Raw genomic sequence first — 57671 nt, 5'->3', positions numbered from 1 at the left:
TCGGATATGCCGGTAATGCAGGACGCCATAGACATTTTAAAAGGATTTGACATAGCTGTAGAAGTCGATATTGTTTCGGCGCACAGAACACCGGAAAAATTATTTGATTTCAGCAAAAATGCCCATACTCGAGGTATCTCCGTAATTATAGCCGGAGCCGGAGGTGCGGCACATTTGCCGGGAATGGTGGCATCAATGTCTCCGCTTCCAGTAATTGGTGTTCCTGTAAAATCAAGCAACTCAATTGATGGCTGGGATAGCGTTTTATCTATTTTGCAAATGCCAGGAGGTGTTCCTGTAGCCACTGTAGCCTTAAACGGAGCAAAAAATGCCGGAATCCTTGCTGCTCAAATTATTGGCAGTGCCGACAAAATTATTTTAGACAAAATCATTTCTTACAAAGAAGGTCTTAAAGAAGCTGTTTACAAGTCTTCTGAAAATTTGAATAAATAAAAAAAGCTCCTGAAAATGGAGCTTTTTTTGATATTGTAAAATTCTAAACTTGGGGGAGTTTAATTTTATCAATATATAGTGGTATTTATATAAATTTCTTTTGCGATTTGGGGACAAAAAGAGTTTTATTTTTCGACTGAATTAATTTAGCGTTAACTAATTATTCGGCAAAAGTATATAAATAATCGATTAAGTACATCTTCTTTTTTAAATTTTAACATATTTTTCTTGTTTTTTACCCTTAACACAAAACCTTTTACGATCAATCATTTGAGATAAAACAGAACATAGAATTATGAATATATTACTACAAAAATTTGACACCAAGCTAGATACTGCACCATTTTCAAAGATAAATAACGAAGATTATCTTCCTGCATTTCAAGAAGCAATTGTCTTGGCTAAAGCGGAAATTGACGTCATTATAAATAATAAGGAAAATCCTACTTTTGAAAACACAATCGAAGCATTATCTTTCAGCGGAGATACTTTAGACCGTATTTCAAGTATTTTTTTCAATTTAAATTCTGCTGAAACGAGTGACGAAATGCAAAAAATCGCTCAGGACGTTTCACCCTTATTATCTGAATTTGGGAATGACGTTCGCTTGAATGCAGCTTTATTTGCCAAGGTAAAAACGGTTTACGACCAAAGAGATTCTTTGAAACTAAATCCAGAACAAGCTACCCTTCTGGACAAACAATACAAAAGCTTTTCCCGAAATGGAGCCAATTTACCTGAAGACAAGAAAAATCAGTTACGGGAAATCGACAAAGAATTATCGAAACTGAGCTTGCAATTTGGTGAAAATCTTTTAGCAGAAACCAATGCTTTCGAATTGCATCTAACCGATTACAACCATTTAGCTGGTTTACCGGAAGGAACAATCGAAGCAGCCCGTTCATTGGCGAAAGCCCAAGAAAAAGAAGGCTGGATTTTTACTTTGGACTACCCAAGCTACATCCCGTTTGTTACGTATGCAGACAACCGCGAATTACGAAAAAAAATAGCTATTGCTTTTGGCGCCAGAGGTTTTCAAAATAACGAATTTGACAATCAGGAGATCGTTCTGAAAATTGCCAAACTGCGTTTTGAAAGAGCCAATCTTTTGGGATACAAAACCCACGCTCATTTTGTCCTTGAAGAGCGTATGGCCGAAAGCCCTGAAAAAGTATTGTCCTTTTCCAATGATTTATTGGCCAAAGCCAAACCAGCAGCCCAAAAAGAATTTAATCAATTATCGGCTTTCGCCAAAGAACTTGATGGCATCGAACAGCTTGAAAAATGGGATAGCGCATATTATTCGGAGAAGTTAAAACAGCAATTGTTCAATTTGGATGATGAGAAATTAAAACCGTATTTCCAGTTGGAGAAAGTATTGAATGGCGCTTTTACCATTGCTAAAAAACTGTATGGACTGACTTTTACCGAAGTTTTTGATATTGACAAATACCACGACGAAGTTACCACTTATGAAGTGACAGACAAAAACAACGAACTAGTTGCTGTTTTCTACGCTGATTTCTTTCCAAGAAAAGGCAAACGAAACGGTGCCTGGATGACTTCTTTCAAATCGCAATACATCAAAGACGGCATAAACGAAAGACCACATATTTCGAATGTCTGCAACTTTACAAAACCTACAGAAACCAAACCATCGCTTTTGACGTTTAACGAAGTGACGACTTTGTTTCATGAATTTGGTCACGGATTGCATGGAATGTTGGCTAATACAGTTTATCCAAATCTTTCGGGAACATCTGTTTATTGGGATTTTGTAGAATTACCAAGTCAGATTATGGAAAACTGGTGTTACGAACCGGAAGCTTTGGCTTTATTTGCACATCATTATGAAACCGGCGAAGTGATCCCTCAGGAATATGTAGAAAAAATCAAAGAAAGTGCAAGTTTTCAAGAAGGTTTGGCAACAATGCGCCAATTGAGTTTTGGATTATTGGATATGGCTTGGCACGGACAAGATCCAACGAATATTACTGACATCAAAACATTCGAAACAGAGCAATTTGCATCTACCCAATTATATCCTGATGTAAAAGAAAATGCAATGAGTACCGCTTTTTCCCATATTTTTCAAGGAGGTTATTCTTCTGGATATTACAGTTACAAATGGGCAGAAGTTCTAGATGCTGATGCATTTGATTATTTCCTAGAAGAAGGAATATTTAATACCGAAGTAGCACAGAAATTCAAAGAAAATGTACTTTCCAAAGGCGGAACTGAGCATCCTATGATTTTATACAAACGTTTTAGAGGGCAGGAACCAAAACCGGATGCTTTATTGAAGAGAGCGGGGTTGGTTTAGATTTTTAGAAATTTATAACAATAGAAAACCGAAGTAGAGATGCTTCGGTTTTTTTATATATTATTCTGTAATGTTGAATTTTGTGCCAACTTATTTTAGGATGATTCAGAAGTTAAAAATGATTCACAACGCTTAACAATTGATCTTCTAGTGACATGTCTACCTGTTACTAAAAAGACGATAGTAGCTACTCAATCGAATACGTTCTCTTTTTACAAGTTATGAACTTTATTTTTGACTATCTATCATGAAGGTGTATCCTTCTTCTGCATTTCCATTCAAGGAGATATTCACTTCTGTTATCCCTTCCAAATCTTGTTCGAAAAAGGAATCAGTATTCAATACTTCCGAATTGATTAACTGACTTTCTTCAATCTCTGATGCAATGCCCCAATACAATTTTGGCTTAAGTACAAAAGTGGCTTTTTGACCAAAGCCCACAATGTTTTTTGTAAGCATTACTTTATTGTCTTTGTACAAAGAAGCACTCACACCGTCTTCTATGTTGGCGTCATTATTTACATCAATAGATTTTGTATCTGAAGCGTTCCCGTTTGCAACAAGAACAATTCCTGTATCATTTTGGCTTACCGTATAACGTTTACCAATCTCTGATGGTAAAACTTGTGTCTTATTCATTCCGTCTTGCCATGTAGCTCCAACTTCAGTAAAGATTGGGTAAACAAAACTACTTGATGAACCTCGCCCTATATTGGGAATGGTACGCCATACCACGCCTTCCTTCAATGTATCGAAGTTTGGTATTTCATTTTTAGCAAATACAAAAACCGTTGGAAGATCCCTGTTCATCGATTTATTCGTGTAGGTAATTTTAATATCTCTTTCCATTATTTATTTATTTATTTTTATGTTATTAATTATTCTTGATGTTCTATTTTAAAGTTATAACCAATCTCCGCATTCCCATTTAAAGAAACTGTCTTGAAAATAAATATTGTTCTTTTTCTTTTCGATAATAAAACTACAGACGAATCTAAATACAAACAGGCAAAATGACATAAGACAGGAATTCTTATACATGAAGTAGAATAAGGCTTACTATTAAGGATATAATAAAACAAAAATATTACAAAAATTAACTTACAAATACGTTGGATTTTTAGCTAAAGTTCTTTCGGCAAAAGCCAAAGAACAAAAACCACTCCCAATTATAATAAAATCGAAATACTCTTGCTCTAGAGTAATTTTCCAATCAGTTTCTGAAAGGAAAAAAATGTGATCCAAAACTTTTTGAGGCGTTGGATCTTGCGGTCCTGGTGTTGGAAAGCCATTAGCAAAATTCGGGCTTGATGAAAATGTAGTCATAATAGTTATTTTTTTTTTAGTTTGAATTTAGAATTTATCAAGAAATAAAACTTTAAGGAACAGGAACGATCCACATTTCCATTAAAAATAATGTCACTAAAGTATAAATAACTGTTATAAAGGAATTTTTTTGAGACATCAATTATAGCTGATGAAACAAATTCATCTTATTTGGCAATACCAAATACCATTTTAAGGACCCCGAATTATAGAAATAAAAAAACAAATAAACTTTCATTTATTTTTGAAAGTTTAAAAACTTTTACTTACATTTGTCTCAAGAAAAGGAAATAAATCCAAAATGGAATTCAAAGAAGCAAAAAATAAATTCGTACAAACCTGGGGAGCATTAGGTTCTCAATGGGGAATTAATAAAACCATGGCTCAGATTCATGCTTTATTAATGATATCAAACGAAGCAGTTTCTATGGAAGACATTATGGATGAATTACAAATTTCCCGTGGAAATGCAAGTATGAATTTAAGAGCATTGATGGATTGGGGAATTGTTTACAAAGAATATAAAGCAGGAGAACGCAGAGAATTCTTTACTGCCGAAAAAGATTTAGATGAACTGGCTTCAAAAATTGCAAGAGAGAGAAGTAAAAGAGAAATTAAGCCTGCCCTTAAAATTTTAAAAGAAGTTTCCTCGATTGAATCGAAAGATTCTGCTGAAGAAAAACACTTTGTTGATCAAACCACTAAATTGTATGATTTCGTTTTAAAAGCCGATAATATGTTAGACAAAATGACTGAATTCAACGAAAACTGGTTGGGGCGTTTGGTTATAAAAATCATGAAGTAAATTTCAAACTAAAAAAATTTAATCAAAACTTTCATTTTTTTCTGAAAGTTTAAAATAAAGTAAAATCATGAATTTCAATATCATTGGGTATTTTATTTACCTCTGCATCACGGCTCTTATTATTCTGAAAGTTGGTAAAATCTGCTATAAAAACGGAAATATTTATGTCGCAGAATTGATTCCAAATCATAGTGATTTATGCCAAAAAATAAATCAAATATTACTATTGGCCTATTATCTTTTGAACATTGGTTACTGCGCAATGACTTTGATTTCGTGGGAAAAAATACTTTCAACAAACCATCTTATTGAAGTCATAGCGATAAAAACAGCGATCATCGCTTTTATCATTTCTGCATTGCATTACACGAACATTATAATTATTACCAAATACATTCACAAATTAATTAAATAACACTTAAATACCTATTATTATGGAAACTACAAAAATTCTAATCGGTTACGCAATTTATTTACCAATTGCTCTTTTCTTAACTTATTATGTTTCAAGAACATTATTTCAAAACGGAAAAATCTACATGCTGGATATTTTCAGAGGCAGAGAGGAAATTGCAAAGGCAACAAACAAACTTTTTGAAACAGGATTCTATCTTCTCAATCTGGGTTTTGCACTAATGATTTTACAATTGAGTATTTATGACAACAGTTATCAATCACTTATTGAAGCCTTGAGCTATAAAATTGGAGGATTTTCTATCTACCTTGGATTAATGTTATTCCTGAATTTATATTTCTTTTTTAGAGGAAAAAGAAAAGCTAAAGAAGCTCAAACAGAGAACAATTAATTTATAAACCTAATATTATGAAATATTTAAAAATAATTATAATACCTGTTTTATTCGCCTTATTACTGCGAGTTATATTTGGCGCTTCTATTTTTGATAATTTTTTATCTGTAATGACTTGGACTTTTTTCATACTAGTTCCTGTTGCAATTGGAGCGTTAATAATTTATTATTCCAATATTGAAAAAGTAAAATCAATAACGTACAGAATATTTGCACCATGGCTACCTATTATTTTAGTAATTGCATTAACAATTTTGATAGGTTTAGAAGGCTGGGCCTGTTGGATAATGATTTCCCCATTATTTTTAATTTTTGGTTCCATCGGCGGATTAATAGCTGGCTATTTTAAAATTAAGAAAACAGAAAAAAATGAACGATTAAATCTATCCATACTAGTTTTCCTTCCTTTCGTAATCGGTCCAATTGAAAACAGTATTACATTAAATCCTGAAGTTTTTAAAACATACACATCGATTATCATAAACAGTAATAATAGAAGAATATGGGATAATGTAACTTCAGTTAAAGAAATAAAAGAAAAAGAAGACTCCTCAACTTTAACAAAGTGGCTGGGCTTTCCAAAGCCAATCAAAGCCGAGTTAGACAAACAAGAAATTGGTGGTTATCGAAAAGCAATTTTTGAAAAAGGTCTCATTTTTAATGAAACAGTTACCGAATACAAAGATTTAAAATTAATGAAATTTAAAATAAAAGCGAACACTTATGAAATTCCTTCTACAACTTTAGATGAGCACATTTTAATTGGTGGAGAATATTTTGATATGTTGGATGGCACATATGAATTAGAAAAAATATCTAAAAATCAATATAAATTAATTCTTTACAGCAATTTTTCAATGAAAACTACATTCAATTCTTATGCCGGAATTTGGGGAAACTGGATAATGAAAGACATTCAAAACAATATTTTAAAAGTAATTAAAGAAAGAAGTGAAAACTAAAAATGACAACAATCCATCTCACAACAAAAATTAACTCACCTATACAAACCGTTTTTGATGTTGCCAGAAATATCGACATCCATCAGCAATCAGCCAGCAAAACCAAAGAAAAAGTAATCGCTGGTGTAACATCCGGATTAATAAACTACGGTGAAACGGTAACTTGGTGCGGCAAACATTTTGGATTTTATCTCACACACAAAAGCCGAATTACTGCCATGACTTTTTACAACTATTTTGTTGATGAAATGGAAGAAGGAAAATTCAAAACCTTCAAGCACGAACATTTTTTTGAAGAAAAAAACGAAGTTACCATTATGACAGACAAACTGCAATATGAAACTCCGTTTGGTATTATTGGAGAATTATTTGATTACTTTCTTTTAAAAAGACATCTAACCAATTTCATTTTGGAACGAAATAAGGTTTTAAAAGAAATAGCTGAAGAATGAGTCAACTTATTGAGAAAGAAAAAAAAAGATTACCTAAATATCAGGTAATCTTTTTAAATCTTTAGCAAAAATATTAACTAAAACTAATTGCTCTCAACTAAACTATTTATTGATGCAACTGGTACATTTTCAACAGTATGATTCCAGTATGAAAAACCACCATGTCCGTTCCAAGCATTATCAACAGCCAAATGAGCATTGAATTCTGCTAAGAAAGAACCAATTGCCGGAGGAGGAACAGAGTGAACATATTGTCCATGAAGACTAACTACTTTTGTAACTTGTCCTAATCCTGTTGCATATATTTTTCCTGTTACCTGAACAACGATATGGCTATCAGGACCATTTATCGCCTGTGTAATTACAACTGTACCTGATACCGAGTGCTGTGATGGCACAACTACTAAACTAAATGTAGCGATAGGAGCACCAGGTGTTCCAACATTTCCGATTGTGCCTTTTACTAAATAAGCACCTGCTAATAAATCTGACATATTTTCTGTATTTCTATTTTTCTTACTCGTAAGGCTTTTCAGAACCGCCTCGTTTTTTAAAGTGGGTTCTGCTCCACTTTTCTATCTTAAAGTTATACCAAACAGATAGAGTTAAGTAAGAAAATGTTACAAAGTGAAGATTATACGCTACCAAAGAAAGAAAAGAAGTTATAAAACAGTTACTTTATTCAATCTGTATTTTCAAAAACCATAAATAAAAATAATATTTTAAATAAAAAAACATTAAATCCGACAAACACATAAAGACATGACTGTCATATAATTATATTTTAAAAAATAACTGGATAAAGAATATAAACTTTTTAAATTCACTCATAAAAGCCAAACAAAATAATAAATTCCCACAATTATTTTGCAGATAAGTAAAGTGGAAGCGAAGAAATAAAAACAGAAACATTTTCCTGAAGAAGAAAACGGAATCACAACTATGAAAGACAAACTGAATATGTAACTCCGTATGGAATTTTCGGAAAGCTATTTGATGTTTTATTTTTGAAAAGACACCAATCCAATTTCTTTCAGAAAAAATAATATTCTAAAAGAAATAAACCAACCTAAGAAATGAAGCAAAATAAAAAAATTAATTGATTACAAAAAAAGCACCATCAGCCACCAAAAAATAGGTACTGCTTCGACCCAAAATGAAGTATAATATTTAGATCTGTTTGTATTAGCAAAGACAATAAACAGACTCAGCATTGCAACCATAATCATATTAATAAAAAGGTCTTTATAATTGAATGTAGACAGTAATAATTCCAATAAACAAAACGGAACGAGCAAAGATAATCCTAAAATTTTAGTCCGCTTTACGCCTATCGTTTGCGGTACAGTCTGCAAATGCGGATCATCATTGGCTAAATCAAGAATCTCAAAAACTAAAATAAGCACAAAAACCAAAATAAACCGCTGGATGCATTTTATAAAAAAATCTGTTGTAAAGGGAATTCCTGCATTTATTAAGGGCAAAACCAAAGTCGCTCCCACCCAGCAAACAGCAACAATGTAAATTTTTACTCCAGCCCAGTTTCGGGCATTTTTTCTGTTTGGAAAAAAAGGAAGCGTATACAATGCCGTTATGGCAAGAATTCCAAAAGAAACCAATTGAGTAATTCTTTCTAATTGGAAAAAATAATAGCCTACTAAAACCAAAGAAACTAAACTCAAAAGAGCAATAATTTTTAATTGCTTTCTCATTGGCTTTTTTTTCACCCGAACTAAGGCATCATATTTAACAAAATTATACCCCATAATTGTTCCAAAAAAAACAAACAAAGCCATTGGCTCATCATACTGAATATGAAATACATGAAACGTAATCCGCACCAATGCATAGCAGGACAAAGCCACATGAATACTGCTATTCAAATAAAAATTCAATATCTGTCTCAATAGTTTCATTTCTTAAATCTAATCAATTATTAACAAATCAACTCTTTAGTTATAAATTTCACAAAAATTGAAGTTAAAAATACCCATTAAATTATTAATAATACTTAATTTTGCGCCACAAAAAAACAACACATTTACTGTAAAATGTAATAATCCTGGTATAAACTTTATTTAAACAAAGAATATGCTCTGCAGATTACATTCTTTTTTAAAAAATAGATAGCTACAAATGAGAACAGATGCTTTTGCTTTAAGACACATTGGTCCAAGAGAAACAGATCTTCAACACATGTTAAAAACCATTGGAGTTGAATCGATCGAACAACTTGTTTACGAAACACTTCCTGACGACATTCGTTTAAAAGCACCTTTAAACTTAGATCCGGCAATGACAGAATATGAGTTTTCAAACCATATTCAACAATTAGGAAATAAAAATAAAATCTTCAAAACCTACATTGGATTAGGATATAACGCAGCAATTGTTCCTGCAGTTATTCAAAGAAATGTTTTTGAAAACCCGGGATGGTACACCGCTTATACACCATACCAAGCTGAAATCGCTCAAGGCCGTCTTGAAGCAATCTTAAATTTCCAGACTACAGTTATTGAGTTGACAGGAATGGAAATCGCAAATGCTTCCTTACTCGATGAAGGAACTGCCGCTGCCGAAGCTATGGCTTTATTGCTGGACGTTCGTTCCCGCGATCAAAAGAAAAACAACGTAAATAAATTTTTCGTTTCCGAAGAAATTTTACCTCAAACCCTTTCAGTTTTACAAACTCGTGCGACTCCAATTGGAGTTGAACTAATTATTGGAAACCACGAAACATTTGATTTTTCTGCTGAATTCTTCGGAGCTATTTTACAATACCCTGGAAAATACGGACAAGTTTATGATTATACCGCTTTTATTGAAAAAGCAGCAACAAACGAAATTAAAGTTGCCGTTGCTGCTGATATTTTAAGTTTGGCAAAATTAACGCCTCCTGGAGAAATGGGAGCTGCAGTTGTAGTGGGAACTACACAGCGTTTCGGAATTCCGTTAGGTTACGGCGGACCTCACGCTGCTTATTTTGCGACCAAAGAAGAATACAAACGCTCTATGCCTGGAAGAATCATCGGTGTAACCGTTGACACAAACGGAAACCGTGCGCTGCGTATGGCATTGCAGACACGTGAGCAGCACATCAAACGTGATAAAGCGACTTCAAATATTTGTACTGCACAGGTTTTACTTTCTGTAATGGCAGGAATGTACGCAGTATATCACGGGCCAAAAGGATTGCAATATATAGCTAATAAAGTACATGCATTAGCAGCTACTTTGGCAAATGAATTACAAAAACTAGGCGTTCAGCAAATCAACTCCGCTTTCTTTGACACTATTTTAGTGAAAGCTGAGGCCAAAAAAATAAAAGCAGTTGCCGAAGCTAACGAAGTAAACTTTTACTACGTTGACGAAAACACAATCTCGATTTCATTAAACGAAACTACAAGCGTTTCTGATGTAAATGATATCATTGCGATTTTTGCGGAAGCGTTATCATTAAAAGCAACTACAATATCTGAATTAACGGAAATCAATCATTTTCCAGATTCAGTAAACAGAACATCAGCTTTCTTAGAGCATGATGTTTTCAATAAACACCATTCGGAGACTGCTTTGATGCGTTACATCAAAATGTTGGAACGCAAAGATTTAGCATTGAATCACTCGATGATTTCGCTGGGTTCTTGCACCATGAAATTGAACGCTGCTGCCGAAATGCTGCCGTTAAGCAACCCAAATTGGAACAACATTCACCCTTTTGCACCGCTTGACCAAGCACAGGGATATCAGGAAATGTTGAAAAAACTAGAAGATCAGTTAAACGTTATTACTGGTTTTGCAGGCACAACTTTACAGCCAAATTCTGGTGCGCAGGGAGAATACGCAGGGCTTATGGTAATTCGTGCGTACCACTTATCTCGTGGAGACGATCATAGAAATATAGCTTTGATTCCTTCATCAGCTCATGGAACAAATCCAGCTTCCGCAGCTATGGCCGGTATGAAAGTAGTTGTTACAAAAACATTAGAAAACGGAAATATCGACATAGAAGATTTACGCGAAAAAGCAATCCTTCACAAAGACGATTTATCTTGTTTGATGGTAACATATCCATCTACTCACGGAGTTTTTGAAAGTGCTATTCAGGAAATTACAAAAATTATTCACGATAACGGCGGACAGGTTTATATGGACGGTGCCAACATGAACGCTCAAGTTGGATTAACAAATCCTGCCACTATTGGTGCCGATGTTTGTCACTTAAACTTACATAAAACATTCGCAATTCCTCACGGAGGCGGAGGTCCTGGAGTTGGTCCTATTTGCGTAGCACCGCAATTAGTTCCTTTCTTGCCTGGAAATCCCGTAATCCCAACAGGAGGAGAAACTGCTATTACGGCTATTTCTGCTGCACCTTGGGGTTCCGCTTTAGTTTGTTTGATTTCTTACGGATACATTTCAATGTTAGGAGCCGAAGGTTTAAAAAGCGCTACAGAACACGCTATTTTGAATGCTAATTACATCAAAGAAAAATTAAACGGACATTACGACACTTTATATTCTGGCGAGATGGGTCGTGCGGCTCACGAAATGATTTTGGAATGCCGTCCTTTCAAACAAAAAGGCATCGAAGTAACGGATATCGCAAAACGTTTGATGGATTACGGTTTCCACGCACCTACCGTATCTTTCCCAGTTGCCGGAACTTTAATGATCGAACCAACCGAAAGTGAAAACTTAGAAGAATTAGACCGTTTTTGTGACGCTATGATTTCGATCAGAAAAGAAATCGAAGCTGCAACAATCGAAGACAGCAATAATGTATTGAAAAATTCTCCTCACACTTTAGCCATGCTAACAACCGAGACATGGAATTTCCCTTATACAAGAGAACAAGCAGCTTTCCCATTGGAATACATTGCCGAAAACAAATTCTGGCCTAGCGTTCGCAGAGCCGATGATGCTTACGGAGACAGAAATTTAGTTTGCAGCTGTGCGCCAATCGAAGCATATATGGAAAGCTAGAATTTTAGATTTCAAATTATACAAAACCCTTTCAGTTTTTTAGCTGAAAGGGTTTCTTATTTTTATCAGAATCCGAAAAATTAGGAGCAGCAGTTTTCCGTTTTTCATCGGCCTCACTCCTGCTGTCCGCTGTATTCCCGATTTAGAAAAACTACGGCAAGAAAGCCTTGTTTTTCTAAATCGGGAGATGCCGCTTCCATCATGGCTAGTTTACAGCTTTAGTTTTTCAAAGCGCTTTTCAAAACATTGCACCGAGAAACAGAAAAGGAGCTAAAAACCCAATTTACCGAGAATGAAAAACGAATGGAATCATTGCAAACACAACTGCAGGTTTTAAAAAAATTCATAAAATAGAATAATTTTTAGAAAGCGAATTAAATACAGTCTAATGATTTGTAATCTTTATTAACTACTTTTGAAAAACAATAAAGCGAAACAAACTTTCGCTAATCTACCCAAATAAGGGTGTGTATACGAAGGTTTGTATCGTATATATACAAGTTCGCGGTAATGTAAGCGAGACGCAAAAAACACTAAATTGAAATAATTATTAAGTAGATAAACTGAAAAATGATAAAGAAAATAGGAATATTAATAATTATAAGTGGATTATTCTTTACAAGTTGTAACAATCAAAATTCAGATAAAAATTCAACAACTGAAATTAAAGAATCCAAATTAGACTTTGTTTTAATTGGAAAAAAAGGAATTATTACATTTCCTGAAATGAAAGCAGAAGTAATTTATATCTCTGATAGCACTTTACATTGGAAAACTACTGATAATAAAGGAGTAGTTGCAGAAGGCAATGAAAACATAAGTTATGAAAAATTAACAGATAATATATATTTCTTAAATTGGATAGAAAAAGATGGATGGACTGTAAGCCAAATAATAAATACAAAAGATGGAAAAGTAAAGGCTTATTGGAGTTTCAATGATGAAAAAAACTTGAGAGGTAAAAGAAGTTCAATGTTTGTTGATGCAAAATTTGAGTTTGCAAAATAAAAAACTGCTGTCTAAAGAAATGAATAATAAAACATTAGAACTTTGCTTGCCTGACTTTGGCATAGAGCTTATAAATGAACTTAAAGCGTTTGGAATAACCAAAAATTATGCTAACAATGACTTTGTAATCAAACAAGGACAGAATGTACGTTATTTACCAATTGTATTAAAAGGAAATATTAAAGTTTATAGTCAAGAAGAAAATTTACAATTTTTACTTTATTACATAAGTCAAGGCGAATCTTGTATTTTTAGTTTTGCACATTTGTTCAATAATGAACCGATAGATTTTTCGGCAATTTCTGAAGACAGTTCAGAAATACTACTCATTCCTATTGAAAAAGCAAAAGAATGGCTTATGAAATACCCAGCTTTTAACACCTTAATTTTAGATAATTTTCAGAAACATTACAACGATCTTTTACACACAACAAAACAAATTATTTGTTATAAAATTGAAGACCGACTTTGGAAATATTTAAAAGTTAAAAGTAAACTTGGCGATTCAAAAACAATTTCAATATCGCATAGAATTATTTCAGAGGATTTAGGTACAACTAGAGAAGTAATTTCAAGATTAATGAAAAAATTAGAAAATGACCAAAAAATAAGACAAGAAAATCGAACAATAATAATTTTATGATTGGTGACTTTTGATACCGTTTTTTATAATTGGTTTCTCTAACCTTGCGGATTATTAATTTTTAAAAAATATGAAATATGAAAAAGTTTAGAATTTCAATTGTTTTTGGTATGATACTAATGTCATCAGTCATTAAAGCTCAAACAACAAAAACTGAGTCAACACCTAATCAAATGGTGGAAGCTCTGCACGGAACTTTTGGAAAACACCCTAACGCAAGAGCTGTACACGCCAAAGGCATTATTGTAGAAGGTTTTTTTGAAGCAGATAAAAATGCTAAAAAAATCACAAAAGCAATTCAATTTCAAAACAAAAAAACATCAATAACGGTACGTTTTTCTGATTTTACAGGAATCCCAAATATCGCCGATACAATTGGACTTTCCAATCCAAGAGGATTAGCAATTAAATTTCATTTACCAAAAGGAGTAACAACAGATATTGTTACCCACAGTTATAATGGATTTCCCGTATCGAATACAGATGAATTTGTTAAATTGTTAGGTGCAATTGCAAAAAGTGGAGCAAATGCTGAAAAACCAACAGCTTTGGAACAATTTTTTGAAACTCACCCTATCGCCAAAACATTTTTGACTAGTCAAAAGCCAGCAACAACTAGCTTTGGTACAATTTCATATTATGGTGTAAATTCATATAAATTCACAAATGCGAAAGGCGAATCAAAATTTATAAGATACCAATTTATTCCAGAAGACGGAGAACAATTTTTAAGTAAAGAACAAATTGCAAAATCAAGTCCAAATTATTTATACGAGGAAATTAAAACTCATTTAGCAAACAAACCAGTTAAGTTCAAATTATATGCACAAATTGCCAATGCCGATGATATTGTAGCCGACCCTTCTATTGCTTGGTTAGACACAAGAGAACGCATCCTATTAGGTTCAATTACAATCACTAAAATTGGAGAAAATACTTTGGAGTCAGACAAACAATTACATTTTATTCCAAATAACATAACAGACGGAATAGAAACAGCCGACCCAATGTTAGAAGACCGTTCAAAAGCATATCCAATCTCTATAAAAGAACGTCAATAATTAAAATTAAACTGAAAAGATTATGTCAGAACAAATTCAATTAGTACCGAACAATTCGTTAATTACATCAACACCAGAAGAAGGTCGTCAATTAGCTGTAAAAATGGCAAGACTAATCATCAAAATTACGCAACCTGATGCCGAAAAGAGAGAAAAAATGCGTCCTTCTTATGCGGAAAATGCAGGACTACTTATTGCTATTGGACAAACAATTGCGACAGAATTTGCGACAATAGCTGCTGCAAATAATTATTGGAGATAGAAAAAGAAATGCACTACCGCTAACCGCCATTTGGCAATATGGGCGGGTTTAGGCTTAATTTGAAATTGGTTTTGCGTTTGCAAAATTAGCATTTAACCGAAAGTTTAGGCTTCCTTAATCCGCCACATCACCAAGTGACAAAACATTAACAATCGGTCTATAACGACAAAAAAAAAGGACATTGACTTAATCAAAATAATTTGTAAATGATATCAATTAAAGAATTAAATAAAGATAATCTTGACGATTTTATTCAATACTTGACAATTCATCTTTCTGAAAACGGGCAAAACGGAGCAGCTCCTTTCCAACCACTTTCTAAACAACAATCTACACTTTCCAACGAATGGAAGGCAAAATTTGAGGACGGAATGAATAAAAAAAAATGACGAAATTGGATGGAGGAAAGTTTGGGTTGCAGTAAATGAAGAAAACAATATTGTTGGACATATTGACATTCGTTCCCAAAATCAGTTAAATACAGAACATAGAGTATTACTTGGAATGGGAGTTGACAGTAATTTTCGTAATTTAAAAATTGGTCATAAGTTATTAGAATTCATTATTAACTATTGTAGAGATAATCACAAAATTAGTTGGATTGATTTGCAAGTTTTGACAAATAATATCCCAGCTACCAAACTACAAAAAAATGAATTTTGAGCAATTGAGCGTAACAAAGGACATGTTTAGAATTAATAATATTTCTTACGACTATACTTCTATGACATTAAATATTGAAACTTAGATAGAAGAAATAAAAGCCCGAACCGCTAACATTTGCTACAATAGATTTGGGTTTTTGGCTTAATTTAAGCATTGTTTTGTGTTTGGGATGATTTGGCAAATCCGAAAATAGGGCTTAATTTAGTCCAAAACCCGCTGTAGTACCAGAGCATTATCGGCAAGCATAACCACCAACACATAACAGAATGAATCCTCTAATAAACAAATTCAAAGAATACGGAAACTTACCGCCCGAAATTGAAAACGAACTTTCGAAATATATCAAAAGTCAAACGAAACAAAAAGGCGATTTCTTTTTAAAACAAGGACAAATTGTTTCCAGCCTTTTTGTGATAGAAACAGGACTTGTGCGTTCGTATTACATCAAAGACGAGCGTGAAATAAATTCGTGGTTTGGTTTTGAAAATATTATTTTGGGTTCTGTTTTGCCGCTTTTTTACGACCAACCTTCTTTTGAAAATATTCAATTTTTAGAAATATCTACTTATTACTATATTTGCAGTACAGACCTTAACGAACTCTACAAAAAGTTCCCAGAAATGAACACCATTGGCAGAAAAATGGCGGAAGAATATTGCGTTATTTTAGAACAAAGGATAGGTTCACTACAAACCGAAAATGCCCAACAACGTTATAATTCATTGCTAAAATACCAATCCGATGCGATACAAAGAATTTCATTGGGACACATTGCATCGTACCTAGGCATTACTCAAGAAACATTGAGTCGTATCAGAAAAAAATAACCGATTTTGACTTTTGTCAAAAATAGCAGTTCCTATTTTGGCGTCCTTTGCATCATCAATTTAATTAATCAAAATTATGATCTTAGTAACAGGAGCAACCGGAAATTTAGGAAATGCTGTAATTGAAAACTTATTAAAACAAGTTTCAGCAAGCAAAATTGTAGCATTAATTCGCAATGCTGAAAAATCAAAATCTTTTCAAGATAAAGGCGTAAAAGTGTGTATTGGAGACTATTCCAATAAAACTTCACTTGCAAAAGCGATGCACGGTGTCACAAAAGTATTTATGGTTAGTATCGAAAGTGAAAACGCTTTTGCAGACCATAAAAATGTAATTGACGCTGCCAAAGAAGCTGGTGTTTTGCAGATTTACTATACCGGTGGAGCTTTAAATAAAAATGTGAGCGAATCTAAATTAGGAATTTTGGTTGATTCCTACATTACCACCGAAAATTACATCATCGAAAGCGGATTGACCTATACCATTTTTCAAAACGGTTTATATGCCGAAACTATTCCTTTTTTCATAGGATATGATGTGGTAAATACGGGAATTTATTTCCCAGCTGGTAATGGCAAAGCAACATTTGTAAAAAGAACCGAAATGGCAGAAGCTTTTGCCAATGTTTTGGTAAGCGAAGGTCACGATAATAAAATTTATCTTATAACAGCACTCAATGCATTTTCTTTTGAAGAAATGGCTCAAATGCTTTCAGAATTATCGGGAAAAACTGTTTCCTATTACAATCCAGACGCAAACGAATTTGAAGCAAAACTTAGAGAATATGGAGTGAATGAAAATGATATTTATTTTTCATCACTTTTAGCCGCAGTTATTAAAAACCACGAATATGACGTTAAAACTTCCGACCTGGGACAATTATTAGGTCGAAAACCAACCGATTTGGAAACCTATTTAAAAGAAACATTTTTATCTTAAATCAATATGAAATATTTATTTCTATCCTTAGCAATTATATTAGAAGTAGTAGGTTCAGGCTTTATAAAAGCTTCAGACGGCTTCTCAAAATGGCTTCCAACCAGCATTTTTGCAGTGGCGTACATCATTAGTTTCTATTTTCTTTCGTTGGCGCTCAAAGTAATTCCGCTCGGTACGACGTATGCAATTTGGGCAGGATTAGGCATTGTGCTTACATCAGCTGTTTCCGTTATTGTATTCAAACAAAAGTTAGATTTACCAGCAATTATAGGCATTCTCTTTATTGTAACAGGCGTTGTAATTATGAATTTCTTCTCGAAAACTGCACATTAAAAATATAGCCAAAAAAATATGGACTTACGAATTATAATAGCAAGCATAATTGTACTCATATTTCGTTTATCGCACATATAAATGCGGGAAACAAGAAAATAAGTTTTTTGGGAAGATGTACTTGGCAGTGCCTTTCGGTCGATTTAATATTAAGTATTGTAATGCTTTTGGCAATGGTTTACTTTGGTAATTTTGAAAACAAATCTTTGTATCTACAACATTGGTCAATGTATAATATGATTTATATCGTTTGCTTTTTGGTACACAGCATTAAAACAAAACAAAAATCAGAACGATATTTACTACTTACCCAAAGTGTATTGTACTTTTGCATAAGTGGGCTTTTGTGCGTTTGATATATTATGTACCTTGCAAACGATAGAAAATGCCAGCCGCTAACGAGGGTTTTACAATAGTGGGGCGAAACTGCAAAGTTCAACAGTAGTTCTTCGATTGAACTTTTGTGCAAAATTGAAGATTTTTGTTTCGATTGCCTCACCATCGCAAAGCCCCAAAACGTTAGCCATTATTGCGAACTGTAAAATTAGAAATATAACCTAACAATGGAAATGAAATTTGAAAATTACAAAACTATATTTCAAAAAGCACTAACACAGATTGATAAAAAAGCACTAAACGAAAAAAAACTTGAAACAGCAATTGGAGAGGTATTGAATTCCGTTTTTTTGAAACTTTATAAAAAATCTTGGGCAAATTCAATAGATAATCCATTGACCGCTGAAACAAGAATTTTTTTTTCAATTTGGGTTAGTGAATCAACTTTAAAACAGAAAAAAATATTTTATAATATCCACGCATTGAAACTTAGAAAATTAAATGGTTATTCTATTGAAAGTAGAAAATTTGCTAATTCTTTCAGAGAAGAGTTTAAAAAGTATCAACATAAGTGGGAAAATGTTAGCACAGATTTTGGACCACTTACATTAATGGAAGGATGGATAGAATTTGATGAGGAAAAAACTCAAAAAGATATTTTACAACTGGCAGCTAATTTTTTAGAAATAGAAAATTTAATTGACAAAACTCTAGCAGAATTTAAAAAATAACAACGAACCGCTAACATTTGCTACTAGTGATTTGGGCAATTGGCTTAATGGAAAATGGTCTTGTATTTGAATGATTTGGCAAATCCAAAGAATGGGCCTAATTTAGCCCCAAACCAGCTGTAGTACCAGAACGTCAGACTGTGAAAAAACCTCTTCAAATTTAGAAAGTATTCAGAGAGCTACCAAATAAAAAACTCAAATATGAGATTCTCAAGAGGCTGATTTTAGTTTTTTCACAGACTGACGTTATGCGAGATTCCAAAAAAATCCGTAATAATTTGAAAAGCTACCATTTTTTGGTAACTTAGCTAAAAAAAATAAATTATGGGACGAAATACTTCTATATCGCTCGGTAATCATTTCGAAAGTTTTATCGAACACAGTATAAATGATGGAAGATTCAATAACGCAAGTGAGGTTGTCAGAGCCGGTCTTCGTCTTTTAGAAGATGAGGAAAATAAAATTGTAGCACTAAGAAAAGCGATCAATGATGGAATTGAAAGTGGACGTGCAGTAGATTTTGATGCTAAAAAATATCTTGACGTTTTAAAATCAAGAAAAAAATCAAATGGCTAAATATTATTTAACAAATAAAGCTGTTGATGACTTATCTGAAATTTGGGACTATACAATCGAAACTTGGTCTGAAATGCAAGCTGAAAAGTATTATGATTTACTTTTGGCATCATGTTATGATTTAGCAAATAATCCAGAACTTGGCAGAAACTATGATATAGTAACGAAAGGAATATTAGGTTTTAAATCAGGTGAACATATTATCTTCTACTCAATTATATCAAAGAACGAAATAGAAATCGCAAGAATTCTTCATGGAATGATGGATTTAAAAAGCAGACTATAAGGAACCTCACATAGATGCTACAACGGATTTGGGCATTTGGCTTAATAGGAAAGTTGGTTTTGTATTTGGGATGATTTGCTTCGCCTGTTCGCTATCGCTCGGGTGGCAAATCCGAAGAATGGGTTTAATTTAGTCCCAAACCCGCTGTAGTACCAGAACATTCAAGATCAAATCCAAATTTTTAAGCTAATTTATTCATTTCCAAATATGCTGTACCCCAATGGTGCTCATTTACAACAAGTACCTACTTAAATTAGAAGATAAATCGCAGCATTTACAATGCGGGTAAATAAAGCATAAATGCCTTCCCTTTCATACCTTTCTAATATACCGCTAAGTCTTTTTATGCATTTAAAATTCGCTAAAAATACAGCTTCAATTTTACACAAATTAGTGTCCTTGAACCTCCATACTTTTTATTTAAAATAAAATGATATTAATCCTTTTAATTTCCGAAATTAACTTTCTAACAAAAAACACTCACTTTGTTATTTATACTTAATTTAAAAATTAAATGCACCATTTAATCATTTTCAATAAAATATATTCAATATTTTTGCTATATATTTAATATTTCATAATTATATGCATGCATAATAAATATATTGTCTATTATACATTTATTATAATTAATTTAGCCGAAATTTATTCTGGAAATTATCAAAATGAAAATAAAAATAACTGGTATAGGAAGCTATATTCCTGAGAAAAAGATTAGCAATACTGATTTTAGCGAGCATGTTTTTCTAAACGAAGACGGCTCTCCATTTGCCTATCCAAACGAAGTTGTAATCAACAAATTCAAAGGTATTACGGGTATCGAAAAAAGAAGGTATGCAGAGGATCATTATACCGCTTCGGATTTGGCTTTTTTTGCTTCTCAAAAAGCCATAGAAAATGCAGGCATCGACCCAGAAACTTTAGATTATATTATTTTTGCGCACAACTTTGGCGATGTAAAATATGGCACAAGCCAATCTGACATTATTCCAAGCTTAGCCACAAGAGTCAAGCATAAATTACAGATAAAAAACCCAAAATGTGTCGCTTACGATATTCTTTTTGGCTGTCCGGGCTGGATTGAGGGCGTATTGCAGGCCAATGCTTTTATCAAATCGGGCATGGCCAAAAAATGTCTTGTCATTGGTGGCGAAACTTTATCCAGAGTAGTGGATGCCCACGATAGAGATTCAATGATTTACTCTGATGGAGCTGGTGCTTCGGTTATAGAAGCCTCAGATGACGAAACCGGAATGCTCTCTTATGAAAGCGCAACTTATGCCGCTGAAGAAGCCAACTTTCTTTACTTCGGAAAATCATACAATCCAGAGTTAGATCCAGACACTAAGTACATCAAAATGTATGGCCGTAAAATATATGAATTTGCGTTGAGCCAAGTTCCTGCTGCTATGAAAAGCTGTTTGGATCAAAGCGGTATAGCTATTGGGGATGTCAAAAAAATCCTGATTCATCAGGCCAACGAAAAAATGGACGAAGCTATCATCCACCGTTTTTACAAATTACACGGACAAACTCCTCCAAAAAACATTATGCCAATGTGCATACACGAATTAGGAAACAGCAGTGTTGCAACCGTCCCTACTCTTTTTGACCTGCTCATTAGAGGTCAAATTGAAGATCAGGAGATACACAAAGGAGATGTTGTCATTTTTGCCTCAGTAGGTGCCGGAATGAATATCAATGCTTTTGTCTATCGCTATTAAAAGATTACCTGTACGTTTATATTGAACCCACACCACTTTTATTAGCGTTGTGGGTTTTTGCTTTGAATGCAAATGAGCGGCAATCTATTCTTTAAAAATCAAATAATATCAGACAATTTTGTAATTGCAAACGGTATAAGAAACAGAATCTTTATATTTGCAGACGCTAAAACAAAAGCGTTAGTCAAAAATTAAAATCATGTACGAAAAAACATTTCCTAATAAAAGATTCAAGCATACTTTAGAATTTTTAAAGAAACATATCTCCCCTTCTCAAACCATATTAGATCTTGGCGTTGACAATCCTTTTTCTAAAATAATGAAAGCCGAAGGCTACACTGTTACCAATACTACTGGTGAAGATCTGGACATGAATCAAAGTGTTTTTTCAGAAGGAAAACAAGATGTAGTAACTGCTTTTGAAATTTTTGAACACTTACTCAATCCTTATACCATTTTAAACGAAATAAAATCAGATAAATTATTAATATCAATTCCTTTGCGCCTTTGGTTTTCTTCTGCCTATAGAAGTAAAACAGACATGTGGGACAGACATTATCATGAGTTTGAAGACTGGCAATTGGACTGGTTATTAGAAAAAACAGGCTGGAAAATTATTGACAGAGAAAAATTCACCCATCCGGTTAAAAAAATCGGATTCCGTCCATTATTGCGATTTTTTACGCCGAGATATTATATAGTTTACGCAGAAAAAGTAACTAGTAAATAGTGATTAGCCTCATGAGATACTATATAATTATTCCAACTTATAACGAGGAATCATTCATTCAGCTAACTTTAAATAGCTTAGCGAATCAAACTGTTTTACCTAACAGGGTTGTTGTGGTAAATGATAATTCTACCGATAAAACTGCCGAAATTGTTTTGGCTTTCGCCAAAGAAAATCCGTATATTACTTTGGTAAACAAAACTTCCGAAGCAATACATTTACCTGGAAGCAAAGTGATTCAAGCTTTTCAGAAAGGATTTGAAACTTTGGATGAAGATTACGATTTAATCGTAAAAATTGATGCCGATTTAATTTTTCCTTCCAATTATTTCGAAACCATAATCAAACATTTTGAATCGGATGACCGAATTGGAATGGCTGGCGGATTTTGTTACATCGAAAAAAACGGCGATTGGGTTTTAGAAAACCTAACCGATAAAGATCATATTCGCGGTGCATTGAAAGCCTATCGAAAAGAAACTTTCAAACAAATAGGCGGCTTAAAACCAGCAATGGGCTGGGACACCGTTGACGAACTGCTCAGCAAATTCTACAATTGGAAAGTAGTAACTAATGAAAGCCTCCACGTAAAACACCTCAAACCTACGGGCGCTAATTACAACAAAACAGCACGTTATAAGCAAGGAGAAGCTTTTTACACCCTTGGATACGGTTTCTGGATTACAGCAATTGCATCGGCCAAATTAGCAATGATGAAAAAAAAGCCATTACTCTTCTTGGATTACATAAAAGGTTTTTGGAAAGCAAAATCAGCAAAAACTCCTTTGCTGGTTACTAATGAACAGGCAAAATTCATACGCAGTTATCGTTTACAAAAAATGAAAGAGAAATTGTTTTAATATCTTAGGCTCCTAATTAAAAACAAAATCTAAAATTCCAACTAAATACAGTATTTTTGCATACCTGTATTCTTTTCTGAATATTACAACTTGTAAACCGAATCTTAAAAAAATGATGCTCATTCGCTATTTATCCCAAATTGGGAAATATTTTTTAATGTGGAAAGAAATCTTCAAAAAGCCAACAAAATGGTCCGTTATGAAAGGTTTAATTTTCAAAGAAGTCGATGATTTAATTATTGATTCACTAGGAATTGTTGCATTCATTTCTTTCTTCGTTGGCGGAGTTGTTTCTATACAGACTGCATTGAACCTGACTAATTCTTTCATCCCAAAATACCTAATTGGATATGCCACTCGCCAATCGGTGATTTTAGAATTTGCCCCAACATTTATGTCTATCATTATGGCTGGAAAAATGGGTTCTTTTATAACGTCAAGCATAGGATCTATGCGTGTTACCGAACAAATCGATGCCCTTGAAGTTATGGGAGTTAACTCTCTTAATTATTTGGTTTTCCCAAAAATAATAGCATTGCTTTTATATCCTTTTCTAATTGGAATTGGTATGTTTCTAGGTATTGCAGGCGGTTACATTGCTACCGTTTATGGAGGTTTTGGAGCAAATGTCGATTTTATTGAAGGTATTCAAAGAGATTTTATCCCATTTCACGTTGTATATTCCTTTACCAAAACTTTTATCTTTGGAATGCTGTTGGCAACAATTCCTTCCTTTCATGGGTATTATATGAAAGGCGGTGCTCTTGAGGTTGGTAAAGCCAGTACTGTATCATTTGTATGGACATCAGTTACGATCATCTTACTGAATTACATTATTACGCAATTACTCTTAACAAAATGATAGAAATAAAAAACTTAGAAAAATCATTTGACAGTGTCAAGATTCTAAAAGGAGTTTCCAGTGTTTTTGAGGCGGGTAAAACCAATTTGATTATTGGACAAAGCGGATCCGGTAAAACTGTTTTATTAAAATCATTATTAGGAATTCATACTCCAGAAATAGGAACTATTTCTTTTGACGGCCGTATTTATTCTGAGCTTAGCTCCGATGAAAAAAGAGATCTCCGTACTGAAATAGGAATGCTTTTTCAAGGAAGTGCACTTTTTGACAGTATGACTGTTGCCGAAAATGTCGCTTTCCCTCTAAGAATGTTCACTAACGACAGTAAATTAAAAATTCAGAAACGAGTTGATTTTGTTTTAGAAAGAGTAAACCTTGTGGGCGCTCATAAAAAATTACCTTCGGAAATTTCGGGAGGAATGCAAAAAAGAGTTGCCATTGCCAGAGCCATCGTAAACAATCCTAAGTATTTATTTTGTGATGAACCCAATTCAGGATTAGACCCAAATACGGCAATTTTAATTGATAATCTTATCAAAGAAATAACTGTTGAATACAATATTACAACAGTTGTAAATACGCATGATATGAACTCTGTGATGGAAATTGGCGATAATATTTTATTTCTAAAAAATGGAGTTAAAGCTTGGCAGGGAAGCAATGAAGAAATTTTCAGAACTGACAATGAAGCCATTGTAGAATTTGTGTATTCTTCAGAATTGTTTAAAAAAGTTAGAGAAGCATATTTAAAAGAGTAAACGCTATAAGATAAGATATTAAGTTCAACGGAGCGCAAAACATAAAAAAAGGCAACAATTATTTTTACAAAATTGTTGCCTTTTTTTATATTCCAAAATTATTTCAACTGAGAAACAATTCCTTTTATTTCCTGTTCTTTACTTTTTGGATAAATCAATAAAACCGAATCCTTATCAACAATAATATAATCATCCAATCCATCAACAATCACTTGTTTTCCTAAAGCCGTTCTGATAATATTATTGGAAGAATTCTGCAATAGTACATTAGCATTTACCACCGCATTATTATTATCGTCTTTTGGCAGTTTTTCATGCAGTGATCCCCAAGTCCCTAAATCATTCCAGTCAAAAGTTGCAGGAAGCACATAAACATTTTGAGCATTTTCCATAATAGCATAATCTATGGAAATATTTTCAGAAACTGGATAATTCTCCTGTATAAAAGCATGCTCGTCCTCTGAATTATATATCTCAAATCCTTTCATAAAATGAGCAAACATTGCAGGCTGAAATTCTTCAAAAGCTTTCAAAATTGATTTAACGCTCCAAATAAAAATACCTGCATTCCACAAATAATTTCTGCTTTGTATAAATCGTCTGGCAGTTTTAGAATCTGGTTTTTCTCTAAACTGAACAACTTTTTTTATTGAGCGGCTATCTAATTTATCAAATTCAATATAGCCATAACCCGTATTGGGAGCAGTTGGCAAAATCCCTAATGTCATCAGAGATTCTTCTCTTTCGCATAAATCAAAAGACCGCTGCAAATTGGCAACAAACTGCATTTCGTCTTCAATCCAATGATCACTTGGAGCTACAACCATCACTGCATTTGGATTCAATTTTTTAATTTTTAACGAGGCATATAAAATACAAGGTGCTGTATTTCTCATTGCTGGTTCCAAAACAATTTGCTCCTGCTTCACCATCGGTAATTGTTCCAAAATCAAATCATTGTAACTCTCATGCGTCAAAATCAAAATATTCTCTTTCGGAATAATTTGTGATAATCGGCTAAATGTTTTCTGAATTAAAGTCTCTCCAGAACCCAGCATGTCATGAAACTGTTTTGGGAACTCTTTTGTGCTTACTGGCCAAAATCGCGAACCAATTCCGCCTGCCATTAATATTGCGTAATAATTTTTATTCATTTTATTTTTTTTAATAATCATTCCGTAGAATCACTTTAACTGGATAGTAACTCTACTTCCGCATTTGGATTAAATAAATATAAGCGCCCAGTGCTTATTTCCAAACATTCGTATCGCTTGGTTCGTATTGCTATTTTCTTAAAAATCTTCCCATTTGAAATTCTAAAAACACTTCCATAAGGGATTTCAAAGATATAATTTTTATCATTTGGTTTATCATATTGTTTTAAAGCGAGTGCTAATGTAGCATCTGTATCGCTGCTTGCTGATGGATTCTTAAAATGTCTGGCTATCAAAGGCAACAAATGATTTGGGAAAATCTCAGGTCTGATAAACGGCACCATCATCCTTTGAAATGAATACTTCCATTCATTTCCATGTGGCTTAATATGTCGCCCAAATTTTTCAAATGCCACCAAATGTGAAATCTCATGAATCAGCGTAATTAAAAACTTATACTTGTTAAGACTTGAATTAACCGTGATTTCATGTTTACCACTCAAACCTTTTCGGTAATCGCCATGACGTGTCTGCCTCTCATTGACAATTTTGAGATGCACCTGATGCGCAACAATCAGTTCAAAAACTGGCTTTACGGCATGTTCAGGAAGGTATTTTGAAAGTGTCTCAGACAAAATTAGTTATGGATTCGTTGATGAAACCGGCAACACTTTACCGTTAAAATATTTATTTCCGGTAAGGGTAAAATCATAAATATAATTTGCCATTTCACTTGCTGAAAGCGGCGCTTGATACCCTGGGAATGCTTCCTGAAGCATTTCGGTCTGAACAGAACCCAAAGCTAAAACATTAAACGAAATTCCTTTCTCTTTATATTCCTCTGCCAATAATTCAGATAAAGTAATTACAGCCCCTTTACTCGAACTGTATGCTGCAAGCCCAGCAAATTTCAAGCTTCCCTGCACTCCTCCCATAGAACTAATAGTTACTACGTGACTGCCTTTTTGTAAATAAGGCAAACAGATACGGGTTAAATTGGCCACTCCAAAAACATTGACTTTATATATGTTTTCGAAATCATGCTGCGTCGTTTCAGAGAAAGGTCTTAATAATAAACTACCTGCATTATGAACAATGGCATCAATTTTTTGCCAAGCAGATGCTAAAAATTCTGTCACTTGCAGCAATTCTGCTTCATTAGATAAATCAACAGAAAGAAAAGTAATATTTTTATGAGAAAGCAATTCTTGATGAGCTTTTCTTGATAAGGCCAATACTTGATGGCCTGCATTGGCAAACTTCAAAGCCAATTCAAAACCTATTCMCCTGCTTGTTCCTGTAATAATAATGTTTTTCATTTGAGGATAATATTTATTTTTTAACAGAAAATGGTATCGTCATTTTTCGCTTATATTTTATTTTGAAATCCTGAGGGGTTTCATGGAGCAAAAATAGTCAAAACAGTTAAAAAACTACACTTTTAAATTCCAAAACTCATATTCATTGCATCCTTAAAAAATAACACCCTCCTTTTACTTATTTTTGCAAAAAAACAACCGATAATTTATAGTAATGATTGAGAATATTGAATTTGAAGTGGCAAAAAGCACTGACATTGAAGGCGTAATTGCATTGCAAAACATTTATTTGGTATCCAACATGACCGAAGAAGAAAAAGCTTCAGGATTTGTAACGACTCCTTTTTCTGTTGAACAATTACAGGAGGTGATTCGTCAAGAAGGTTTGTTTATTGCCAAAGACAATGGCAAAATTATCGCTTACATTTTTGCAGCTAGCTGGCAATATTTTAGCCAATGGCCGATATTCAACCACATGACTCCGATGCTTCCTGCACTTACGTTCAAAGATTTTAAAATGACTGACACCAATACTTTCCAATACGGACCTATTTGCATTGACAAAAAATACAGAGGCAAAGGCTTGATTCTTCCTTTCTTTGATTTTATGCGCGTTCATCTTTTGAAAAAGTTTCCAGTAAGCATTACTTTCATCAATAAAACCAATATCCCTTCACAAAAAGCGCATATTGAAAAACTAAAATGGTCAGTTATAGGCGATTTTCAATTCAACAATAACAACTATTTTATTTTGGGGTACGACATGAATCAACCTTCTATCGAATAGTTTTCTTCAAATATTTTTTATAGACTTTTAAAGTTTGGAAGAAAGCCAAGGCTACAAAAAACAGAGGAATAACAATTGGAATAATCCATTTTGAATAATCCAGTATTTTTTGAGATAGTGAATCCAATAAAACAATTATAGCTAACATTCCCCAAAAAGTCCCAACTAAAGTCCCAAAAATATAATGGAATTTAAGTTTTTTGGATAGTGTTATGTATTTAGCATTGATTAAATACAAATTCCAAGCCATCCAAAAAGGGATCTGAAGAAAATTCAAACCACACAATACCATTCCAATTAAAAAAGGAGAATATTGAACATAGCCAGATAAATAATTGTGCTCTTGGTCCGTTTTACTTGAATTAGCATAAAATAAATAGGCTAATAACAGGAGAAAAAATACTGCAAAAAAATCAATGCTCTTCATTAATTTTTTATTTTCTGCTAATTGATTTGAAAAAATAACTGTAAAATAAATTACAACAGCTTCAACAACAATTACTCCCAGCAAATAAAAAACAAGAGAATTCATTCCAAGTTGAGAAAAGACCTCAACTCCAATAATATTTAAATAACCAAGAGGCAGGGAACCTACAAAGCTCACAATAAATCCTGCCATTATGTTTTTGAAGGCCTTCATTTATTGAAAATTTACAATTTTCATATTCTGCATTTGATGCAAACGGTATTCTTTCATTCCTGCTTTGTGCGCTAAATATGGGAAGCCCTTTTGATGATTCGCTGCACTAATTTCATACATATAGGTAATGTGTCGCGCCAATTCTTTCCATGCAAACAGCAAGGAATGTTTAGGATCATAAATATGTGTTGGTTCACTGGCAGCGCCATTAAGTTCTACAACCGAGAATTTTTTTCCTTGTTCCAATCCCTCAAAAGTATCATACATAATATCCAATCTTCCAAAATGGAAACCTGGAATCTGCATACACATTTCGTTGAAAGTGTCGGTAAGCTTTGGTGTTATCCAATGGCTGCCATCAATAAATTTGGCTCCGCGAGCGTGATTCCCATAAGGTACAAGGTTTCTTTTTTCGCCCACAGGCAAAATTTCCCGCAGCTTACTTCCGTATTCTTGTTTCAGCGCTTTTAACTGCAATTCATACCTGGGATTTTCTTTTATTAATTCTTCAATAGTCGCTACTCCATTTCCGGTAATGATTAGAAATTCCTTGGCAACTATACCTGTAATTCTCCCCGCTTTTTCGTGCGGATAACGTACATAAAAAACACCCACTTCATTTTCATACGGAATCAAATCCTGTACAATAAAATCAAAATGGGCTCTTTCAGAATATCGTTTTAGATCCTCTGGAGTTTCTATTTTTTTTACGGCAGAACCTCGCAGACCAATATCGGGTTTGGCAATAAAAGGATATTTAATTCCTGCATTTTCTACTATTTTGCTTATCTCATCAATAGAAGTTCCCGCTTTTACCAATTCGGTTTTGGGATAATATTTTTGCGGAATTAAATTATAGATCTGCTTTTTACTTTCCATTATGAAACCTCCATTTTTGATGGTAGGATTGGAAGCATTGAAGAAAAAAATAGATTTTGCCTTAATCGAATAATACGCCCATAGAAAATAAATCGGGGTATAAACGATTTGGAAAGGCCAGTATTCCCAGTGGGTCAATTTATGAAAGAATAGTTTCAATTTTGTAATTGTTTATTAAGCTTTACTAAATGCATATAAATGTTTTTGAATACTCTTTATCGGCAATCAAGTCCAAATGATGAATTATCACCTTGTTTTTCTCAATAACCGATTGTGTAATGCTCAAGGTTTTCATCTCATCGTTTCTGTTAATAATCAAACCGTTTTCATCATTATCATTTTCTGTATAGCGATGAAAATGAAGCATTTTACCTTGTGTAATTTCGGAATTGGCATCTAAAAAAGTGTAAAACCAATTCGAACGCTGCTCCCGAATCGCTTTGGAATACAAGGTTGATGAAGACCAAATATAATTTTTATCAATTTCTAAATCTACAATTGATTTTTCGGCTCCATTCCAACGCAATTGAAAAAGTTTTTTATCCTGAAACAAAACTAAGGTAAAAGGTTCGATATTTTCTAAATCAATTTCATTCCAAAACTCCTTTGCAGAAGCACTGCTTATCATTTCGAGAACAATTTGGCCTCGGCTTTTACGATAAGGCAATTGCACTTGGTGTTTTTCATCGGCTCCATTGAGCAAAACCAAAACTGTTCCGTTCTCATCCACTACATACCAAGTCCCGCCTGCTTTGGCGTCTTTTGGATAAATAATATTTTTTCCGTTCAAGGTGTAATTTTTGGGAGGAATAGCACTCGGTCGGATTATTTTTTCATCACGATTGGAGGTAATGATAATTGTATCATTGGAACAAACAAAGCTTACTGTACACATTGTTTTCTATATTCAATTGTAGAACGCGCTACTCCAAAATTGGCATCAACGGCTACGTTTTCATATTTTAAAATCGCCACTTTAATCAATGCCTGATGATGAATGCAATGTTCCAAATTATATAGCAATTCTCGGTAATAATTACTTTGAATACTGACAGCGTTACCATCAATCATTTGCTGCAATTCGAGATTCCTGTTCTCTTTTGAGATGCTGTTTTTGATATCCAAAATCATTTGAACAGCAAAACCCTTATTGGTTTCAATCAATGTATTTCGCTCTCTTTTATCATAATTTACGATTCCTGAATCATAATTCCGATTCAAACACTGAAACATTTCAATAATATGTCGGGTATGTTCTCCAATGCTGGAGCCACTCAATTCAAAACATGATTTTGAATATTCCTCTTGAGAAAGCTGATTGAGTAATCCAATCAATTCGTCAAGGCTGGTATTTATAGATTGTATTAGCATATTATATCTTCATTTTCAAAAAGTTAATCAATCTGCTTTTATTCTGATAAATCAATACAATACAACAAAGAAAGGTAATTATCGCTAAAGTAAACAACTCACCACCATCATTTTTCACTTCGATTCCTAATATAAAAAGATGAGAAAAAATAGCTCCAAGCATAACGCCAGCTCCCATTATAGCGCCTAACAAAGTTGTTCGAGGAATCAAAATCAAAACGGCTGCGATTAACTCAACTATTCCTGATCCGATTCTACCATACGGTTCTATTCCTAAAGTCGAGAAAATATAAACACTTTCTTCGGCGCCAGTGAATTTAAAATACAGCGTTTGCAATAAAATGATTGTGGCAGTTAGCCGAAATAACCATTGTACAATTGATCCTTTCATGATTTCTTATTTTATAAATTTCTTCCAATTGGCATCAGCTTTTGCTTTCAAGCTGATTTCATCTTTGTTCCAACTTTTTAAGGTATTGTTGAAATAAGCATTATAAAACAAATACAATTTTCCGTCAATAATTTTAAAAGTTTCAGGATTGATTTCAACTTTTTCTCCGGAACTCCCCATAGCATACGCACACCAACCGCCGTATTGCGGTTCATAATAAGAAGCATTTTTTATAAAAACCTCTTTATTCAAAGCAGAAGAAAATTGATAAATCACACCATCATATGAAGCTGAAATTTCTTTTTTTCCTTTTATAGCTTTTCCTTGCTTAAAATATGCAACAGGATCGTAGCCTTGAATAGCGATTTTATTTTCCAAATTATATTCGGATAGTTTTTTGCCTGCACTTTGTGCAAACGATGCTGAAGATGCAATGACAATCAACAACAGTACTATTACTCTTTTCATAATAACCATTTTTTTGTTTATCCATTTTGATATTACAAATGTAAAGCAGTAAAAAAAGATAAAATGTCAGGTAGTTTACATTGGAGTTAAAATTTCTCTAAATCAATTTACTGCCTTGGCAAAACCAACCGTATCACGATACATTTGAGGAGAAACCTCCGCATTGGTTTTAAAGAAACGACTAAAATAATGCTCATCATCATACCCGAGTTCATAGGCAATTTCTTTTACCGGTTTATTTGTTAAATACAATTCCCGTTTAGCTTCGATAATAATCCTTTCGGCTATTAAATTGGTCAATGTTTTATTGAAGTGATTTTTGGTGATTTTGGCTAAAGCTTTTGGAGAAATATTAAGTAAATCAGCATAATCACTAGCAGAATGCTTGGTTTTGAAATTTTGTTCAATGAAATTTTTTAAGTTTTGAAGAATAAATGGTGCTGTATTTTCTTCTATTGGAACAAACTCTTTTGGTTGCTGTTCTTTTTTTAATCGAGAGGCTGTAATGAGAAAAATTTTTAAATAAGATATTAATAATTCATATTGTGCCAATGCTGGATTCTGCATTTCAATCTTCATTTGTTCCAAAACCATATTGAATGTAGCTCTAGCCATTTCATCAATCAATACATACGGCGGTTCATAAATATTATTAAACAAAACCCCATTGCAAGCTACTTCATCATGGTGTTTCATAATGCAAAAAAAATCGGGATGAAAATGAATCACTTTCCCTTCAATAGCATCGAAAGATGATAGCATAAAAGGCTGATATGGTGCAAAAGCCAATAATTGGTCCTTTGTAAAATCATATTCAGAAAAATCTACTTTTACTTTACCTTCCCCTTTTTGTATCCAAATTAGGGAATAATAATTCAACCGCTGAATGTGGTCAAAACAAGATATGCTTTCAAAAGAAAAAAGTTTGAAAGCTAAATTTCCATTTTGTGGATTGACAAAAGTAAACGTGGATTGGTCTATCATACTATGCTGTTTTTATAAACAAATTTAATTTAAACCAGATTCTTTTAGTCTGCTTTTAAGATTTTCTATTTCTTCTTCTAATTTTGAAATGTATTGAAATTTTGGCTCAAAAGCGATTTGTATTTCTTCGACAGTAAAACGCGGTGTGATGTGCTGAGGACAATTCCAGTCAAAAGCTTCAATATGAAAAAGCATCATCCGTTCTGGACGAAACTGATAGTCACCTAAATCGAGTTTGGACAATAATTCAGGATTATCTTTGAGTTCAACAATTTCGGCTTTGGCCAAAATTTTTAATCTTGCTCTTGCTGGATAATCCATCATTATCAGTGCAACATTATTGTTGGTCGCAAAATTTCCAACGGATATGTACTGTTTGTTTCCTGAAAAATCGATAAAACCAATAGTGTTTTTATCTAAGACTTTTACAAAACCTTTGGGTCCGCCTCGATGCTGAATGTAAGGAAAGTTTTTTTCGCCAATGGATGCCAAATAGAAACTATCCCGATTGCTTATAAAACTCATTTCATTTTCGGACAAGCCATCAACAATATTGAATTTCTCCATTCGTTCATACCCTTTTCGGCTACCGTGTACTTCTTGTAGTGCTTTGACAGCATCCGAAAAGGCTATTTCTGCAAAATTTTTAGCCATGATAATTATTTAAATTTTCTGTCTTTTTCGTCTATTGGTAAATCATTGATACTGGCAAAACGTTTACGCATCAAACCATTTTCATCAAATTCCCAGTTTTCATTTCCATAGGCACGAAACCATTGTCCTGCCTCATTTCGGTATTCATATTCAAAACGGACTGCCATTCTATTTTCGCGAAAACCCCATAACTCTTTTTTGAGTTTATAATCGAGTTCTTTTTCCCATTTGGCTTTTAAAAACTCTTTTACAGCATCTCGACCATTAATAAAATCCGTTCTATTACGCCATTCTGTATCAATAGTATACGCCAAAGCAATGCGTTCCGGGTCTTTACTATTCCAGGCATCTTCGGCCAATTGTACTTTTTGCAAAGCAGTTTCCATATTAAATGGAGGAAGTGGATGTTTTTGTTCCATGATAATTAAATTTGCTTAAATATAATGCAAACCAACTCAAATTGAATTGGTTTGCATCTTATTAGTTTAAAAAAATTATAATTTATAAAGATGGTGCCAAAGGAAAATCGACGGCTACTTGTGTCAAATTGTGCAAAAAGTTCATCGCAGTTTTGTCGCTTATTAGGAGTATCAAATCAACTAAATTCTCATTAGTATAACCTTGAGCAAAAAAAGCGTCAACTAAATCAGCATTAGCGTTTCCTCTAGTCTGTGTAATTTCGGCTGCAAGCTGAACCAGTGCGTTTAATTTGGCATCAGTAGCTTTCCCTCTTCGAATGTCTAACAATTGCTCATCTGTAAAACCATTCATTTTCCCAATAACAGTATGGGCACTTTGGCAATACGTACAGTTATTAACTTGACTTACGATTAAATTTACCGCTTCTTTTTCTTTATTGGATAAAGAAGTTTTAGCATTTTGATAGGCTAAATATTTTTCTAACCCATTTTTTGAATACGCAATAGTAGCATATAAATTAGGTACAAATCCTAATGCTTTTTGTAGGTTGTCAAAAATTACTTGATTATTTTCTGAAACTTCTGATCTTGTTGGAACTGAAAATGTTGTAGTAGTCATTTTATTTTTCTTAAAATTGCTTGTCGATATTGACATTACAAAGATGCGACAGCTTTAAAAGTTATAAAATGGATAATAAACGCAAGGTGATGGACAATTTTCCTTACTAAAAATATACTTACTAGTTTAGAAAGAAAATAAAATAGTTGAAAAACTATAATTTAGTAATGTCCTCAATGATTATTTCTTTACGATTGTAATGCAACAATCCATTGGTTTCCATTTCATTTAGCAACTGAGTGGCAGTTTGCCTCGAAGTACAAATAATTTGAGCCATATCATTTTGAGTGAGGTAATTTTCAATAATCACTCTATTTTCGGTGCGCTTCCCTTCTCTTTCGGCCCAGTCTTTCAGGAATTGATACAACCGGGTTTTGGCATCTTTCGAAATCAGATTGGCATAACTGTTTTTAATGCGTTTCATTTTCAGCCCCACAAACTTGGTATATGACAACGCCAAACTAGGGTTTTGAAGCAATAAGTTTTCAAAATCAGACATTAAAAAACTGCAAATAACCACGTCATCCGAGAGAACTTTAGCATATTCATTGGATTGAGCATCATTTTCTAATGTCAATTCGCCAAATAAATCTCCTTTTTGAATAATATCTTTTATGCTTTCGTTTCCTTCTTCATCTACAGCGACAATCTTGATACTTCCTTTTTTCAGAAGAAAAATCCTTGGCACGTCCGAATTGGAGAAATAAATAATCTCTCCTTTATTGGCTTTTTTGAAACCCGTGATGATACACAACTGCTTGATTTGAGACATACTCAATGTCCAAAATAATTTGTGATCCCGAAGGTACCAATATTTCAATTCGTCGTACATAACTATTTATGAATATGTTCTAATTAGTGTAAAAATAAACAAAGTCGATTTAAAAAGCATATCCTTTAAATAAAAAATCCAAACTCGAAAATTCAAGTTTGGATTTATATGTTGAGTTAAAAAAAAATTATGCTATCAAGGTTCTAGAAATCACAATACGCTGAATTTCGGAAGTTCCTTCATAAATCTGAGTGATTTTGGCATCACGCATCATACGCTCTACATGATACTCGGCTACATAACCGTTTCCGCCGTGAATTTGTACGGCTTCGATAGTGGTATCCATCGCGGTTTGAGAAGCAAATAATTTGGCCATTGCTCCCGATTGAGAAATATCCATTCCAGCATCTTTTTGGTAAGCCGCATTATAACACAACAATCTGGCTGCCGAAATTTGAGTCGCCATATCAGCAAGTTTGAAGGCTATTGCTTGGTGCTTGAAAATTTCTTTACCAAAAGATTTACGCTCCTGCGAATATTTTAAAGCCAATTCATAAGCGCCTGCAGCGATTCCTAAAGCTTGGGAAGCAATTCCGATGCGTCCGCCGTTTAAAACCGACATCGCAAAATTGAAACCAAAACCATCGGCACCTATTCTGTTTTCCTTTGGCACTTTCACATCATTAAACAATAAAGAATGTGTGTCGGAACCGCGAATACCCATTTTCTTTTCTTTTGGACCAATATCAAATCCTGCCCAGCCTTTTTCTACAATAAAAGCATTAATTCCTTTGTGTCCTTTTTCAATATCCGTTTGGGCTATTACAATATATATTGATGCTGTTCCACCATTTGTAATCCAATTTTTGGTTCCATTTAATAAATAATGATCCCCTTTGTCAATTGCTGTTGTTTTTTGAGAAGTTGCATCTGATCCTGCTTCTGGTTCAGACAAGCAAAATGCTCCAATTACCTCTCCTTTGGCAAGCGGAACAAGATATTTCATCTTTTGTTCTTCGTTACAATATTTTTCTAATCCTGCACAAACCAAAGAATTATTTACAGACATGATAACTGCTGCCGAAGCATCCACTTTAGCAATTTCTGATATGGCCAAAACATAAGAAACACTATCTAGCCCAGAACCTCCATATTTTGGATCAACCATCATTCCCAGAAATCCAAGTTCAGCCATTTTTTTGACTTGCTCCGTAGGAAATTTGGAGTGCTCATCTCGTTCGATTACTCCTTCCAACAATTCAGCTTGAGCAAAATCCCGCGCTGCTTGTTGTATCATTAATTGTTCTTCGGTTAGATTAAAATCCATAATAATATAAAATAAAGTGTGGTTTTTGTTTAAAAAATGTTTTCAAAGGTAATTTTTAATTATGAAATTTTCAATTTTGAATCGTAAATTTGGCCTATGAAAAAAGATTACTATAACGTTATCGGAGTGATGTCAGGAACTTCGCTGGATGGAGTCGATTTGGCTCATATTCAATTTGTAATAAAAAATAATAAATGGTCATTTGAAATTTTAGAATGTGAAACCATTTCTTACGATTCCAATTGGATTAGCATCTTAAAAACCGCAGTCGATTATACCGAAAATCAACTAACCGAATTAAATAAAAACTATACCCAGTTACTCGCTTCTATCATTACTGATTTTATAAACAAACATGCTCTTAAAAATCTGGATGCAGTTTGTTCGCATGGGCATACTATTTTACATCAGCCACAAAACGGCTTTACGCTTCAAATTGGTAATTTGCCTGAAATTGCCAAACTAATCCAGCAAAAAACAGTCTGTGATTTCAGGGTACAAGATGTTCAATTAGGGGGACAAGGAGCACCATTGGTTCCCATTGGTGACCGAATCTTATTTCAGGAATATGATTACTGCATGAATCTAGGCGGTTTTTCGAATGTGTCTTTTGAAGAAAACAATACCCGGATTGCATTTGACATTTCAGCCGTAAATACCGTTCTTAATTTTTATGCCAATCAATTGGGTCTTGATTATGATGATAAAGGCCAAATTTCCAGAATCGGGAATTGCAGCACTGATTTATTAAACGAACTAAACTCTTTAGATTTTTACCAAAAAAAACATCCAAAATCGTTGGGATTCGAATTTGTGAAAGAAATTGTTCTTCCCATAATTGAAAGCTATCCGATCTCCATTGAAGATAAATTACACACATACACTGAACATATAGCAATCCAAATAGCATTGGCTCTGCCAAAGAAAAAAGGAAGCATGCTCACTACCGGAGGAGGCGCCTATAATGATTTTCTAATCGAAAGAATTCAATTTCACCTGCCTGAAATGAATGTTATTATTCCTTCAAAAAAAATTCTGGAATTCAAAGAAGCACTAATTTTTGCCTTACTAGGTGTTTTAAAACTGCGGGAAGAAGTAAATGCGCTTCAAAGCGTAACAGGTGCTAAATATGATCATAGTTCTGGAGCCGTTTATACTCCTTAAAAATAAAAAAATTTGTGCAATATTCAAAAAAGCACAATAACATTTTAATTMCATCCCGATTACTAAATACAATTAAAGACATTTTCCTACTTTGTATGTAAGTGATTATTTACTAGATGATTGCATTTTGATAAGAAAACAACCAACTACAACGTTGTAATTTGCATAATTAATAAAATAACATCAATTTAATATGTTGTTTTTAACTATTTAGCACTAATTTTGCACAAAATTGCAAAAATACGCCTAACTATGAAAAAAATACTGTTAGTAATAATGTTAGTCATTACTGCCCTATTCTCTGAAGCCCAAGCCCAAAAACAAATCGTGTTTGAAGGAGTAACTATCCCTAGAACAATGAAATTTGAAAACAAAACTTTACAGCTAAATGGTGCAGGATCAAGATCCAAAATGTGGGTAGAAGTTTATATACAAGCCTTATATTTGAGCCAATTATCTCAAAATGCAAAAGAAATTATCAACGATAATGTAGAAATGTCAATTCGGATTGAAATTACCTCAGCTTTAGTTTCATCAGGTAAATTAACCAGAGCATTACATGCAGGATTCGAAAAATCGGCTGGTGAAAATTTGGATGCTTTAAAACCAAAAATGGAATTATTGAAAAGCTACCTGGCTGATGAAATCAAGAGAGGAGATGTTTTTGAATTAACTTATAATCCAACAGACTCTTCTGTTTGGGTTGTTAAAAATAGTGAGCTGAAAGGAAAAGTTCCTGGATTTGATTTCAAAAAAGTATTTTTCGGTATATGGTTAGGTGACAAGCCAGTCGATGAAGAGTTAAAAAACAGTTTATTAGGCATCTAATATTAAATATCATTATTCCAGAAACACCGTTAATACCACCGTTAAATACCACAATAACAAAATGGGCATCGATTGAAATTGGTTGCCAATACCAATAAAGTCATGCTCATTTTAATTAAAAAAGGAATATTCATTTTATATTATTAATTCAAAAATTATCCTGAATACAAAAGTGCTTTTCAATCTATTCAAAAAATAGAAAAGCACTTTTTTTATGCAAAATACTCAAATACAAAAAAAATCTATCGGATACATATTTCTCATAAAACCTTTTATATATTTGTCAAAAATAAACATATCACAACAATATGAAAGATTTGTTAAAGAAATTTGAAAATAAAGCTCCTGAAATTATTTTCAACTGGAAAGATTCCGAAACCGAAGCCGAAGGCTGGACAGTCATAAACTCTCTTCGGGGCGGTGCAGCAGGCGGAGGAACCCGTATGAGAAAAGGATTAGATATGAATGAGGTATTGTCTTTAGCAAAAACAATGGAAGTGAAATTTTCGGTTTCTGGACCTGCAATTGGCGGTGCAAAATCCGGAATCAATTTTGACCCAAATGATCCCCGCAAAAAAGGGGTTTTGCAGCGTTGGTACAGAGCCGTTTCCCCTTTATTAAAAAGCTATTACGGTACAGGAGGTGATTTGAATGTTGATGAAATTCACGAAGTAATCCCAATGACAGAAGAATGCGGTGTTTGGCATCCGCAGGAAGGTGTTTTCAACGGCCACTTTAAACCTACCGAAGCTGATAAAATCAACAGAATAGGGCAATTGCGACAAGGAGTAATCAAAGTAATAGAAAACCCAAAATTCTCTCCAGATGTTACCCGAAAATATACGGTAGCCGATATGATTACAGGATACGGCGTTGCCGAAGCTGTACGCCATTTCTACGATATTTATGGCGGTTCCGTAAAAGGAAAGAAAGCTATTGTACAGGGTTTTGGAAATGTGGGTTCGGCAGCTGCTTTTTATCTAGCCGAAATGGGAGTCAAAATCATCGGAATTATTGACCGAGACGGCGGATTAATTAAAGAAGAAGGTTTTACTTTTGAAGAAATTAAAGCATTATTTCTTGCCAAAGACGGAAATAAATTGGTTGCAGGGAACATGATTCCTTTTGAAGAAATCAACCAAAAGATATGGACAATTGGTGCCGAAATATTCACGCCCTGCGCAGCTTCCAGGTTAGTTACACAAAATCAAATAGACAGCTTAATCTCGAATGGACTTGAAGTAATTTCTTGTGGCGCCAATGTTCCCTTTGCCGACAAGGAAATTTTCTTTGGTTTGATTATGGAAGAAGTTGACCACAAAGTAAGCTTGATTCCTGATTTTATTTCAAATTGCGGAATGGCCCGAGTTTTTGCTTATTTCATGGAAAAGAAAGTTCAAATGACCGATGAAGCTATTTTTCATGACACTTCAGAAATCATCAAAAATGCCATTAAAAAAGCTTATGACTTAAACAACTCTAAAACAAACATCAGTGCTACTGCATTTGAGATTGCCTTAAAACAACTGACGTAACAAAATACCTTTTTTTCAAAATTCCACCACGGATTGAACAATTTTAAAACTGTTCAATCCGTGTTTTTTTTACTTATAAAATCTTGTTCCCAGAATCCGCATTAGAAATCTAGTGCAGATTCTGGGTTTAATTTTTATAAAAAAAAACACCAAGTACTACGATACCCATAACCAAGAGCCAATTCTAATAAAAACAACTTCTCAATACATCATTAATGATATATTATGCGTCAAATTTGATACCCTGCTCTTTAATATACTCTCTACTTTTATCAAAAATAATTTTGCTGTTTTATAGCAAGTTAGCTATGGTGAACAAATATTCACGTATATAAATTTTCAGAATTATTACTGCTTAAAGAACACTATGCTTAATTGTATAAAAACAGTTTGAACCACCAATTCAAATCCCAAATTAATAAGCTATTAGAACCAAAAATTAACCATTTTAAAAAAAAACATGAAAAAATTAAGTCTGCTATCATTATCATTAACCTGTGCGTTTGGATTTGCATCCTGCTCTGACAATCTTACTCCTGAAACAGAAACCCAATCACTAAGTACTGTCACAAATAAAGTCGCCGCTGCCCCTTGGGTAAAACAATTTGAAGATACATTTGATGTAGGTTCTACCCTTTCTAAATGGACAAAGGCACAACGTACTGATTATAATTCTAAATATTGCGATTATAACAGTTCAGTACCTACGATACAAAAAAGAGAAGGAAAAGGATGTCTAGAAATTAAGACCACAAAGTTGAGTGCAGCTAAATATCAATCTGGTCTAATTAAATCTAATTATCAGTATAAACCAGAAAACAATACAGAGTACATGCTATCAGCCAATATTAAATTAATAGCTATGGACGGTGTCAATTTCAAATCATTCACAGATACTTATGGGGCCTGGCCTGCTTTCTGGAGTGTTCAAGAAAATGCTTGGCCAGTTCAAGGAGAAATTGACATCATGGAAGGCTACTCTTTTGCTCCAAATGCATCTCGTTTTACTTCTAATCTTTTTTATGGTACAGCTGCAGGTGCAAATCAATTAGGAAACGCCGCCGAAAGACGCTATCCAAGTACATTTAATCTAAACGGAAATAACGGCTGGCATTTGTACGAATCCTTCTGGAAAATGAAAAACGATGTAGTAACGGTAACTATAAAATTAGATAATGTAACTATTTCAACTTACACTAATAGTGGTGTATCAAAGCTTAACTTAAATAATTTTGGACCGCATAATATCATTTTCAACATGAATGTAGGATCAAATGATTCCAATTTTATAGATCCGAATAAAATAAACTTATTTACAACTGTTATGATGTGGGTAGATGATGTTACGGTTTACAAAAGATCAATCTAAACTAAACCGCAGCTTGTACTAAAAGTCTATAAATTTGGTTGGCAGATTAAAAACCTCCAAGGTTAGACACCTATTCATTTACCACAAATTACACATTCATGACTCATTTATAAGAGCCTGAAAAGAAAATTAATTAACACAATGACATATAAACAAACAATAACCATAGGGCTTTATACCTTACTGACAATTGGAACTATTACCGCGCAGAAAAAGCCTCATCTAGACAAAACAAAACCAACCGAAGAACGCATAGATTTGCTAATGAAGCAGATGACTTTGGAAGAAAAGGTTGGACAAATGAACCAGTACAATGGTTTTTGGGAAGTAACAGGGCCTGCACCAAAAGGAGGAAATGCCGAATTAAAATACAAACATTTGCGTGACGGCTGGGTGGGCTCAATGCTTACTGTACGCGGTGTAAAAGAAGTAAGAGCAGTTCAAAAAATTGCAGTGGAAGAAACTCGTTTGGGAATTCCATTGATTATTGGGTTTGACGTAATTCACGGGTACAAAACTTTAAGTCCAATTCCGCTGGCAGAAGCGGCAAGCTGGGATATGGAAGCAATAAAAAAATCAGCTCAAATAGCGGCAGCCGAGGCCTCGTCTGTGGGGATTAACTGGACTTTTGGGCCTAATGTCGATATTTCTAATGATGCGCGTTGGGGACGTGTAATGGAAGGAGCCGGAGAAGACCCCTACTTAGGAAGTAAAATTGCTACGGCAAGAATAACTGGTTTTCAAGGAGATTCCAAAGCCGATTTAGCTAAAGTAAACACGATTGCGGCTTGTGCAAAACATTTTGCTGCCTACGGTTTTGCCGAGTCCGGTCGTGATTATAATACTGTAGACATTAGTAATTCTAAATTATACAACACGGTTTTACCTCCGTTTAAAGCAGCTGCAGATGCGGGCGTCCGCACCTTCATGAACTCTTTTAATATTCTAAATGGAATTCCTGCCACTGGAAATTCTTTTTTACAAAGGGATATTCTAAAAGGGAAATGGAAATTTGACGGTTTTGTGGTTTCTGATTGGGCTTCGATTCGTGAGATGATCACACACGGATTTGCAAAAGATGGCGCAGAAGCATCCCAAAAAGCGGTGAATGCAGGTTCTGACATGGATATGGAATCTCATCTATATTTGGACGAATTAGTCAATTTGGTAAAAAAAGGCAAAGTAAACGAAACTCTGGTTGATGATGCCGTTCGTAGAATTTTGCGTGTGAAATTTGAGCTAGGATTATTTGACGATCCGTATAGGTATTGTGATGAAAAACGTGAAAAGGCAACTATTGGGAGCAAAGCCAATAATGACGGCGTTTTGGATATGGCAAAAAAATCGATTGTATTGTTAAAAAACGAAAATAATTTGCTTCCGCTAAAAAAAACTGGACAAAAAATTGCTTTAATTGGTGCTTTGGCCAATGACAAAAACAGTCCATTGGGAAGTTGGAGAATCGCATCAGATGATAATACTGCCGTTTCAGTTCTAGAAGGAATGCAACAGTACAAAGACAATCAATTAACCTATGAAAAAGGATCTGATTTAACCACTGGGAAAACCACTTTTTTAGACGAATTGGTTTTTAATACCACTGATACGAGCGGATTTGAAGCTGCAAAAAAAGCAGCTTCTAATGCTGATGTGGTAATCATGGTTTTGGGAGAACACGGATTTCAATCTGGTGAAGCACGCAGTAGAACCAATCTGGATTTACCTGGAAACCAACAAGAATTATTAGAAGCAATTTATAAAGTAAACCCCAACATAGTTTTGGTTTTAAATAATGGCAGACCTTTATCAATTCCTTGGGCAGCAACACATATCCCTGCCATTGTAGAGGCTTGGCAGCTGGGAACGCAAACTGGAAATGCGGTGGCTCAAGTCCTGTACGGAGATTATAATCCAAGCGGGAAACTGCCAATGTCTTTTCCGAGAAACGTAGGCCAATGTCCTATTTATTACAACATCTATAACACCGGAAGACCTGCAGATGTTGATAAAAATGTATTTTGGTCACATTATGCCGATGTAGAGAAAACACCGCAATTCCCTTTTGGTTTCGGATTGAGCTATACCGCTTTTGAATATAAAAATCTGAAAATAAACAAAGCCGCTTTTGCAAAAGGAGAGTCGGTAAAAGTTTCTGTAGAAATTACAAACTCTGGAAATTATGACGGAAAAGAAGTAGCACAATTGTATATTCAAGATGTTGCTGCTAGTTTAGCCAGACCTATAAAAGAATTAAAAGGATTCGAATTAGTTGATTTAAAGAAAGGAGAAACCAAAACCATAACCTTTACTCTAACAGACAAAGAATTAGGTTTTTTTGATAACGACGGAAACTATTTGGTAGAGGCTGGCACTTTCAAAATTATGGTCGGAGGAAGCTCTGACAAAGGGCTAGAAAGCAGTTTCGAACTGCAATAGGGCGCTTTATAAACATTTTTTTTTCGCCACGAATTTCACAGATTTTTGCCAATTTTATTCTATACTAAAGAATTGATTTGGAAAATCTGTGAAATTCGTGGCAAAATTTTTCTTTGATATTATTTACGGATAATCCCTCCATAACCATAATAGCAAAACCGCTATTCTATAGCTTAAACTTACTCAATCAATACTTTTATTTCTTCCAAAAAAGTATTTAAATTTTGGTTGTCAGGAACCTACTTCTTCATTTCATCGGAACAAAAATTCTTTTTGGCGTGGGGTCAATTGAATTATCTGTTTTTTTGATCTAAATTGCAGGGCTATTTAAACCCTAATTATTTTACAATGTTCAGCCGCAAAAAATGCTCAGTATTACTCCTTCTCTTTTTCATTGTACCGAGCTTGTTTTCTCAAAACAATTTTGAAAATTTTCAGTTTCTTTCTATAAAAGAAGGGATTTCAAAAAGAGCAGTTTCAAGTATTTCTCAAGATCACTATGGTTTTATGTGGTTTGGTACAGATGGTGCAGGATTGTACAAATATGATGGCATAAATTATACAAATTACGAGTATGATTGGAAAAACGCCAACAGTATTAATAGTAATTTAATTTATGCAACCTACATTGATACTTACAATAGACTTTGGGTTGGCACCGAAGAAGGATTGTGTTTGTACAACCGAAATCTAAATAGATTTGAAAATATAGACTTGAAAAAACCATTTACGCTTGGATATAAAAATGTAATAACAGTAAAAAGCATTATTCAGGACAATACGGGAAATCTTTTAATAGGAACTTATGCCCATGGGCTATTCAAATTAAATTTGAAAACCTTAAAAATTGTGACTGTCCAATTAAACTCGGCTTTAAACAATAACAGTAAGATTAATTGTTTTGCAAAAAACAAAAAAGGAATCCTTTATCTTGGAACAGACTTAGGGGTATTAGAATATGATTCCAAAAGCAATAAGGTGAAGCAAGCGACATGGGATACAAAAAAAATAACGGTTACAGACCCTATAGAATCATTATTTATTGATGCCAATGAAAATTTATGGATTGGAACTCTTTCCAGCGGATTACTTAAAATTTCGGGCAATCAAAAAACAACTCAAATCGATTCATTTCGAATTTCCAAAAATAAAATATTATCTGTAATTGGCGTCAATTCTCATACTCTCATGTGTGGTACCGAAAATGACGGATTATTTTTAATCAATGATAAAGGCAATATAATACATCGGTATTTAAATAGTAAATCTGACAATCATAGTTTAAAATCCAATTCTATCTGGTCTTTATATTCAGACAAAGACAAGCGAATTTGGTTAGGGTATTACAATAAAGGCGTTGGAATTTTTGATGAGCGTCACGCCAAATTCAAGGCAATAGAAAGTCTTCCCACCAATACAAACTCTTTGCAGACAAGCTCTGTTACTGGGATTGAAAAAGACAGCTCTGGTAAGTTATGGATTAGTATGGAGGGTGGCGGAGTCGATGTTCTGGATCCTTCCACTAAAAATTTTAAACACATCAACAATCAGGACTCCAAAAATTATTCTGGGCTTACAAGCAATAATATCTTAACAGTTTTTATAGACAGCAAACAAAACATTTGGTTAGGAAGCTGGAATGACGGTATTTATTTTTTGAAAAAAGGATCTAAAACATTTGTCAATTTCACTTCAAAAAACACGACCGGCTTAACATCTGACCAAATTTTTAGTTTTTCGGAGGATTCAAAAGGAATAATTTGGATAGGTTCCTACATGAAAGGACTGCATTATTATGACCCTCTAAAAAATGAATTTCATCATTGTGATTCAAAACCATTTGTTGCTAACAATTTAAACACCGCTAACATCCGAAAAGTTTTAGTAGATTCAAGGAATGTGATATGGGTTGCTACAATAGACGGTTTGTACCAAGTTCACAGAAATTCAAATGTGGCTTTCTCAGTTGTGTCGATGAAAGATATCATGTCAAAAAGCATAAAATCGAATAAAAGCACCAATACGATTTTATCTTTATATGAATCCAAAAATAAAATTCTCTGGATAGGAACTGCTGGTTCAGGCTTGTTTAGTTATGATGCGAAAAGCAACAAACTAGCATGGTACACTGATTTTCCAGGATTCAAAGAAAAACTCGTGGTTGCAATAACCGAATCTCGTGATGGCGCTATCTGGATCAGCGGAAAAACAGGGATAACAAAATTAGACTTAAAGAACAAAAAAGCAGTAAATTTCTCAACCACTGATGGGCTTCTGAGTAACGACTTTAATAACAATGCCGTCTTGAATGACAAAAATGGCGATTTATATTTTGGAAGTTACGAAGGAATAAATTATTTCAATCCTAATAAAACATCAAATAATATAAAGGAGCCATTGCTTTATTTGGATGATTTTAAGTTATTCAACAAGTCTATTCATCCAAATGAGCCACAATCTCCTTTAACTGAAGTAATATCCGAAACGGATCATATTACACTTCACTACGACCAATCCGTATTTACTATTGAATATATTGGCCTCAATTATTCCTATCCAAGTACCAATGAATATGCCTATTATCTTGAGGGTTTTGAAAAAAACTGGAATTATGTAGGCAATAAACGCTCGGCAACTTATACGAATTTAGCTCCTGGAAAATATGTTTTTAAAGTCAAGTCGGCGGCACGAGGCGGGAATTGGAATCAGAAACCTTTGCAGCTATATATCGAAATTTTACCCCCTTGGTGGAGAACATCTTGGGCTTATTTTTTCTATTTCTTAATAATTGCAGGAACCTTTTACGCCATTAATAAATATTATCAAAATCGCTTTAAGGAAAAACAAGCAATAAAATTTGAAAGAGATAAAGCGACGCAAATAGAAAAATTAAACACCAAAAAATTACAATTTTTCACCAATATCTCTCATGAATTCAGAACTCCTTTAACTTTGATCCTAAATCCATTAGCTGATCTTATCAAAAATAAAAGTTTAGAATTGCCGTATGATGTCGTGAATAAACTGCAAATCATGCACAAAAGTTCTGATCGCCTTTCAAAACTGATAAATGAATTGATGGATTTTAATAAATTACAGTTCAATCAAGTCGTTGTACAAGTGCAAAAAATAGAAATAGTCAGTTTTACCAAAGACATTATTGAGTATTTTGATGAAGAAGCCTCTAGCCGAGGAATTACCTTAGTTTTTGAATCAAACACAGCCGAATTGCAAGATTGGTTAGACCCAAAAATGGTTGAAAAAATTATTTTTAATATTGTATCCAATGCTTTTAAAGTAACTGCAGATAATGGGTTTATTAAAGTCCAAATAAATGCATCGCAAAAAACAGAGCGATTCCCGTTGACCAATATTGACAAAGAAATACCTTATTTTGAAATTGCAATAACCGATACAGGTGCTGGATTGGATAAAAAAGACATTAAAAAAATATTTGATCGATTTTATCAAGTAAACAACTTAAGCAAAGCCTATTATGGCAGTACAGGAATTGGATTGGAGGTTGTTCGGGGATTTGTCGAATTGCACAAAGGAAAAATTGAAGTCGAGAGCGAATTGGGGATTGGATCAACATTTACTGTTACTTTTCCGCTTGGAAATGATTTCTTCGCCGAAGATGAAATTGTTAAAGAAACATTCAAAAAAGAAGCGAAGATAACCCCGCACCTTTTATCAATTCTAAACAAAGAGAAACCTAGTGAACCCGCTTCAGAAAAAGTGCACACCATCCTTATTGTTGAAGACAATACCGAATTGAGGAATTACTTAAAAAAGGAATTAAAAAAGGAATACAAAGTACTTGTTGCAGAAAATGGCCAAAAAGGATTAGAGTTAGCTTTAGAAAAATCTCCAGATATAATTATGACAGATGTAATTATGCCTATTATGAATGGTTTAGAATTGTGTAAAAACATAAAAAAAGACATAAAAACAAGTCATATTCCATTATTGATGCTATCCGCAAAAGCTATGGTCAAAGACAAACTGGAAGGAATAGATTCTGGTGCCGATATTTATTTAAGTAAACCTTTTGACATGGATATTTTGAAATCGAGCTTGGTACAACTCATTACCAGCAGACAAATTATGTTTAATAAATTCTATCATGGAATTTCTAAAAAAACAAAAGGTAAAATAACTACATTAGACAATGAGTTTATTCAAAAAATATTGAGCTATATTCATGAAAACATCAACGAATCGGATTTAAGTGTCGAAATATTGGCTTCGAAAGTATTCTTAAGCAGAAGTCAGCTCTATCGAAAAATAAAAACACTTACTGGAGTATCCGTAAATGAATTCATTAGAAATGTACGACTAGAAAAAGCCAAAGAATTAATTGCTTTGGGCAATAATAACATCAACGAAATTAGCTATAAAGTAGGATTTGCATCTCACTCCTATTTTACAAAATGCTTTAAAGACAAATACGGTCATCTTCCAACTCATAAAAATGATGATGATACAATTAATTCGAATGAATAATTGAAAGCAATGATTTTAAAAAAAAGGAAATTCTTCATCGAATTTCCTTTTTTTTGGTTTTAAAATAAGTAGAATTATATACTTCATAAACCAAAATCCATCCTAGAAATTTTTGTTATAAAACCGAATATTATATAAAAAAAGACCCCATATATCGTCTTTTGGAACAAGAAAGGATTATTGGACTGATTAAACTCCAACTCCTTTATTACTACTTTTCCAATTATTATCAAAAACATATTTTTCTTCCTTATTCTTTTTGATAATAAATTAATAACAGGGGTTTTTCTGTGAATGTGGCAAAAATATATTTTGTCGCATAAATCTGTCATCGCCTGTAATTAGGGGTTTTTTGGTTGTTTTCTGCAACAAATTTGTTAGATTATGCGTCATGCTTGTTATAATTTCAGTACTGAACACGTGTAGTTTTGGGCATGTCTATTTTTTAAAATATTTGAATTTTTATTTTTCTATAAAAGAAATTTCCTCTTCAGAAAAGAGATTCAAATTTATAGATTATTAGAAAATATACCAATTTATAAAAACTAACCAAAACAAACTTTTTCATGAAAAAAACATTATTTAAAAAATTAGTAACGCTAGTTTTAATACTGTCTGGATTTTCCTTTTTTGGACAGACTATTAAAGGCAAAGTGGAATCTTCGGGATTGCCCTTGTCTGGTGTAAATATTTCTGTAAAGGGAACGTCTATTCGATCCTCAAGTAGTTTTGATGGTTCATTTACACTAGATCAAGTTCCGCCAAATTCCAAAATCATCTTTAGTTTCATCGGTTTCCAAACAAAAGAAATCCAATCTGACGGCAAAACAAATTTAATTGTACATCTTTATGAGGACACCAAAACATTAAATGAAGTAGTTGTTATTGGATACGGAACATCCAAAAAGAAAGACATTACAGGTGCAATCTCATCTATAAAAGCTTCAGAAATTCAAGACAAGCCTTTTACTTCTATTGACCAAGCACTTGTAGGAAAAGCGGCGGGTGTGAATGTGACTCAAAATTCAGGTACTCCAGGAGGAGGGATCTCTGTTCAAATTAGAGGAATTACGTCTATTAATGGAAACGAACCATTATATGTTATAGATGGAACTCCAATATTTGCAGATAAAAACAATGATTCTTTTGCATTTAGCGCATTAGGCGGAGGAAATGGACAAACAAAAAATTCAGCATTGTCCAGTTTAAATATCTCTGATATCGAATCTATTGATATCTTAAAAGATGCTTCATCAACAGCAATCTATGGGGCAAATGGAGCCAACGGAGTTGTTTTGATTACTACCAAAAAAGGGAAAAAAGGAAAATCAATGGTTGCCTATGAAACTTCCTTTGGTACTCAAGAGGTTGTAAATTTTGTTGATGTTTTAAACTTACCGGAATATGCTAAATATCAAACAAAAATTTTTGCATTAAATGGGGAACCTATTCCATTTCAATATCAAAAGCCAGATTTATTAGGTAAGGGAACAAACTGGCAAGACGAACTTTTTAGAACAGCGATGATGTACAACCATCAGTTGTCATTTTCAGGTGAAAAAGAGGGAACAAGATATTATACTTCCTTAAATTATTTTAATCAAGAAGGAGTTGTTCTAAATTCAGGTTTCAACAGAATATCCATGCGATTAAATATAGATTCGAATGTTAAATCTTGGCTAAAAATTGGTAATAATATTGCATTGAGTAAATCGTCTCAAAAAGTTGTAAGAAACGATGACAGAGGCGGCTTAGTCATGAATACGCTAAGACAATCTCCAGAATTGCCTGTTAGATATCCTGATGGTTCTTTTGCTGGCCCTATCTCCGGTTTAGGTTCTTCGGCAAATGAGGCAACTAATCCAATTGCTTTGTCTGAATACAATAATGCAGAAAACGACAGATATAAAATCAATGGGAATTTATTTGCTGATTTCACTCTTACTAAAGGATTGGTTTTTAGATCAGAATTAGGATATGATTTGAATTTTGCAAAAAGCAGTTCTTTTGCACCTGCATATACATTAGGAAAAGTATCAGAACTTTTAAACAAATCATTCAAACAGCAGGATCAAAGTTTTTATTGGAGTATTAAAAATTATTTGACTTATAATAAAACCCTTAATGACAAACACAATTTTACCTTTTTATTAGGGCAGGAGGCTCAGGAAAGCCAATACGAATATTTGAGTGGTTACAGAACGGGAGATTTTTTAAATAAAGATTTTACCAACTTAAATATAGGTGATATTGATACTGCTTTGAATGGAAATGGTTCTGGCAGATGGTCTATGACTTCTTATATTTCGAGATTAAATTATAGTTTTTCAGATAGATATTCATTCTCCGCTTCTTTAAGAGCTGATGCTTCTTCAAACTTTGGCCCTAATAATAAATGGGGGTATTTCCCTTCGTTTTCCGGAGGTTGGACTGTGAGTAACGAAAAGTTCTTTGAGCCATTATCAAATACCATAAATTATTTGAAATTTAGAGTTGGTTATGGTGCTGTAGGAAATCAAAATATTCCAGCCAATAGATACCAAACCATTTTAACTTTAACTCCATCTCCATTTGGAGGCTCATCTCCAACAATTGATAATTTAGGCAATCCTGATATTAAATGGGAGTCGCTAAAATCTTTCAATGCCGGTCTTGATTTAGATATGCTTAATAATAGAGTAAAGTTTGCATTTGATTACTATATTAAAAATTCTTCAGATTTCTTAACAAAACAAATCAACGACGAATCTAATCAAAGTGCACTTAACTACTATTTGAATACAGGCGAAATTAAAACTAAAGGGGTAGAATTTACATTGAATACAAGAAATATTGTAACTGAAAATTTTTCTTGGGACAGTACTATTATTTTATCAAAATACAATAATGAGTTAACTAGTTTTCAAGGTGATGGCAAATCATTATTAGGAAAAGTACAATTCGATTTATATACCGTTACTAAAACTTCAGAAGGACAGCCGGTAGGGCAATTTTATGGATATGTTACCGACGGATTGTTTAAAAATGCTGCTGAATTAGCCGCAGGACCTACTCAGGAAACAGGAACAGCTGTTGGTGATATCCGTTTTAAGGATCTTAATGGAGATGGAAAAATTGATGCTAAAGATCAAACTGCAATAGGAAGCGCAATTCCAGATTTTACGTATTCATTTACAAATACTTTTAAATACAAAAACATCACTTTAGCAGTTGTTTTAACAGGAAGCCAAGGTAACGAAATCTACAACTTTACGCGCCATTATACTGATGGTATTTATCCGGGATTTGGAGATCGATACGCAAATGCAAGCACTGAGGTTTTAAATGCTTTTGAACCAGGTGTAAACGAAAATACAAATGTGCCTAGAATTACACTTACTGATCCAAATGGAAATGGCAGAATTTCGAACAGATTTGTTGAAGATGGTTCTTATCTAAGAATTCAAAATGTTTCTTTGAGCTATGATCTTCCTAGTAAGATATTCGAAAAATCTATTTTCTCTAGTGTTCGATTCTATGCAAATGTGCAAAATCTGTACACGTTTACAAAATATTCCGGATTTGATCCTGCTTTAGGAAATTTAGATCAAAATATAACATTGAACGGTATTGATTTAGGAAGATATCCAGTTCCTAGAACGACTTCAATCGGAGTAGATTTAAAATTCTAAAACTTAAATAAAATAGTATTTAACTTAATGATTAATAGTCATTATATAAAAATAATAGTTATGCAAAAACGTTTTAAACTTTTTATGATAGGAATGCTCATACCATTGCTGTCTTTGTTTTCTTGTTCAGATGAATTTTTGGATGCACCATCTGAAAATCAATTAACACCAAGTGATTTACCAGAAGGGATTACCGCTTTTGACGGAATCGCCGAGAGTTTGTATTTCAAACCTTGGTTTGCTTTTAATGACAAATTCTTAATTGCTGTAGGAGATATGTATGCCGGTAATGCTTTTACAACTGATGGTGCTTATGCACAATTTCTAAATGCTCAGGTAACATCACAAAACCCGATTTTAACAGAAGGATACGTTTCTTTATTTTCGGTTGTCGATCAAGCAAATAATTTAATGAAGTTGGTTGAAGACAGAAAAAGCGAATTACCAGAAGCATCATATAAAAATGCTATTGCAATATCACGTTTTATGAGAGCAAATGCTTATTTCTATTTGGTGAGAACTTTTGGCGCTGTGCCTATTGTTGCTAAATCAGGTTCTGCAGCGCAGCCAAAAAGAAATCTTGTAGAAGATGTTTATAAATTTATAAAACTAGATTTGGAATATGCCGTTGCAAATTTACCTGAAATGTCAACAAAAAAAGGGTATGTCAATAAAACTGTAGCCAAGGGTGTTCTCGCAAAAGTACATTTAACGCTGCATGAATATGCAGCATGTGCTAGTTTAACCCAAGAAATTATGGGAAAACAATATTCTCTAATTCAAGAATATGGTAACTTGTTCAGCAGTCCAGAAAACAATAATAGTGCCGAGAGTATGTTTGCTCTACAATGGAAAGCTATTGCTACAGAATGGGGAACTCAAAACACAAATCAAGCCTACATAGTTCCTGGAGAAACTGGAATAACCGGCGGTGGTGACGGATGGGGAGTTTACCTGCCTTCTATTTCATTACAAGACGGTTTTGAACTAAAAGACCGCAGAAAAAAATATACTATCATGACCGATGGTGACTTTTATCCTGAATTGTTAAAAAATCAAGGTGGTTTCACGTATAAAAAAATACTATCTTCTACAGGAGCTAATTTCAGAAAGTACATTGTAGGTTCTGCTGCAGAAAGAAATGATGTGTTTTTTATGAGAACATCACAAAACACAATTATGTTGAGATACTCTGATATTTTATTAATGCATGCCGAAGCGATTTTGGCTGGAGCCAATTCTACAACAGAAGGATCAGCATTAAAAGCCTTCAACGAAGTGAGAACTAGAGCAGGATTACCAATTAAAACAGAACTTACAAGAGACGAATTGTTTAATGAAAGACGAGTTGAATTTGCTCTTGAAGGACAATATTTCTTTGACTTAAAACGTCGTGGTTTAGCCGAAGCGACAGCAATTATTTCGCAGCAGGAAGTTGGTTTTTATTCTAATAGTGAGAGAACAAATTTAGTTTCCAGAAAGATAACTCCAACAAGCAATTATTTTGAATTGCCATTACCGCAATCTGCAATTGATACTAATCCATCATTGTTAGAACCTCCAGTTCCTTTTAACTTTAATTAATTTTCATATGATGATCAATAAAATAAAATATAGCATTATAATTCTTTTGGTTTTGGCTTCTTTTACGGGATGCCAAAATGACGATGCAGTTACTGCAAACGTAGACGCAATGGTTTCTGAGCCGGGTGATTTACTAAATCAAACTTTTCCGCTCAGGAAAATTAGAGTCGAGGGTCAGGGATTGTCTGGATTGAAAAAAATAACTCTTGACAATAAAATTGACATTGTTTTTAATCCTACCTATAATTCAGATAAAGCGTTTATTTTCACTATCCCTTTTGATGATAAACTAGGAAGCAGATTTGGCGTACAGCCAATCACATTTGTAACTGCAACTGGTTCGGTTACCAAGGATATAGAGATTTTACAGCCTAATCCAACTATTGTTAAAACTATACCAGCTGTGGCAACACCTGGGTCTCCTTTGACAATTGAAGGAACTTGGTTTTATAATGTTTCTTCGGTGACCGTAGGAGGAAAAGCTGTAAGTTATACCGTAAATTCATCTTCTTCAATCATTATCGGCTTACCGTCAAATACAGTTTCTGGTTCAGAGTTGGCAATTACTACCCCTGGGGGCACAGTGAAAAAAACAATTAATTTTGAAAAAGTAGTAATTGTGTCTGATTTTGATGGAGGCGGCAGCAGAGAATCTTGGAGCTCTTATGGTGATGTTGCTTCTTTTAATGCAAGTACTGCGGGCGGACCAACAGGTAATTATGCAGCCCTAACTTGGACTGGCTCAACTGCAAATGGCTACAACGGCAGCAGCGCTGGCGGCGGAGCTAATTTCTTGAGCGCAACAAATACAGATGCAACAAGAACTTTTATAGATATTGATGTAAGTGCAAATGTTATAGGAGCACAATTTGCCATTCAATTGAATACTATTGATGGTGTAAATTATGGTTATAATTTCAAAATAACGGATGTAAATTGGACCACTAAGACAATAACTTTAGCCGATTTTAAGGATAATTATGGTTGGGGAGGCAATTCAGCTGTGGCATTGGATGCTTCTAAAGTTAATGAAATTAAGGTTGGAATCGCTCAAGGCGATACACCAAATCCCAGCACAATAAAATACGATAATATTAAAGTTCGGTACAAATAATTTATTGGTTTTAAGTTTTGTTTTTACTTCAAAAAGGTTGTGGTCAAATACAGCCTTTTTATGTAGTAACTGAATTATTAAATTATAAAAATAATAAAGAATATTTTCTTGAATGTATTCTAAAATTTAAAAAAATGAAATATAAATTTTTACTAGTTTTAACTAGCATTATGCTTTTTTTGAATTCTTGTTCAAAAGAGGATAACATAGTTGCCGATACTTTAACTACTCCTATCGCAAATGCATCCGCAGATATAAGCGATACTAGTTTTAAAGCCAAATGGAACTTTGTTTCCACCGCTCAAAGTTACCTTTTGGATGTTTCTACCAGCGCTGATTTTACAACTTTCGTTCCAAATTACAATTCAAAATCAATATCTGATTTAAATGGAACGGTTGTGGGGCTAAATAGCGGCACTCAGTATTTTTACAGAGTCAGAGCTAAAAGAGACTCGCAGATTTCGGGCTATTCAAATGTAATTAGTGTTGTAACGACGGGTACAAGCAACGTTCCTGAGGATCCTACTTTTCTAAAAGTTAAGGCAAATAAATTAGCAAATCCATTTTTTGTAGGTATGGCTGTAAAAGCGAATCAATTAGACAATGGAAGTAAATATGATGTAATATTGAAAAATGAATTTAGCAGCATTTCTGCAGAGTATGAAATGAAAATGAATCCGATTTCAACTGCAAGCGGGGTTTACAACTGGACTGCAGCAGACAAAATTGTTGCTTATGGAAATGCTAATGGTATTAATGTTCATGGTCACACTTTGGTATGGCATAATGCGGTGCCAAGCTGGCTAACTAATTTTTCAGGTACCGATGCAGAATTTACAGCCGAAGTAAAAAAATACATTACTGATGTTGTTACTCATTACGCAGGAAAAGTAAAATCTTGGGATGTAGTAAACGAAGCTGTAGATGACAATAGCGGCAACTTGAGAAATACCATTTTCCTTAAAAGAATGGGGCCAAATTATATTAAAGATTGCTTTAAATGGGCTAGAGATGCAGCAAATGCGGCAGGCGATACAAAATTATTATTGTTTTATAATGATTACGCTACTGCAACGAATATTCCAAAGCAAAATAAAATGTTTTCGATAATAGATGATTTAAAAGCAAGTAACCTTATTGATGGAGTAGGTTTTCAATCGCATAACACTTATTTAAGCCCAACCAAAACTCAAATCGAAACTGATATTAATAGAGCTGTTGCTAAAGGTCTAAAAATTCATATTTCTGAGTTGGATATTCAAGTGAATCCAGCAAATGATATTACCTCTTTTACCAATGAAAGAAGACTGGCTCAAAAAGAAAAATACAAAGAGATAGTCAAAATATACAATGCGCTTCCTGCAGCAAACAAATATGCCTTAACAATTTGGGGACTTAAAGATAATGAATCTTGGATTCCATATAACACTGATTCAAATCACCCAGGAAACGATTGGCCTTTATTGTATGATTCAAATTTTGCTATTAAAAGTGCTCATACCGGATTCCTGGGAGGCTTAGATTAAACCTTATTTGGACACCATTCCTTTTATTATGCCACAATTACTATGAAAAATAGGATTGTGGCATTTTATTTATAAACCACTTTTCAATTGCCACTAAATGACATAATAAAAAAATATTTTTGCGCAAAAGTTAAACTTTATCTTGCACCAAATAGTTCCAATCATACTTTTTACTTCTAACAATTTTTAGTACTTTTCAACGTTTTTATAAGTATACTTTTTTAATTCAATTTCCACAATGAGTTCTACACTTTCCAACGATCAAAAGAAATCATTAGTACTATCCATACTCATTTATGCATCCTTATTGCTGCTATTATTTTTCATTCGATTCTGGCCTCCATATAATCCCGAAAACAATGTAGCACTTGCCGGCGGCGGCGGCGGCGGCGTTACTTTAAATTTTGGAGACAGCGATTTGGGCTCTGGGAAAAACACGCAAAGCAAAGTCTTGAATGTTCAAAACCATGTAAAACAAGCTCCAGCCCAAAGCACTCCCGACGAAGCCATTTTATCTCAAGAGAATGCCACTGATGAAAGCGTTGTGATGCCGCAAAAGGAAAAACCAAAGAAAACCCAAGTTGTCGTTAAACCCGAAATCAAACCCGAAGTCGTTAAACCAAAAGTTTCCAATTCTACCAATGACGCCTTGGCCAGCATATTAAAAGGCTCTAACAAAGGCGGTGACGGCGATGATAAAACTGCTGGCAACAAAGGAAAATCCAATGGAAGTTTGACCGCAACAGGCTATTATGGCACTGGCGGTTCAGGCGGAGGAACCGGCGGAGGCAATGGAACAGGAAACGGCATTGGCAACGGAAGCGGTTACGGTCCTGGCAGCGGAGGCGGCTCGGGCGGTGGCACAGGAGGCGGTTCCGGTTATTCTCTCGGAAACCGAAAAGCACTTTCAAAACCCGCTCCCAAATACACTTGCAACGAATCTGGGAAAGTGGTTGTCGAAGTTTCTGTTGACAGAAACGGGAATACCATGGATGCCGTTGCAGGCATAAAAGGTACGACCAACACCGCAAAATGCCTGCTGGACCAAGCCCGAATTGCAGCCATGAATACCAAATGGGACGCCAGCTCCGATGCTCCCGTAAAACAAATAGGCAAGATTATTTATAATTTTAATTTGAATTAAAACAAAAATTAAGAGCAGAACTTTTGCGTATTCCATCAGCAGTTGTCCCGCTCCTATGTTTGCATAGTTATAAAATCTCCTATCAAAGATATATATTTGGAATGATAAAGTGAAAGAGGATGAGAGTTGAAATCCCGCTAAATGACTCAAGAAGTACATTGTCGGAAAGATATAACCTCATTCTTTTTATCTTTTAGAGTCTGAACAGAATGTAAGGAACTACGCAAGTCGTAATATCCAGAATATCCAACTAGGAGAAAAGACGAAGGGAGATTCATCACTTTATTATAA

The 57671-nt window shown here is 33.8% G+C and carries 56 protein-coding genes (1 of these 56 running past the window's edge); 37 read left to right on the top strand and 19 right to left on the bottom strand.

The genetic code is table 11. From position 1 onward, the window contains the following. Both purE and AC1DVP_RS09030 read left to right on the top strand, forming a co-directional pair. Positions 1-453 carry the 3' portion of a 5-(carboxyamino)imidazole ribonucleotide mutase gene (gene purE / locus AC1DVP_RS09035; protein WP_477183172.1) on the top strand. It extends 33 nt beyond the left edge of the window, so 453 of the gene's 486 nt are visible here — the last part of the coding sequence; its start codon lies beyond the left edge, outside the window; it ends in the stop codon at positions 451-453. 295 nt (positions 454-748) lie between these two features. Further along, on the top strand, positions 749-2776 hold the full coding sequence (locus AC1DVP_RS09030; RefSeq protein ID WP_477183171.1) for a M3 family metallopeptidase: 2028 nt from the start codon (positions 749-751) through the stop codon (positions 2774-2776). A 228-nt stretch (positions 2777-3004) separates the two neighbouring features. On the opposite strand, the gene AC1DVP_RS09025 is transcribed toward AC1DVP_RS09030, so the two are convergent. Next, entirely contained in the window at positions 3005-3625 is a 621-nt protein-coding gene (locus tag AC1DVP_RS09025) for a hypothetical protein (RefSeq protein WP_477183170.1), read from the bottom strand. A gap of 252 nt (positions 3626-3877) precedes the next feature. Then, the gene (locus AC1DVP_RS09020; RefSeq protein ID WP_477183169.1) at positions 3878-4102 is read right to left on the bottom strand and encodes a hypothetical protein; all 225 of its coding nucleotides are present in this window, start codon (positions 4100-4102) and stop codon (positions 3878-3880) included. A gap of 301 nt (positions 4103-4403) precedes the next feature. Here AC1DVP_RS09020 and AC1DVP_RS09015 point away from each other — a divergent pair, with 301 nt between their 5' ends. The 5 genes from AC1DVP_RS09015 (at position 4404) to AC1DVP_RS08995 (ending at position 7130) form a co-directional block, all read left to right on the top strand. Next, entirely contained in the window at positions 4404-4907 is a 504-nt protein-coding gene (locus AC1DVP_RS09015) for a GbsR/MarR family transcriptional regulator (RefSeq protein ID WP_477183168.1), read from the top strand. 67 nt (positions 4908-4974) lie between these two features. Next, positions 4975-5322, top strand: a complete 348-nt coding sequence (locus AC1DVP_RS09010) for a hypothetical protein (RefSeq protein ID WP_477183167.1) — start codon at positions 4975-4977, stop codon at positions 5320-5322. 19 nt (positions 5323-5341) lie between these two features. After that, positions 5342-5713, top strand: a complete 372-nt coding sequence (locus AC1DVP_RS09005) for a hypothetical protein (protein ID WP_477183166.1) — start codon at positions 5342-5344, stop codon at positions 5711-5713. Between the two features lie 17 nt (positions 5714-5730). After that, positions 5731-6678, top strand: a complete 948-nt coding sequence (locus tag AC1DVP_RS09000) for a hypothetical protein (RefSeq protein ID WP_477183165.1) — start codon at positions 5731-5733, stop codon at positions 6676-6678. 2 nt (positions 6679-6680) lie between these two features. Then, complete coding sequence (locus tag AC1DVP_RS08995; RefSeq protein WP_477183164.1) at positions 6681-7130, top strand: SRPBCC family protein; 450 nt, start codon at positions 6681-6683, stop codon at positions 7128-7130. 83 nt (positions 7131-7213) lie between these two features. Here the strand turns inward: AC1DVP_RS08995 and AC1DVP_RS08990 are convergent, their stop codons facing one another. Both AC1DVP_RS08990 and AC1DVP_RS08985 read right to left on the bottom strand, forming a co-directional pair. Further along, on the bottom strand, positions 7214-7624 hold the full coding sequence (locus tag AC1DVP_RS08990; RefSeq protein ID WP_477183163.1) for a DUF1842 domain-containing protein: 411 nt from the start codon (positions 7622-7624) through the stop codon (positions 7214-7216). A gap of 609 nt (positions 7625-8233) precedes the next feature. Beyond that, complete coding sequence (locus AC1DVP_RS08985) at positions 8234-9046, bottom strand: UbiA prenyltransferase family protein (RefSeq protein ID WP_477183162.1); 813 nt, start codon at positions 9044-9046, stop codon at positions 8234-8236. 220 nt (positions 9047-9266) lie between these two features. Here AC1DVP_RS08985 and gcvP point away from each other — a divergent pair, with 220 nt between their 5' ends. The 18 genes from gcvP to AC1DVP_RS08895 all read left to right on the top strand — a co-directional run bounded on the left by gcvP (position 9267) and on the right by AC1DVP_RS08895 (position 24719). Further along, complete coding sequence (gene gcvP / locus AC1DVP_RS08980; protein WP_477183161.1) at positions 9267-12116, top strand: aminomethyl-transferring glycine dehydrogenase; 2850 nt, start codon at positions 9267-9269, stop codon at positions 12114-12116. A 570-nt stretch (positions 12117-12686) separates the two neighbouring features. Continuing rightward, the gene (locus AC1DVP_RS08975; RefSeq protein WP_477183160.1) at positions 12687-13124 is read left to right on the top strand and encodes a MoaF-related domain-containing protein; all 438 of its coding nucleotides are present in this window, start codon (positions 12687-12689) and stop codon (positions 13122-13124) included. 19 nt (positions 13125-13143) lie between these two features. Continuing rightward, positions 13144-13767: a Crp/Fnr family transcriptional regulator gene (locus AC1DVP_RS08970; protein WP_477183159.1), complete on the top strand. Its 624-nt coding sequence runs from the start codon at positions 13144-13146 to the stop codon at positions 13765-13767. Positions 13768-13844: 77 nt separating this feature from the next. Beyond that, positions 13845-14828: a catalase family peroxidase gene (locus AC1DVP_RS08965; protein ID WP_477183158.1), complete on the top strand. Its 984-nt coding sequence runs from the start codon at positions 13845-13847 to the stop codon at positions 14826-14828. Between the two features lie 22 nt (positions 14829-14850). Next, a complete protein-coding gene (locus AC1DVP_RS08960) occupies positions 14851-15090 on the top strand; it encodes a hexameric tyrosine-coordinated heme protein (RefSeq protein ID WP_477183157.1) in 240 nt (79 codons plus the stop codon). Positions 15091-15296: 206 nt separating this feature from the next. Further along, the gene (locus AC1DVP_RS08955; protein ID WP_477183156.1) at positions 15297-15479 is read left to right on the top strand and encodes a hypothetical protein; all 183 of its coding nucleotides are present in this window, start codon (positions 15297-15299) and stop codon (positions 15477-15479) included. After that, positions 15466-15753, top strand: a complete 288-nt coding sequence (locus tag AC1DVP_RS08950) for a GNAT family N-acetyltransferase (RefSeq protein ID WP_477183304.1) — start codon at positions 15466-15468, stop codon at positions 15751-15753. The genes AC1DVP_RS08955 and AC1DVP_RS08950 overlap by 14 nt, the downstream gene beginning before the upstream one ends. 269 nt (positions 15754-16022) lie before the next feature. Then, positions 16023-16583 (top strand): Crp/Fnr family transcriptional regulator, encoded by a 561-nt coding sequence (locus AC1DVP_RS08945; protein WP_477183155.1) that lies wholly within the window; start codon positions 16023-16025, stop codon positions 16581-16583. A 76-nt stretch (positions 16584-16659) separates the two neighbouring features. After that, positions 16660-17523, top strand: coding sequence for an SDR family oxidoreductase (locus AC1DVP_RS08940; RefSeq protein ID WP_477183154.1), 864 nt, complete (start codon positions 16660-16662; stop codon positions 17521-17523). Positions 17524-17529: 6 nt separating this feature from the next. Continuing rightward, on the top strand, positions 17530-17856 hold the full coding sequence (locus AC1DVP_RS08935) for a DMT family transporter (RefSeq protein WP_477183153.1): 327 nt from the start codon (positions 17530-17532) through the stop codon (positions 17854-17856). A gap of 563 nt (positions 17857-18419) precedes the next feature. Beyond that, positions 18420-18923, top strand: a complete 504-nt coding sequence (locus tag AC1DVP_RS08930) for a hypothetical protein (protein ID WP_477183152.1) — start codon at positions 18420-18422, stop codon at positions 18921-18923. Between the two features lie 324 nt (positions 18924-19247). Next, the gene (locus AC1DVP_RS08925; RefSeq protein WP_477183151.1) at positions 19248-19499 is read left to right on the top strand and encodes a type II toxin-antitoxin system ParD family antitoxin; all 252 of its coding nucleotides are present in this window, start codon (positions 19248-19250) and stop codon (positions 19497-19499) included. Beyond that, positions 19492-19785, top strand: coding sequence for a type II toxin-antitoxin system RelE/ParE family toxin (locus AC1DVP_RS08920; protein WP_477183150.1), 294 nt, complete (start codon positions 19492-19494; stop codon positions 19783-19785). Before AC1DVP_RS08925 ends, AC1DVP_RS08920 begins: the two co-directional genes overlap by 8 nt. Before the next feature lie 665 nt (positions 19786-20450). Then, positions 20451-21509: a 3-oxoacyl-ACP synthase III family protein gene (locus AC1DVP_RS08915; RefSeq protein ID WP_477183149.1), complete on the top strand. Its 1059-nt coding sequence runs from the start codon at positions 20451-20453 to the stop codon at positions 21507-21509. A gap of 199 nt (positions 21510-21708) precedes the next feature. Next, complete coding sequence (locus AC1DVP_RS08910) at positions 21709-22239, top strand: methyltransferase domain-containing protein (protein ID WP_477183148.1); 531 nt, start codon at positions 21709-21711, stop codon at positions 22237-22239. An 11-nt stretch (positions 22240-22250) separates the two neighbouring features. Next, the gene (locus AC1DVP_RS08905; RefSeq protein ID WP_477183147.1) at positions 22251-23099 is read left to right on the top strand and encodes a glycosyltransferase family 2 protein; all 849 of its coding nucleotides are present in this window, start codon (positions 22251-22253) and stop codon (positions 23097-23099) included. 112 nt (positions 23100-23211) lie between these two features. Next, complete coding sequence (locus AC1DVP_RS08900) at positions 23212-23961, top strand: MlaE family ABC transporter permease (protein WP_477183146.1); 750 nt, start codon at positions 23212-23214, stop codon at positions 23959-23961. After that, entirely contained in the window at positions 23958-24719 is a 762-nt protein-coding gene (locus AC1DVP_RS08895; RefSeq protein WP_477183145.1) for an ABC transporter ATP-binding protein, read from the top strand. The genes AC1DVP_RS08900 and AC1DVP_RS08895 overlap by 4 nt, the downstream gene beginning before the upstream one ends. 98 nt (positions 24720-24817) lie before the next feature. Here AC1DVP_RS08895 and AC1DVP_RS08890 read toward each other — a convergent pair whose 3' ends face one another. Genes AC1DVP_RS08890 through AC1DVP_RS08880 form a run of 3 tightly spaced genes read right to left on the bottom strand, consistent with a single transcriptional unit; the run spans position 24818 to position 27192 of the window. Further along, positions 24818-25873 (bottom strand): mannose-1-phosphate guanylyltransferase, encoded by a 1056-nt coding sequence (locus AC1DVP_RS08890; protein WP_477183144.1) that lies wholly within the window; start codon positions 25871-25873, stop codon positions 24818-24820. A gap of 35 nt (positions 25874-25908) precedes the next feature. Then, positions 25909-26508: a SprT-like domain-containing protein gene (locus AC1DVP_RS08885; protein ID WP_477183143.1), complete on the bottom strand. Its 600-nt coding sequence runs from the start codon at positions 26506-26508 to the stop codon at positions 25909-25911. A gap of 6 nt (positions 26509-26514) precedes the next feature. Next, positions 26515-27192 carry an SDR family NAD(P)-dependent oxidoreductase gene (locus tag AC1DVP_RS08880; RefSeq protein WP_477183142.1) on the bottom strand — a complete coding sequence of 226 codons (678 nt, stop codon included), beginning with the start codon at positions 27190-27192 and terminating at the stop codon, positions 26515-26517. Positions 27193-27406: 214 nt separating this feature from the next. Between AC1DVP_RS08880 and AC1DVP_RS08875 the strand changes: the two genes are divergently transcribed. Next, a complete protein-coding gene (locus AC1DVP_RS08875; protein ID WP_477183141.1) occupies positions 27407-27979 on the top strand; it encodes a GNAT family acetyltransferase in 573 nt (190 codons plus the stop codon). Here AC1DVP_RS08875 and AC1DVP_RS08870 read toward each other — a convergent pair. The 12 genes from AC1DVP_RS08870 to AC1DVP_RS08815 form a co-directional block, all read right to left on the bottom strand. Next, on the bottom strand, positions 27969-28619 hold the full coding sequence (locus tag AC1DVP_RS08870; RefSeq protein WP_477183140.1) for a hypothetical protein: 651 nt from the start codon (positions 28617-28619) through the stop codon (positions 27969-27971). The genes AC1DVP_RS08875 and AC1DVP_RS08870 overlap by 11 nt on opposite strands. Then, the gene (locus tag AC1DVP_RS08865) at positions 28620-29657 is read right to left on the bottom strand and encodes a D-alanine--D-alanine ligase (protein ID WP_477183139.1); all 1038 of its coding nucleotides are present in this window, start codon (positions 29655-29657) and stop codon (positions 28620-28622) included. It lies immediately after the preceding gene. Positions 29658-29682: 25 nt separating this feature from the next. Next, positions 29683-30393: an NRDE family protein gene (locus AC1DVP_RS08860; RefSeq protein WP_477183138.1), complete on the bottom strand. Its 711-nt coding sequence runs from the start codon at positions 30391-30393 to the stop codon at positions 29683-29685. After that, positions 30381-30869 (bottom strand): DinB family protein, encoded by a 489-nt coding sequence (locus AC1DVP_RS08855; RefSeq protein WP_477183137.1) that lies wholly within the window; start codon positions 30867-30869, stop codon positions 30381-30383. Before AC1DVP_RS08855 ends, AC1DVP_RS08860 begins: the two co-directional genes overlap by 13 nt. 1 nt (position 30870) lies before the next feature. Then, positions 30871-31260 carry a DoxX family protein gene (locus AC1DVP_RS08850; RefSeq protein WP_477183136.1) on the bottom strand — a complete coding sequence of 130 codons (390 nt, stop codon included), beginning with the start codon at positions 31258-31260 and terminating at the stop codon, positions 30871-30873. A gap of 6 nt (positions 31261-31266) precedes the next feature. Further along, a complete protein-coding gene (locus AC1DVP_RS08845; RefSeq protein ID WP_477183135.1) occupies positions 31267-31728 on the bottom strand; it encodes a YHS domain-containing (seleno)protein in 462 nt (153 codons plus the stop codon). A 102-nt stretch (positions 31729-31830) separates the two neighbouring features. Continuing rightward, positions 31831-32712, bottom strand: coding sequence for a helix-turn-helix domain-containing protein (locus AC1DVP_RS08840; protein WP_477183134.1), 882 nt, complete (start codon positions 32710-32712; stop codon positions 31831-31833). A 24-nt stretch (positions 32713-32736) separates the two neighbouring features. Then, on the bottom strand, positions 32737-33366 hold the full coding sequence (locus AC1DVP_RS08835; protein WP_477183133.1) for a pyridoxamine 5'-phosphate oxidase family protein: 630 nt from the start codon (positions 33364-33366) through the stop codon (positions 32737-32739). A gap of 5 nt (positions 33367-33371) precedes the next feature. Continuing rightward, a complete protein-coding gene (locus AC1DVP_RS08830; RefSeq protein ID WP_477183132.1) occupies positions 33372-33785 on the bottom strand; it encodes a nuclear transport factor 2 family protein in 414 nt (137 codons plus the stop codon). Between the two features lie 82 nt (positions 33786-33867). Beyond that, the gene (locus AC1DVP_RS08825; RefSeq protein ID WP_477183131.1) at positions 33868-34404 is read right to left on the bottom strand and encodes a carboxymuconolactone decarboxylase family protein; all 537 of its coding nucleotides are present in this window, start codon (positions 34402-34404) and stop codon (positions 33868-33870) included. 154 nt (positions 34405-34558) lie between these two features. Beyond that, positions 34559-35236 (bottom strand): Crp/Fnr family transcriptional regulator, encoded by a 678-nt coding sequence (locus tag AC1DVP_RS08820; RefSeq protein WP_477183130.1) that lies wholly within the window; start codon positions 35234-35236, stop codon positions 34559-34561. A gap of 127 nt (positions 35237-35363) precedes the next feature. After that, positions 35364-36503: an acyl-CoA dehydrogenase gene (locus AC1DVP_RS08815; protein ID WP_477183129.1), complete on the bottom strand. Its 1140-nt coding sequence runs from the start codon at positions 36501-36503 to the stop codon at positions 35364-35366. A gap of 96 nt (positions 36504-36599) precedes the next feature. Here AC1DVP_RS08815 and AC1DVP_RS08810 point away from each other — a divergent pair, with 96 nt between their 5' ends. The 11 genes from AC1DVP_RS08810 (at position 36600) to AC1DVP_RS08760 (ending at position 57380) form a co-directional block, all read left to right on the top strand. Then, positions 36600-37667, top strand: coding sequence for an anhydro-N-acetylmuramic acid kinase (locus AC1DVP_RS08810; RefSeq protein ID WP_477183128.1), 1068 nt, complete (start codon positions 36600-36602; stop codon positions 37665-37667). A 252-nt stretch (positions 37668-37919) separates the two neighbouring features. Next, entirely contained in the window at positions 37920-38495 is a 576-nt protein-coding gene (locus AC1DVP_RS08805; RefSeq protein WP_477183127.1) for a chalcone isomerase family protein, read from the top strand. 308 nt (positions 38496-38803) lie between these two features. Next, complete coding sequence (locus tag AC1DVP_RS08800; RefSeq protein WP_477183126.1) at positions 38804-40030, top strand: Glu/Leu/Phe/Val dehydrogenase dimerization domain-containing protein; 1227 nt, start codon at positions 38804-38806, stop codon at positions 40028-40030. A gap of 460 nt (positions 40031-40490) precedes the next feature. Beyond that, positions 40491-41399 carry a glycoside hydrolase family 16 protein gene (locus AC1DVP_RS08795; RefSeq protein ID WP_477183125.1) on the top strand — a complete coding sequence of 303 codons (909 nt, stop codon included), beginning with the start codon at positions 40491-40493 and terminating at the stop codon, positions 41397-41399. A 141-nt stretch (positions 41400-41540) separates the two neighbouring features. Further along, the gene (gene bglX, locus AC1DVP_RS08790; protein ID WP_477183124.1) at positions 41541-43835 is read left to right on the top strand and encodes a beta-glucosidase BglX; all 2295 of its coding nucleotides are present in this window, start codon (positions 41541-41543) and stop codon (positions 43833-43835) included. A 405-nt stretch (positions 43836-44240) separates the two neighbouring features. Continuing rightward, positions 44241-48341 carry a hybrid sensor histidine kinase/response regulator gene (locus tag AC1DVP_RS08785; RefSeq protein ID WP_477183123.1) on the top strand — a complete coding sequence of 1367 codons (4101 nt, stop codon included), beginning with the start codon at positions 44241-44243 and terminating at the stop codon, positions 48339-48341. 566 nt (positions 48342-48907) lie between these two features. Further along, positions 48908-52012 (top strand): SusC/RagA family TonB-linked outer membrane protein, encoded by a 3105-nt coding sequence (locus tag AC1DVP_RS08780; RefSeq protein ID WP_477183122.1) that lies wholly within the window; start codon positions 48908-48910, stop codon positions 52010-52012. Between the two features lie 60 nt (positions 52013-52072). Further along, a complete protein-coding gene (locus AC1DVP_RS08775) occupies positions 52073-53596 on the top strand; it encodes a RagB/SusD family nutrient uptake outer membrane protein (RefSeq protein ID WP_477183121.1) in 1524 nt (507 codons plus the stop codon). 7 nt (positions 53597-53603) lie between these two features. Then, complete coding sequence (locus tag AC1DVP_RS08770; protein ID WP_477183120.1) at positions 53604-54710, top strand: hypothetical protein; 1107 nt, start codon at positions 53604-53606, stop codon at positions 54708-54710. A 134-nt stretch (positions 54711-54844) separates the two neighbouring features. Next, positions 54845-56236 (top strand): endo-1,4-beta-xylanase, encoded by a 1392-nt coding sequence (locus tag AC1DVP_RS08765; protein WP_477183119.1) that lies wholly within the window; start codon positions 54845-54847, stop codon positions 56234-56236. Positions 56237-56474: 238 nt separating this feature from the next. Beyond that, the gene (locus AC1DVP_RS08760) at positions 56475-57380 is read left to right on the top strand and encodes an energy transducer TonB (protein ID WP_477183118.1); all 906 of its coding nucleotides are present in this window, start codon (positions 56475-56477) and stop codon (positions 57378-57380) included. Positions 57381-57671 lie beyond the last annotated feature (291 nt).

This window comes from Flavobacterium sp. P3_A6, assembly GCF_056403035.1.
This window is presented reverse-complemented; position numbering and strand designations above follow the sequence as displayed.

Coding starts and splice junctions, on each gene's coding strand:
- AC1DVP_RS08875 (WP_477183141.1), top strand. CDS start 27,407: ATGATTGAGAATATTGAATTTGAAGTGGCAAAAAGCACTGACATTGAA.
- AC1DVP_RS08965 (WP_477183158.1), top strand. CDS start 13,845: ATGAAAAAGTTTAGAATTTCAATTGTTTTTGGTATGATACTAATGTCA.
- AC1DVP_RS08915 (WP_477183149.1), top strand. CDS start 20,451: ATGAAAATAAAAATAACTGGTATAGGAAGCTATATTCCTGAGAAAAAG.
- AC1DVP_RS08870 (WP_477183140.1), bottom strand. CDS start 28,619: ATGAAGGCCTTCAAAAACATAATGGCAGGATTTATTGTGAGCTTTGTA.
- AC1DVP_RS08990 (WP_477183163.1), bottom strand. CDS start 7,624: ATGTCAGATTTATTAGCAGGTGCTTATTTAGTAAAAGGCACAATCGGA.
- AC1DVP_RS08890 (WP_477183144.1), bottom strand. CDS start 25,873: ATGAATAAAAATTATTACGCAATATTAATGGCAGGCGGAATTGGTTCG.
- AC1DVP_RS09020 (WP_477183169.1), bottom strand. CDS start 4,102: ATGACTACATTTTCATCAAGCCCGAATTTTGCTAATGGCTTTCCAACA.
- AC1DVP_RS08795 (WP_477183125.1), top strand. CDS start 40,491: ATGAAAAAATTAAGTCTGCTATCATTATCATTAACCTGTGCGTTTGGA.
- AC1DVP_RS08995 (WP_477183164.1), top strand. CDS start 6,681: ATGACAACAATCCATCTCACAACAAAAATTAACTCACCTATACAAACC.
- AC1DVP_RS08860 (WP_477183138.1), bottom strand. CDS start 30,393: ATGTGTACAGTAAGCTTTGTTTGTTCCAATGATACAATTATCATTACC.
- AC1DVP_RS08855 (WP_477183137.1), bottom strand. CDS start 30,869: ATGCTAATACAATCTATAAATACCAGCCTTGACGAATTGATTGGATTA.
- AC1DVP_RS08975 (WP_477183160.1), top strand. CDS start 12,687: ATGATAAAGAAAATAGGAATATTAATAATTATAAGTGGATTATTCTTT.
- AC1DVP_RS09025 (WP_477183170.1), bottom strand. CDS start 3,625: ATGGAAAGAGATATTAAAATTACCTACACGAATAAATCGATGAACAGG.
- AC1DVP_RS08850 (WP_477183136.1), bottom strand. CDS start 31,260: ATGAAAGGATCAATTGTACAATGGTTATTTCGGCTAACTGCCACAATC.
- AC1DVP_RS08985 (WP_477183162.1), bottom strand. CDS start 9,046: ATGAAACTATTGAGACAGATATTGAATTTTTATTTGAATAGCAGTATT.
- gcvP (WP_477183161.1), top strand. CDS start 9,267: ATGAGAACAGATGCTTTTGCTTTAAGACACATTGGTCCAAGAGAAACA.
- AC1DVP_RS08920 (WP_477183150.1), top strand. CDS start 19,492: ATGGCTAAATATTATTTAACAAATAAAGCTGTTGATGACTTATCTGAA.
- bglX (WP_477183124.1), top strand. CDS start 41,541: ATGACATATAAACAAACAATAACCATAGGGCTTTATACCTTACTGACA.
- AC1DVP_RS08820 (WP_477183130.1), bottom strand. CDS start 35,236: ATGTACGACGAATTGAAATATTGGTACCTTCGGGATCACAAATTATTT.
- AC1DVP_RS08835 (WP_477183133.1), bottom strand. CDS start 33,366: ATGGCTAAAAATTTTGCAGAAATAGCCTTTTCGGATGCTGTCAAAGCA.
- AC1DVP_RS08810 (WP_477183128.1), top strand. CDS start 36,600: ATGAAAAAAGATTACTATAACGTTATCGGAGTGATGTCAGGAACTTCG.
- AC1DVP_RS08760 (WP_477183118.1), top strand. CDS start 56,475: ATGAGTTCTACACTTTCCAACGATCAAAAGAAATCATTAGTACTATCC.
- AC1DVP_RS08900 (WP_477183146.1), top strand. CDS start 23,212: ATGATGCTCATTCGCTATTTATCCCAAATTGGGAAATATTTTTTAATG.
- AC1DVP_RS08895 (WP_477183145.1), top strand. CDS start 23,958: ATGATAGAAATAAAAAACTTAGAAAAATCATTTGACAGTGTCAAGATT.
- AC1DVP_RS08940 (WP_477183154.1), top strand. CDS start 16,660: ATGATCTTAGTAACAGGAGCAACCGGAAATTTAGGAAATGCTGTAATT.
- AC1DVP_RS08770 (WP_477183120.1), top strand. CDS start 53,604: ATGATGATCAATAAAATAAAATATAGCATTATAATTCTTTTGGTTTTG.
- AC1DVP_RS08935 (WP_477183153.1), top strand. CDS start 17,530: ATGAAATATTTATTTCTATCCTTAGCAATTATATTAGAAGTAGTAGGT.
- AC1DVP_RS08765 (WP_477183119.1), top strand. CDS start 54,845: ATGAAATATAAATTTTTACTAGTTTTAACTAGCATTATGCTTTTTTTG.
- AC1DVP_RS08910 (WP_477183148.1), top strand. CDS start 21,709: ATGTACGAAAAAACATTTCCTAATAAAAGATTCAAGCATACTTTAGAA.
- AC1DVP_RS08905 (WP_477183147.1), top strand. CDS start 22,251: ATGAGATACTATATAATTATTCCAACTTATAACGAGGAATCATTCATT.
- AC1DVP_RS08825 (WP_477183131.1), bottom strand. CDS start 34,404: ATGACTACTACAACATTTTCAGTTCCAACAAGATCAGAAGTTTCAGAA.
- AC1DVP_RS09000 (WP_477183165.1), top strand. CDS start 5,731: ATGAAATATTTAAAAATAATTATAATACCTGTTTTATTCGCCTTATTA.
- AC1DVP_RS08925 (WP_477183151.1), top strand. CDS start 19,248: ATGGGACGAAATACTTCTATATCGCTCGGTAATCATTTCGAAAGTTTT.
- AC1DVP_RS08830 (WP_477183132.1), bottom strand. CDS start 33,785: ATGGAACAAAAACATCCACTTCCTCCATTTAATATGGAAACTGCTTTG.
- AC1DVP_RS08945 (WP_477183155.1), top strand. CDS start 16,023: ATGAATCCTCTAATAAACAAATTCAAAGAATACGGAAACTTACCGCCC.
- AC1DVP_RS08840 (WP_477183134.1), bottom strand. CDS start 32,712: ATGATAGACCAATCCACGTTTACTTTTGTCAATCCACAAAATGGAAAT.
- AC1DVP_RS09015 (WP_477183168.1), top strand. CDS start 4,404: ATGGAATTCAAAGAAGCAAAAAATAAATTCGTACAAACCTGGGGAGCA.
- AC1DVP_RS08800 (WP_477183126.1), top strand. CDS start 38,804: ATGAAAGATTTGTTAAAGAAATTTGAAAATAAAGCTCCTGAAATTATT.
- AC1DVP_RS08845 (WP_477183135.1), bottom strand. CDS start 31,728: ATGAAAAGAGTAATAGTACTGTTGTTGATTGTCATTGCATCTTCAGCA.
- AC1DVP_RS08780 (WP_477183122.1), top strand. CDS start 48,908: ATGAAAAAAACATTATTTAAAAAATTAGTAACGCTAGTTTTAATACTG.
- AC1DVP_RS08960 (WP_477183157.1), top strand. CDS start 14,851: ATGTCAGAACAAATTCAATTAGTACCGAACAATTCGTTAATTACATCA.
- AC1DVP_RS09030 (WP_477183171.1), top strand. CDS start 749: ATGAATATATTACTACAAAAATTTGACACCAAGCTAGATACTGCACCA.
- AC1DVP_RS08970 (WP_477183159.1), top strand. CDS start 13,144: ATGAATAATAAAACATTAGAACTTTGCTTGCCTGACTTTGGCATAGAG.
- AC1DVP_RS08805 (WP_477183127.1), top strand. CDS start 37,920: ATGAAAAAAATACTGTTAGTAATAATGTTAGTCATTACTGCCCTATTC.
- AC1DVP_RS08775 (WP_477183121.1), top strand. CDS start 52,073: ATGCAAAAACGTTTTAAACTTTTTATGATAGGAATGCTCATACCATTG.
- AC1DVP_RS08955 (WP_477183156.1), top strand. CDS start 15,297: ATGATATCAATTAAAGAATTAAATAAAGATAATCTTGACGATTTTATT.
- AC1DVP_RS09005 (WP_477183166.1), top strand. CDS start 5,342: ATGGAAACTACAAAAATTCTAATCGGTTACGCAATTTATTTACCAATT.
- AC1DVP_RS08815 (WP_477183129.1), bottom strand. CDS start 36,503: ATGGATTTTAATCTAACCGAAGAACAATTAATGATACAACAAGCAGCG.
- AC1DVP_RS08930 (WP_477183152.1), top strand. CDS start 18,420: ATGGAAATGAAATTTGAAAATTACAAAACTATATTTCAAAAAGCACTA.
- AC1DVP_RS09010 (WP_477183167.1), top strand. CDS start 4,975: ATGAATTTCAATATCATTGGGTATTTTATTTACCTCTGCATCACGGCT.